The sequence below is a fragment of the Labrys sp. Lb11 genome (genome assembly GCF_057554225.1).
Genome location: NZ_BAAJOT010000010.1, coordinates 226,804 through 272,500, shown reverse-complemented (window position 1 = coordinate 272,500; position 45,697 = coordinate 226,804). Strand labels below are relative to the sequence as shown.

General features: G+C 68.1%; 40 protein-coding genes, 1 tRNA gene, 2 rRNA genes, 2 pseudogenes and 2 other annotated features (2 of these 47 running past the window's edge). Of the genes and pseudogenes, 36 read left to right on the top strand and 9 right to left on the bottom strand.

What is annotated here, in order from left to right; translation table 11 throughout:
- From AC27L4_RS31625 to AC27L4_RS31615, 3 genes are all read left to right on the top strand, one after another.
- Positions 1–1,337: ribosomal RNA gene (locus AC27L4_RS31625) — 23S ribosomal RNA — on the top strand; it begins 1,491 nt to the left of the window's first position.
- A 134-nt stretch (positions 1,338–1,471) separates the two neighbouring features.
- Positions 1,472–1,586 (top strand): 5S ribosomal RNA (rrf, locus tag AC27L4_RS31620).
- 70 nt (positions 1,587–1,656) lie between these two features.
- Positions 1,657–1,733 (top strand) — tRNA-Met (locus AC27L4_RS31615).
- Here AC27L4_RS31615 and AC27L4_RS31610 read toward each other — a convergent pair.
- Positions 1,712–3,088 (bottom strand): annotated as a pseudogene (locus AC27L4_RS31610) (IS3 family transposase). The gene AC27L4_RS31615 and the pseudogene AC27L4_RS31610 overlap by 22 nt on opposite strands.
- Positions 2,691–2,807, bottom strand: a sequence feature (AL1L pseudoknot). (Overlaps the previous pseudogene by 117 nt.)
- Positions 3,089–3,138: 50 nt before the next feature.
- Complete coding sequence (locus tag AC27L4_RS31605) at positions 3,139–3,321, bottom strand: CsbD family protein (protein WP_487146656.1); 183 nt, start codon at positions 3,319–3,321, stop codon at positions 3,139–3,141.
- A gap of 227 nt (positions 3,322–3,548) precedes the next feature.
- On the opposite strand from AC27L4_RS31605, the gene AC27L4_RS31600 reads away from it, so the two are divergent.
- The 5 genes from AC27L4_RS31600 to AC27L4_RS31580 all read left to right on the top strand — a co-directional run bounded on the left by AC27L4_RS31600 (position 3,549) and on the right by AC27L4_RS31580 (position 10,202).
- A complete protein-coding gene (locus AC27L4_RS31600) occupies positions 3,549–4,601 on the top strand; it encodes a glycosyltransferase family 4 protein (protein ID WP_487146655.1) in 1,053 nt (350 codons plus the stop codon).
- A gap of 176 nt (positions 4,602–4,777) precedes the next feature.
- Positions 4,778–5,683, top strand: coding sequence for a hypothetical protein (locus tag AC27L4_RS31595; protein ID WP_487146654.1), 906 nt, complete (start codon positions 4,778–4,780; stop codon positions 5,681–5,683).
- Positions 5,684–5,788: 105 nt separating this feature from the next.
- Positions 5,789–6,286: a YciE/YciF ferroxidase family protein gene (locus AC27L4_RS31590; protein WP_487146666.1), complete on the top strand. Its 498-nt coding sequence runs from the start codon at positions 5,789–5,791 to the stop codon at positions 6,284–6,286.
- Positions 6,287–6,358: 72 nt separating this feature from the next.
- Positions 6,359–8,473 (top strand): catalase, encoded by a 2,115-nt coding sequence (gene katE, locus AC27L4_RS31585; protein WP_487146653.1) that lies wholly within the window; start codon positions 6,359–6,361, stop codon positions 8,471–8,473.
- Positions 8,474–8,591: 118 nt separating this feature from the next.
- Positions 8,592–10,202, top strand: coding sequence for an FAD-NAD(P)-binding protein (locus AC27L4_RS31580; RefSeq protein WP_487146652.1), 1,611 nt, complete (start codon positions 8,592–8,594; stop codon positions 10,200–10,202).
- A 56-nt stretch (positions 10,203–10,258) separates the two neighbouring features.
- On the opposite strand, the gene AC27L4_RS31575 is transcribed toward AC27L4_RS31580, so the two are convergent.
- From AC27L4_RS31575 to AC27L4_RS31565, 3 genes are all read right to left on the bottom strand, one after another.
- On the bottom strand, positions 10,259–10,510 hold the full coding sequence (locus AC27L4_RS31575; protein ID WP_487146651.1) for a GlsB/YeaQ/YmgE family stress response membrane protein: 252 nt from the start codon (positions 10,508–10,510) through the stop codon (positions 10,259–10,261).
- Positions 10,511–10,585: 75 nt separating this feature from the next.
- Positions 10,586–10,915: an ElaB/YgaM/YqjD family protein gene (locus tag AC27L4_RS31570; protein ID WP_487146650.1), complete on the bottom strand. Its 330-nt coding sequence runs from the start codon at positions 10,913–10,915 to the stop codon at positions 10,586–10,588.
- Between the two features lie 23 nt (positions 10,916–10,938).
- Positions 10,939–11,769, bottom strand: a complete 831-nt coding sequence (locus tag AC27L4_RS31565) for a transglutaminase-like domain-containing protein (protein WP_487146648.1) — start codon at positions 11,767–11,769, stop codon at positions 10,939–10,941.
- A gap of 106 nt (positions 11,770–11,875) precedes the next feature.
- Between AC27L4_RS31565 and AC27L4_RS31560 the strand changes: the two genes are divergently transcribed.
- Entirely contained in the window at positions 11,876–12,067 is a 192-nt protein-coding gene (locus AC27L4_RS31560; protein WP_487146669.1) for a hypothetical protein, read from the top strand.
- Between the two features lie 4 nt (positions 12,068–12,071).
- Here the strand turns inward: AC27L4_RS31560 and AC27L4_RS31555 are convergent.
- Positions 12,072–12,775: pseudogene (locus tag AC27L4_RS31555) on the bottom strand (IS3 family transposase); the annotation flags it as partial.
- Positions 12,441–12,557 (bottom strand) — a sequence feature (AL1L pseudoknot). (Overlaps the previous pseudogene by 117 nt.)
- A gap of 228 nt (positions 12,776–13,003) precedes the next feature.
- Between AC27L4_RS31555 and AC27L4_RS31550 the strand changes: the two are divergent.
- The 3 genes from AC27L4_RS31550 (at position 13,004) to AC27L4_RS31540 (ending at position 16,040) form a co-directional block, all read left to right on the top strand.
- Positions 13,004–13,600 (top strand): TetR/AcrR family transcriptional regulator, encoded by a 597-nt coding sequence (locus AC27L4_RS31550; RefSeq protein ID WP_487146647.1) that lies wholly within the window; start codon positions 13,004–13,006, stop codon positions 13,598–13,600.
- Between the two features lie 30 nt (positions 13,601–13,630).
- Positions 13,631–14,950: a nucleotide disphospho-sugar-binding domain-containing protein gene (locus AC27L4_RS31545; RefSeq protein WP_487146646.1), complete on the top strand. Its 1,320-nt coding sequence runs from the start codon at positions 13,631–13,633 to the stop codon at positions 14,948–14,950.
- 244 nt (positions 14,951–15,194) lie between these two features.
- Positions 15,195–16,040: an arylamine N-acetyltransferase family protein gene (locus AC27L4_RS31540; protein WP_487146665.1), complete on the top strand. Its 846-nt coding sequence runs from the start codon at positions 15,195–15,197 to the stop codon at positions 16,038–16,040.
- A 70-nt stretch (positions 16,041–16,110) separates the two neighbouring features.
- On the opposite strand, the gene AC27L4_RS31535 is transcribed toward AC27L4_RS31540, so the two are convergent.
- On the bottom strand, positions 16,111–16,290 hold the full coding sequence (locus AC27L4_RS31535) for a hypothetical protein (RefSeq protein WP_487146645.1): 180 nt from the start codon (positions 16,288–16,290) through the stop codon (positions 16,111–16,113).
- Positions 16,275–16,976: a GntR family transcriptional regulator gene (locus AC27L4_RS31530; RefSeq protein WP_487146644.1), complete on the bottom strand. Its 702-nt coding sequence runs from the start codon at positions 16,974–16,976 to the stop codon at positions 16,275–16,277. The genes AC27L4_RS31535 and AC27L4_RS31530 overlap by 16 nt, the downstream gene beginning before the upstream one ends.
- Positions 16,977–17,082: 106 nt before the next feature.
- Between AC27L4_RS31530 and pxpA the strand changes: the two genes are divergently transcribed.
- The 12 genes from pxpA to AC27L4_RS31470 all read left to right on the top strand — a co-directional run bounded on the left by pxpA (position 17,083) and on the right by AC27L4_RS31470 (position 29,784).
- Positions 17,083–17,808, top strand: a complete 726-nt coding sequence (gene pxpA / locus AC27L4_RS31525; RefSeq protein WP_487146643.1) for a 5-oxoprolinase subunit PxpA — start codon at positions 17,083–17,085, stop codon at positions 17,806–17,808.
- Positions 17,809–17,938: 130 nt separating this feature from the next.
- The gene (gene torT / locus AC27L4_RS31520) at positions 17,939–19,012 is read left to right on the top strand and encodes a TMAO reductase system periplasmic protein TorT (protein ID WP_487146642.1); all 1,074 of its coding nucleotides are present in this window, start codon (positions 17,939–17,941) and stop codon (positions 19,010–19,012) included.
- Positions 19,009–20,544, top strand: coding sequence for a sugar ABC transporter ATP-binding protein (locus tag AC27L4_RS31515; protein WP_487146641.1), 1,536 nt, complete (start codon positions 19,009–19,011; stop codon positions 20,542–20,544). The genes torT and AC27L4_RS31515 overlap by 4 nt, the downstream gene beginning before the upstream one ends.
- The gene (locus AC27L4_RS31510; protein WP_487146640.1) at positions 20,541–21,557 is read left to right on the top strand and encodes an ABC transporter permease; all 1,017 of its coding nucleotides are present in this window, start codon (positions 20,541–20,543) and stop codon (positions 21,555–21,557) included. Before AC27L4_RS31515 ends, AC27L4_RS31510 begins: the two co-directional genes overlap by 4 nt.
- Before the next feature lie 40 nt (positions 21,558–21,597).
- Positions 21,598–23,067 carry an NAD-dependent succinate-semialdehyde dehydrogenase gene (locus AC27L4_RS31505; protein ID WP_487146639.1) on the top strand — a complete coding sequence of 490 codons (1,470 nt, stop codon included), beginning with the start codon at positions 21,598–21,600 and terminating at the stop codon, positions 23,065–23,067.
- 17 nt (positions 23,068–23,084) lie between these two features.
- Entirely contained in the window at positions 23,085–24,470 is a 1,386-nt protein-coding gene (locus tag AC27L4_RS31500) for an aspartate aminotransferase family protein (protein ID WP_487146638.1), read from the top strand.
- Positions 24,471–24,480: 10 nt separating this feature from the next.
- Positions 24,481–25,347: a 5-oxoprolinase subunit B family protein gene (locus tag AC27L4_RS31495; protein ID WP_487146637.1), complete on the top strand. Its 867-nt coding sequence runs from the start codon at positions 24,481–24,483 to the stop codon at positions 25,345–25,347.
- 2 nt (positions 25,348–25,349) lie between these two features.
- Entirely contained in the window at positions 25,350–26,324 is a 975-nt protein-coding gene (locus tag AC27L4_RS31490) for a 5-oxoprolinase subunit C family protein (protein ID WP_487146636.1), read from the top strand.
- A 19-nt stretch (positions 26,325–26,343) separates the two neighbouring features.
- Positions 26,344–26,580 (top strand): acetyl-CoA carboxylase, encoded by a 237-nt coding sequence (locus AC27L4_RS31485; RefSeq protein ID WP_487146635.1) that lies wholly within the window; start codon positions 26,344–26,346, stop codon positions 26,578–26,580.
- A 4-nt stretch (positions 26,581–26,584) separates the two neighbouring features.
- Complete coding sequence (locus tag AC27L4_RS31480; protein ID WP_487146634.1) at positions 26,585–27,931, top strand: acetyl-CoA carboxylase biotin carboxylase subunit; 1,347 nt, start codon at positions 26,585–26,587, stop codon at positions 27,929–27,931.
- Between the two features lie 55 nt (positions 27,932–27,986).
- On the top strand, positions 27,987–28,565 hold the full coding sequence (locus AC27L4_RS31475; RefSeq protein ID WP_487146633.1) for a biotin transporter BioY: 579 nt from the start codon (positions 27,987–27,989) through the stop codon (positions 28,563–28,565).
- Between the two features lie 241 nt (positions 28,566–28,806).
- Entirely contained in the window at positions 28,807–29,784 is a 978-nt protein-coding gene (locus AC27L4_RS31470) for a threonine ammonia-lyase (RefSeq protein ID WP_487146631.1), read from the top strand.
- 123 nt (positions 29,785–29,907) lie between these two features.
- Here the strand turns inward: AC27L4_RS31470 and AC27L4_RS31465 are convergent, their stop codons facing one another.
- Positions 29,908–30,828 (bottom strand): LysR family transcriptional regulator, encoded by a 921-nt coding sequence (locus tag AC27L4_RS31465; protein WP_487146630.1) that lies wholly within the window; start codon positions 30,826–30,828, stop codon positions 29,908–29,910.
- A 107-nt stretch (positions 30,829–30,935) separates the two neighbouring features.
- Between AC27L4_RS31465 and AC27L4_RS31460 the strand changes: the two genes are divergently transcribed.
- The 12 genes from AC27L4_RS31460 to AC27L4_RS31405 form a co-directional block, all read left to right on the top strand.
- A complete protein-coding gene (locus AC27L4_RS31460; protein WP_487146629.1) occupies positions 30,936–32,387 on the top strand; it encodes an aldehyde dehydrogenase family protein in 1,452 nt (483 codons plus the stop codon).
- A 2-nt stretch (positions 32,388–32,389) separates the two neighbouring features.
- Complete coding sequence (locus tag AC27L4_RS31455) at positions 32,390–33,445, top strand: membrane dipeptidase (protein ID WP_487146628.1); 1,056 nt, start codon at positions 32,390–32,392, stop codon at positions 33,443–33,445.
- Entirely contained in the window at positions 33,442–35,877 is a 2,436-nt protein-coding gene (locus tag AC27L4_RS31450; RefSeq protein ID WP_487146627.1) for a DUF3726 domain-containing protein, read from the top strand. The genes AC27L4_RS31455 and AC27L4_RS31450 overlap by 4 nt, the downstream gene beginning before the upstream one ends.
- A gap of 10 nt (positions 35,878–35,887) precedes the next feature.
- A complete protein-coding gene (locus AC27L4_RS31445) occupies positions 35,888–36,895 on the top strand; it encodes an Ldh family oxidoreductase (protein ID WP_487146626.1) in 1,008 nt (335 codons plus the stop codon).
- 48 nt (positions 36,896–36,943) lie between these two features.
- Positions 36,944–38,134 (top strand): ABC transporter substrate-binding protein, encoded by a 1,191-nt coding sequence (locus tag AC27L4_RS31440; protein WP_487146624.1) that lies wholly within the window; start codon positions 36,944–36,946, stop codon positions 38,132–38,134.
- Positions 38,135–38,193: 59 nt separating this feature from the next.
- Positions 38,194–39,081: a branched-chain amino acid ABC transporter permease gene (locus tag AC27L4_RS31435; RefSeq protein WP_487146623.1), complete on the top strand. Its 888-nt coding sequence runs from the start codon at positions 38,194–38,196 to the stop codon at positions 39,079–39,081.
- Positions 39,078–39,791 (top strand): ABC transporter ATP-binding protein, encoded by a 714-nt coding sequence (locus AC27L4_RS31430; RefSeq protein WP_487146622.1) that lies wholly within the window; start codon positions 39,078–39,080, stop codon positions 39,789–39,791. The genes AC27L4_RS31435 and AC27L4_RS31430 overlap by 4 nt, the downstream gene beginning before the upstream one ends.
- Positions 39,788–40,534 carry an ABC transporter ATP-binding protein gene (locus AC27L4_RS31425; RefSeq protein ID WP_487146621.1) on the top strand — a complete coding sequence of 249 codons (747 nt, stop codon included), beginning with the start codon at positions 39,788–39,790 and terminating at the stop codon, positions 40,532–40,534. The genes AC27L4_RS31430 and AC27L4_RS31425 overlap by 4 nt, the downstream gene beginning before the upstream one ends.
- Positions 40,531–41,529 (top strand): branched-chain amino acid ABC transporter permease, encoded by a 999-nt coding sequence (locus AC27L4_RS31420; RefSeq protein ID WP_487146620.1) that lies wholly within the window; start codon positions 40,531–40,533, stop codon positions 41,527–41,529. The genes AC27L4_RS31425 and AC27L4_RS31420 overlap by 4 nt, the downstream gene beginning before the upstream one ends.
- 167 nt (positions 41,530–41,696) lie before the next feature.
- Positions 41,697–42,758: an HlyD family secretion protein gene (locus AC27L4_RS31415; RefSeq protein WP_487146619.1), complete on the top strand. Its 1,062-nt coding sequence runs from the start codon at positions 41,697–41,699 to the stop codon at positions 42,756–42,758.
- Complete coding sequence (locus tag AC27L4_RS31410) at positions 42,758–45,094, top strand: ABC transporter permease (RefSeq protein ID WP_487146618.1); 2,337 nt, start codon at positions 42,758–42,760, stop codon at positions 45,092–45,094. Before AC27L4_RS31415 ends, AC27L4_RS31410 begins: the two co-directional genes overlap by 1 nt.
- Positions 45,087–45,697: the 5' portion of an HlyD family secretion protein gene (locus AC27L4_RS31405; RefSeq protein WP_487146617.1), read on the top strand. Its footprint extends 367 nt past the window's final position; only the first 611 of its 978 coding nucleotides appear in the window; its start codon is at positions 45,087–45,089; its stop codon lies beyond the right edge, outside the window. The genes AC27L4_RS31410 and AC27L4_RS31405 overlap by 8 nt, the downstream gene beginning before the upstream one ends.

The following is a 45,697-nucleotide window of genomic DNA, read 5'->3' as shown; positions in this document are numbered from 1 at the left end:
ATCCCAACCGTCGTCCGGTCTTATCGGATTGATCAGGCGGCCTCGGGGTTCCAGGAAACAGCCTCCACGTGAGACCGTACCCGAAACCGACACAGGTGGACTGGTAGAGTATACCAAGGCGCTTGAGAGAATGATGCTGAAGGAACTCGGCAATTTACCTCCGTAACTTCGGGATAAGGAGGCCTCGTTGGTGGGCAACCATTGGCGAGGGGCACAAACTAGGGGGTGGCGACTGTTTAACAAAAACACAGGGCTCTGCTAAGCCGCAAGGCGACGTATAGGGTCTGACGCCTGCCCGGTGCCGGAAGGTTAAGAGGAGAGGTGCAAGCTTTGAATCGAAGCCCCGGTAAACGGCGGCCGTAACTATAACGGTCCTAAGGTAGCGAAATTCCTTGTCGGGTAAGTTCCGACCTGCACGAATGGCGTAACGATCTCCCCGCTGTCTCCAGCATCAACTCAGTGAAATTGAATTCCCCGTGAAGATGCGGGGTACCTGCACTTAGACGGAAAGACCCCGTGCACCTTTACTATAACTTTACACTGGCATTCGTGTTTGCATGTGTAGGATAGGTGGTAGGCTTTGAAGCGAGGGCGCCAGCTCTCGTGGAGCCACCCTTGAAATACCACCCTTATGAACATGGATGTCTAACCGCGGACCGTCATCCGGTTCCGGGACAGTGTATGGTGGGTAGTTTGACTGGGGCGGTCGCCTCCCAAAGAGTAACGGAGGCGTGCGAAGGTGGGCTCAGACCGGTCGGAAATCGGTCGTCGAGTGCAATGGCATAAGCCCGCCTGACTGCGAGACTGACACGTCGAGCAGAGACGAAAGTCGGCCATAGTGATCCGGTGGTCCGTTGTGGAACGGCCATCGCTCAACGAATAAAAGGTACGCCGGGGATAACAGGCTGATGATTCCCAAGAGTCCATATCGACGGAATCGTTTGGCACCTCGATGTCGACTCATCACATCCTGGGGCTGGAGAAGGTCCCAAGGGTTCGGCTGTTCGCCGATTAAAGTGGTACGTGAGTTGGGTTCAAAACGTCGTGAGACAGTTTGGTCCCTATCTGGTGTGGGCGTAGGAGAATTGAGAGGATCTGTCCTTAGTACGAGAGGACCGGGATGGACGTACCTCTGGTGGACCTGTTGTGGCGCCAGCCGCAGTGCAGGGTAGCTATGTACGGTCGGGATAACCGCTGAAGGCATCTAAGCGGGAAACCCACCTCAAGATGAGTTCTCCCTTGAAAGCCGTGGTAGACCACCACGTTGATAGGCCGGGTGTGGAAGCGCCGCGAGGCGCGCAGCTAACCGGTACTAATCGCTTGATCGGCTTGATCGCTCTCATTGCCAATGCTCACGTCGCAAATCGCAAGATTTGTCGACTGCGCGAACGAAGTTCGTCGCAACAGCCGCGAACCGAACGGTTCGCCGGCCGCACACGCAGGACCGCTTGCTTCAATTGTCTTTCGCCGGCCTGGTGGCCTGAGCGAGGAGCCTGAACCCGATCCCATCCCGAACTCGGCCGTTAAACTCCTCCGCGCCGATGGTACTATGTCTCAAGACCTGGGAGAGTAGGTCGTCGCCAGGCCTGCCAAGGACAATTCCTCTTCATCATGCTCCCGTCTCCGGTTGTCGGGCACCGACACCGACGACCCTGCCGCGGGGTGGAGCAGCCCGGTAGCTCGTCAGGCTCATAACCTGAAGGCCGCAGGTTCAAATCCTGCCCCCGCAACCAACGCAAAAAAGCCCGCCGTCCCCCAGGGACCGCGGGCTTTTTGCCGTTCCGATCCCCGAACCGCCAAGCAAGGCCCGCGCCGCACAAGCTGAACCGCGCCGGGATTGCCGGAGGCGATTTGGTTTGAGCCACGCGGCCATGGCGGGCTGTTCCAGCATGGCGTGGTAACGCGCCTCGGCTTCGGCCGGCGGGATGTTGCCGATGGGCTCCGGGAGCCGGCGCTTGTTGGACCAGCCGACCCATTCCAGCGTCGCGAACTCGACCGCCTCGAAGGAGCGCCAGGGTCCACGCCGATGATGGCCTCGGTCTTGTGGAGGCCGTCGATCGTTTCGGCGAGCGCCTTGTCGTAAGAATCTCCCACGCTGCCGACCGACGGCTCGACGCCGGCCTCGGCCAGGCGCTCAGTGTGGTTGATCGCGAGGTACCGGCTGGCGCGATCGCTGTGATGGATGAGGCCGCCGCCGCGCACGGGACGACGGTCATGGAGCGCCTGCTCGAGAGCATCGAGGACGAAGCCCGCATGCGCCGTCCTGCCCGCCCGCCAGCCGCCGATCCGGCGGGCGTCGGCGTCGACGACGAAGGCGACATGGACGAAGCCGGCCCAGGTGGCGGCATCGGTGAAGTCGGAGACCCTCAGCCTGTTTGGCGCTAGGCTTGCAACAGGCGGTTGATGCGATCGAGCGGGCCAGGCGCCGCCTTGTCGCTCTTCGTCGTCTTCGCCGGCTTGCCGCGGATCGCCCCCTCCAAGCCCATTTCCCGCATCAGCCGGGAGACGGTGCAGCGAGCGACGTTGAAGCCTTCCCGCCTGAGCTGCCGCCACACCTTGCGCCCCCCGCAGACCCGGAAGTTCGCCGCGAACACCCGCCGCAGCTCTCCCTTCAAGGCCGCGTCCCGCTTCGCCCGCGGCGACAGCCGGGAGGGATCGGCACGCTTGGCGACATGGTCATGATAGGTGGACGGGGCGATCGGCAGCACCCGGCAGATCGGCTCGACCCCGTATTTCCCACGGTGATCGTCGATGAAGGCGATCATCGCTTGAACGGGCGGTCGAGCTCCGCCATCGCAAAATAGGCCGACGCCCTGCGCGGGATCTCATTGGCCTGCCGCAGTGCGCGGGTCTCGCGCTCCGGCGCCTTGAGCCGCTCGGCGGCCTCGGTGGCAAGGTCGCCGCGCCCGCCGCTGTCCACCTCGGCCTTCCTCACCCGTTCGTTGAATGTCCGCGCCGTGCAGCCGATCTTGGCCGCGATCGCCGAAACCGCCGCCCAGCGCGACGGATGCTCCCTCGCGTGATCCAAAACCATCCGAACCGCGCGGGCTCTGACCGCGGGTGGAAATCGATTTGTCGTATTGCTCATGATGGCTCCCACTTCTCAAGAGTTGGAGCCTCCGGCAATCCCGGCGCGGTTCACTTCTTCAATGTATCGCGGGCCGCATCCTTCGCGCCGCCGATGGCGTTCTGCACTTTGCCGGCGGCTTTTTCAGCCTTTCCTTCAGCCTCGGTCTTGGCGTCGCCGGTGACCTTGCCGACAGCCTCCTTGAGTGTGCCCTTGACCTGCTTGGCGGCACCGTCAATGCGATCTTTATCCATGACGCTTCTCCGTGAATGTAGTTCATCGACAAGAGCGACCATCGCCCTGTCTTCACGGCTGATAGGTAGATCACGCGACAGGGCCACAAAAGATGCAGATGCGTCATACGATCTGATGCATCTGCATCTGGATAATATCGTCCGCTGCTGACAAATAGCGTCGGTATCAACCGCTCCGAAAACAGACTCACGGACGCCATCACGATACTAAAACCGAGATATCGCCAATGAAGATCGCTCAGATCGCTCCTCTCTATGAAGCAGTCCCTCCGTGTCTGTATGGCGGGACCGAACGCATCGTCGCCTATCTCACCGATGAACTTGTTCGGCGCGGCCACGATGTGACGCTGTTTGCATCCGCCGACGCGCAGACCCGCGCCAAGCTTGTGCCGGTACGGGAGCAAGCCATCAGGCTCGATCCCTCGCCCCTGAAGGCGGATCACGCGGCGCATCTGTCGATGCTCGACGAGGTTCGTCAGCGCGCACATGAATTCGACGTGCTGCATTTTCATGTCGATCTGGTGCATTTCCCCTTATTCGAGGCGATCGCAGATCGCACCGTGACGACGTTACACGGGCGTCTCGACATGACTGACCTCGACGGCGCCTATGCGCGGTGGCCGGACTATCCGCTGGTTTCGATTTCTGACGCACAGCGACGGCATCTGCCCGATGCAAATTGGGTTCGCACCATCCATCATGGCGTTCCGTCCGATCTCTTCCAGCCATCATCCCGACCGGGCGACTATCTCGCCTTTCTGGGCCGGATCTCGCCGGAGAAGCGACCCGACCGTGCGATTGCGATCGCAGCGCGCGCGGGACTGTCGTTGAAGATCGCCGCCAAGGTGGATCGCGTCGACCAGACTTATTGGGACGACGTGATTGCGCCGCTGGTAAAGGCGAACGCGAATGTCGAGTTCGTCGGCGAGATCGGCGATGCCGATAAATCCGAGTTTCTGAGGAACGCGGCGGCGTTGCTTTTTCCGATCGATTGGCCCGAACCGTTCGGCCTCGTCATGATCGAAGCCATGGCCTGCGGAACGCCGGTGATCGCGTGGCGAAACGGCTCGGTGCCCGAAGTGATCGAGAACGGCGTCACCGGCTTCCTGGTGAGCAGTGAAGACGAAGGCGTCGCAGCCGTTCGGCACATCGATCGGCTGGATCGGCAATCGATCCGCCGTCGGTTCGAGCGTCGGTTCACGACGGACATTATGGCGGCGTCCTATGAAGGCCTGTTCGCATCGCTGCATCGCAGCAAGATCATGATTGAGGCCGCATAGACCGCCCTTGAATTCAGCGTGGCCGGGACAAAGGAACCATCAGGTTTCCTGCCGCGTTTGTGTCTCACCTTGAACATGGGAGCGTCAAAATGGGTCGCGGCATTTTGCTCTGGCTACTGGGAATACCGATCCCGATCATCATCCTGATTTTATTATTCTTGCGATAGGAGGCCACAATGGAACGGTCTCTTGCCGCCGATCCGGTCGTGTCGACCGAGTCGTCACAATCCGCCGTGAGTTGGGGCGCGATTATCGCGGGCGCTCTCGCGGCCTCCACCATCACCGTTATCCTGACCTTGGTCGGCTCGGGGCTTGGCCTCACAATGGTGTCGCCTTGGCCCGGTCAGGGCGCCGGCCTGACCATCTTTGCGGCCTCGACCGCCATTGGCTTGATTGTAGTTCAATGGCTGTCGTCCGCCGCAGGTGGCTATCTGGCCGGCCGGCTCCGTACCAAATGGGTCGGCGTTCGGTCGGACGAGGTCTTTTTCCGTGACACCGCCCATGGCTTCATGGCTTGGGCGCTGGCGACCTTGCTCGTTGTCGGCGTCCTCGGATCAGGTCTGACGGCAGCCGTCGGCGGGGGCATGCACGCAGCATCCACGATCGTATCCGGCGCAACCTCAGGAGCCGCGAATCTCGCCGATCGGGCGACGAGCAGCACCGGCGGCATGGAGTATTTCGTCGATAGCCTGCTGCGACCGAACGATCCGTCCAATCTTGCGAGTGGCCCCGATGGCCGGACCCGGGCAGTGGGAGAGGTCACGCGCATCCTTATGCAGAGCGCGGCGGCGGGATCTTTGAGCGTTGACGACAAGGCTTACCTCGCCCGGCTGGTTGCCGCCAATACCGGCCTCTCGGAGGCTGATGCCAATGCGCGGATCGATGCCGTCCTTGCGCGCATTGAGGAAGCCAAGACCAAAGCGAGGGAAGCTGCCGATACGGCGAGGAAGGCCGGCGTGACCTTCGCTCTCGTGAGCGCGCTGTCTCTGTTGATCGGCGCGTTCATCGCCGGCGTCGCTGCCGCGCTGGCTGGCCGCCAACGTGACGACGAAGCCGACATCTACGAAGTGGCGCATCGCTAGACAGGACGCCGCACGAAGATGATCGATGCGGCGTTTTCACGAAATGGCCTGCGCGCGGCGCATGGGACCATGCTGCAAGTAGAATTTAAAGAGAGGAGTATGGCTATGCCTAAGGAAAAGAGCTTGGACGACCTGTTCCACGATACCCTGAAGGATATCTACTACGCGGAGCGGAAAATTTTGAAGGCTCTGCCGAAAATGGCGCGGGCAGCGCAGTCGGAAGACCTGAAGGCCGCTTTCGAAAAGCATCGTGAAGAAACCGAGGGTCAAGTCGAGCGCCTCGTTCAGGTGTTCGAGCTCATGGGCAAGCCGGCCAGAGGCAAAACCTGCGATGCGATCGAAGGGATCCTCGCCGAGGGCGAGGAGATCATTGAAGAGTTCAAGGACACACCAGCGCTTGACGCCGGCCTTATCTCATCCGCACAGGCGGTGGAGCACTATGAAATCACCCGCTACGGCACACTCAAGCGATGGGCCGCAGAACTCGGGCTGAAAGAAGCCGTGAAGCTGCTCGACGAGACGCTCAAAGAAGAGTCAAAGACCGACAGCGACCTGACGAAGCTGGCCGATGCGTCGGCAAATCAACGCGCAAAGTCTGCGTGATCCGGAACAAGAGCGTCACATGGCGCTCTTTTTTCATTTGAATAGAGATCACGCAAACGACCGGAGCCAGCCATGTCAGCCAGCAGGAAAGCCGCGACGGCGCGGAAGTCACTCAGGATTCATGACCGGAACCTCGATGCGGGTCGGGGAGGAGACCTCCATCAGGTTGCCGATGACAAGACACCGCTCATGACCACCGCGCAGGGCGGACCGGTTTCGGACGACCTCAACACGTTGAAAATCGGTGATCGTGGTCCAACGCTGATCGAGGATTTCCACTTCCGGGAGAAGATTTTCCACTTCGACCATGAGCGCATCCCCGAGCGCGTTGTGCATGCGCGCGGATATGGGGCGCACGGTTATTTCGAGACCACGAAGTCGCTGGGCAAATACACGCGCGCCGACATCTTCCAGCGCGTGGGCGAGAAGACGCCCGTCTTCGTCCGCTTCTCGACGGTCGCCGGCGCCAAGGGATCGTTCGATCTTGCCCGCGACGTACGCGGCTTTGCCGTGAAGTTCTATACGCAGGAAGGCAACTGGGACCTCGTCGGCAACAACATTCCGGTCTTCTTCATCCAGGACGCCATCCGCTTCCCGGACCTCGTGCATGCGGTGAAGGAGGAGCCTGACCGCGCGTTCCCGCAAGCGCAGTCGGCGCATGACAATTTCTGGGACTTCATCAGCCTGACGCCGGAATCCATGCACATGATCATGTGGATCATGTCGGATCGCGCTATCCCGCGCTCCTTCCGTTTCATGGAAGGCTTTGGCGTCCACACTTTTCGCTTCGTGAACGAAAAGGACGAGTCGACCTTCGTCAGGTTCATCTGGAAGCCGAAGCTCGGCCTGCAATCGGTTGTCTGGAACGAGGCGGTCAAGATCAACGGCGCCGATCCGGATTTCCATCGGCGCGACCTGTGGGGCGCAATTCGGGCCGGCGACTTCCCTGAATGGGAACTGTGCGTCCAGCTCTTCGGTCAGGACTTTGCCGACAGCTTCGATTTCGACGTCCTTGATCCGACCAAGCTGATCCCGGAAGAGCTGATCGAGCCGATCCCTGTCGGACGGCTGGTGCTCGACCGGATGCCGGACAATTTCTTCGCCGAGACCGAGCAGGTCGCGTTCATGACCCAGAACGTGCCGCCAGGCATCGACTTTTCTAACGACCCGCTGCTTCAGGGTCGCAACTTTTCCTATCTCGACACGCAGCTGAAGCGGCTTGGCAGCCCAAACTTCACGCATATTCCGATCAATGCGCCGAAATGCCCTTTCCATCATTTACAGCAGGACGGACACATGGCGATGCGCAACCCCGCCGGCCGCGCCAACTACCAGCCAAACTCGTGGGGCGAAGGGCCGAGGCCCGATCCGAAGCGCGGTTTCCGGTCGTTTTCGGCCCGGGAGGACGGGCAAAAGGTTCGCCAGCGGCCCGAGAGCTTTGCCGATCACTACAGCCAGGCGCGCCAGTTCTATCTGAGCCAGACGGCGACGGAGCAGCAGCACATCGCCATGGCGCTCACTTTCGAGCTTTCAAAGGTCGAAACGCCCGTCATCCGGGAGCGTGTCGTGTCGCACCTGATCAACATCGACGCGACGCTTGCCGAGACGGTCGCCAGCAAGCTCGGCATGCGCAAGATGCCGAAGGCAGCGGATGCCGCCGTACCGATACGCGACGACCTTCCGCCATCTCCGGCGCTGAGCATCATCGAGAACGGACCGGCGAGCTTCCAGGGCCGCAAGATCGGCGTGCTGGTCGCAAACGGTTCCGATGCCGGCACGATCGAGGCGATCCGGAAGGCTGCGGGGCAGGAAGGCGCGATGGTGGAACTGATCGCGCCACAGGTCGGAGGCTTCGAGGCATCGACCGGCGAGTGGATGGAGGCCGACCGCATGATCGATGGCGGCCCCTCGGTCTTGTTCGATGCCGTCGCGCTCGTTCTGTCCGAGGAAGCGGCGAACCGGTTGACCGGCGAGTCCACGGCGCGGGATTTCATCGCTGATGCATTCGCCCACTGCAAGTTCATCGGCTTTACCGCCGGCGCGATGCCCTTGCTCGCCAAGGCGGGCATCGAGCCCGACATGGACGAAGGCCTGATCCCGCTCGATGAAGCGAAGTCGGCCCCGGACTTCGTCGCCTCCTGCCGCAAGCTTCGGGTCTGGGCACGAGAGGATGCCGTCAAGCTATGAAGCGGAGACATTGTGCTGATGCGGCCAGCCGTGTCGAACAGAAGGACAAGCGGCCCGGCTCAGGCCGCGCCGCTTCCCGTTTCGTAGAGAAATACCTGAAATGGACTGGCGATTGCCCATGAAGAAAATTGCCATCGTCGGCGCCGGTCCGACCGGAATCTATACCTTCTTCTCCTTGCTCAAATCCGGCGACCCCATGTCCATCTCGATCTACGAGAAGGGGGAAGACGCCGGCGTCGGCATGCCCTACAACGACGACGAGAACAGCTGGATGATGCTGGCCAACATCGCCAGCGTCGAGATTCCGCCGATCGCATCGACCTATCTCGATTGGCTGCGAGCTCAGGATGAAAAGCGTCTCGCGCGGTACCGAGTTGACAAGACGAGCCTTCACGATCGGCAATTCCTGCCTCGCATCCTGCTGGGCGAGTATTTTCGGGACCAGTTCCTGGCGCTCGTCGAGGAGGCCCGACAGAAAGGCTTCGATGTCGAGGTGCATGAAGCCTGCGAGGTTACCGATCTCGAAGCCGCCCCGGACGGCGTGCGGCTTTGGGCAGCGGGCGAGCCTGTGACAAAGCTCTTCGATCTCGTCGTCATCGCCACCGGACACGTCTGGCCCGAGGACGACGAGGCCACTCGCAGCTATTTTCCGAGCCCGTGGTCAGGATTGATCGAGGCCAGGATCCCGCCATGCGGGGTGGGCATTATGGGCACGTCGCTCAGCGCCATCGACGCAGCCATGGCTGTCGTCGCCCAACACGGAAGCTTCATCGAAGAAGATGACGAAAACCTGCGCTTCGACCTGGATGCAGACAGCGACGGGTTGTCGATCACGCTGATGTCGCGCTCGGGCATTTTGCCGGAAGCCGATTTCTACTGCCCTATCCCTTATGAGCCGCTTCGGATCGCCACCGAAGAGGCAATCGAACGGGAAATCGCAGCCGGCCCTGACGGATTGCTCGACAGGGTCTACGCACTCGTGACCCGAGAAATCGAGGCTGCCGATCCGGCCTGGAGCAAGCGCATGTATCTTTCCAAGCTCGGTGCCGACAGCTTTGCGGATGCTTATTTCGCGGACCGGCAGCGGCATGATCCCTTCCGCTGGGCTGAATACAATCTGAGGGAAGTCGAGCGCAACAAGCGCGATAAGCACACGGTGCCATGGCGCTACGCGATCCTACGGCTGCACGAGGCGGTGCAGGAGATCGTCCCCCATCTCGACGAGGACGACCGCGAGCGGTTCGATGCCGGCCTCTGCAAGGTCTTCGTCGACAACTACGCCGCCATTCCCTCGGAATCGATCCGCAGGCTGCTGGCGCTGCGCAAGGCCGGCCTGATCGAGGTCCTCGAGCTCGGGCAGGACTATGAGATGGACATCCGGGATGATCAAACCCTTGTCGCCGTTGGAGACGACGAACGGACCTTCGACGTGTTCATCGACGCCCGCGGCCAGAAGCCGCTCAAGTGTAAGAATCTGCCGTTCCCGTCACTGCGGCGGCAACTCCTCTCGGTCGGGGAGGATATTCCGGACGTCAGGGAGGACTACACCTTGCTTGCTCCGGACATTGCACGCGGCCGCATCGCATTCGGTGCGCTGCCCTATCTGATGCACGATCAGCCCTTCGTCCAGGGGATAACCGCCAGCGCCGAGATTGGCTTGTCCATAGCCAGGTCCATATCGAAGCCGACCTCGCGCGCGCGCCGAAAGCTTACCTTCCTGGCCGCTTGAACCGGATCAGGCTTTGTGACCTCCCGGCGTGACAGTGTGGCTACCCTGGAGGCCGGCTAGCTCCGGATGGCACGTGCCCCACCAATAAGAATGCAGGCGCCGATAAAGCCGGCGACGAGATAGCCGATCCAGCCGCCGAAGGAGACGCCCAGCAGTCCGAACAGGAAGCTGGCAACTGCCGCTCCGATAATGCCCAGCGCGATGTTGGCCAGCAGGCCGGTGCTGCTGTTCATGAAACTAGACGCGATCCACCCGGCGAGCCCGCCAATGATGATCGCTGAGATCCAGCCGATTCCTGCATCTTCCATGGTTGTTTTCTCCTTTTCAATCTTGGGTGACCGAACGTGCGAACGATGCGGTTTCTGCAGCGTCAGCGCATGATCTTACCAGCGGCTCCGACGGTCGCTGCTCGCCATCATGCCGCCAACGACAAAGCCAAGAAGGAAGCCGAGGACCCCCGCGGAGGACAAAACCGTCGCGGCCGTACCGGGGTTTTCGCGAATTGCCTCGCCTACAGCCTGCGCCTGCGCGCGTACCTGCTTTGCGGCGCCGCCAGCACGCGCCCTCGCCTCCTCCACGAGGTCGTCTGCGTCATCGATAGCCTCAGACGCTCTCCCAGCCAGGGACTTCGAAAGCCGCGACACTTCCTTCCTCAAATCTCCGATCTGCTTTTCCAGGTCTGAACGAATGTCTGCTTCGGTCGGTTCTGCCATGTCTGTCTCCTGCTCCCAGATCGTTAGATTGATGGTGATGACGTCCCGGCATCCAACTCATCGGTCCAGACCTTGAAGGTCGTGAGCTGATGCGATCCGAATGTATGAAGCAGGGGCACGTCGGTTGCGTCGCGCCCGTGAGCGATGACGACACGACCGATCCGCGGCGTGTTGTGCCGGGCGTCGAGCGTGTACCATTTGCCGTCGAGATACACTTCGGCCCACGCCGAAAAATCCATCGGCGCGGGATCGGCCGGGACGCCGATGTCCCCGAGATAGCCATTCACGTAACGCGCGGGAATGTTCATGCAGCGGCAGAACGCGATCGCAAGATGCGCGAAATCCCGGCAGACGCCGACCTGTTCCGCATGCGCCTGCGCAGCGGTTCTTGTCGCACGCGCATGGCCGTATCCGAACGTCAGTCGATTGTGCACATAGTCGAAGATTGCCTTCGCGCGCGGCCAACCGGGTGCGACCGATCCGAACAGCTGCCAGGCGAACTCCATCAATTCGTCAGTCTCGCAATATCGGCTTCCGAGCAGATACAGGAGCACGTCGTCTGGAAGGTCGTGGATCGGCGTCTCGCCGGCGGTCTCGTTGATCTCGTCCGGCTCGCCGTCGTCGTTGACGATGGCGCTGTAGCGCAGCGTCACGCCTCCCGCCGGAGCGGTCAGCCGACGGCAGACATTGCCGAACACATCCAGATAGACATGGCTATCTACATCGGGAACGAGTTGTACGGCATCCTGTCTGACTATGTCGCGTTGCCTGTCCTGATGGATTTGCAGCAGGGCGATGACCTCGGTCGGCTGAGGGCATGAGATCGAGATTTCGTAGCCGAGATTGATTTTCAAGCAGCCGCCCCCGATTCAACCCCTGAAGAAGTGCTGAAGAAACGAGGTTTTCGAGATTTGGTTCCCGACTACACCTTGGATGATGCGAAGCGGTCAGGATCAATGGATGCTGTCGCAGAGCAGCGATTCCGGCAGCCGCACCTCGATCGCGAGCGCATCGCCGCGATGGCTTCGCTTAAGCGATCCTCGAAATTGCTTCTCGACCACCGTTTCCAGAAGCCGTGATCCGAATCCTTGCGCGGATGGCATTGGCGGCATCTTGAACCGCGCCGGGATTGCCGGAGGCGATTTGGCTTGAGTCGCGCGGCCATGGCGGGCTGTTCCAGCATGGCGTGGTAACGCGCCTCGGCTTCGGCCGGCGGGATGTTGCCGATGGGCTCCGGGAGCCGGCGCTTGTTGGACCAGCCGACCCATTCCAGCACCGCGAACTCGACCGCCTCGAAGGAGCGCCAGGGTCCACGCCGATGGATGGCCTCAGCCGGGAGACGGTGCAGCGAGCGACGTTGAAGCCTTCCCGCCTGAGCTGCCGCCACACCTTGCGCCCCCCGCAGACCCGGAAGTTCGCCGCGAACACCCGCCGCAGCTCTCCCTTCAAGGCCGCGTCCCGCTTCGCCCGCGGCGACAGCCGGGAGGGATCGGCACGCTTGGCGACATGGTCATGATAGGTGGACGGGGGCGATCGGCAGCACCCGGCAGATCGGCTCGCCCCCGTATTTCCCGCGGTGATCGTCGATGAAGGCGATCATCGCTTGAACGGGCGGTCGAGCTCCGCCATCGCAAAATAGGCCGACGCCCTGCGCGGGATCTCATTGGCCTGCCGCAGTGCGCGGGTCTCGCGCTCCGGCGCCTTGAGCCGCTCGGCGGCCTCGGTGGCAAGGCCGCCGCTGTCCACCTCGGCCTTCCTCACCCGTTCGTTGAGTGTCCGCGCCGTGCAGCCGATCTTGGCCGCGATCGCCGAAACCGCCGCCCAGCGCGACGGATGCTCCCTCGCGTGATCCAAAACCATCCGAACCGCGCGGGCTCGGACCTCGGGTGGAAATCGATTTGTCGTATGCTCATGATGGCTCCCACTTCTCAAGAGTTGGAGCCTCCGGCAATCCCGGCGCGGTTCACTTGCCATTCCCTGATCACGACGGACACAGCCATACATGGCAACTCCGTGCATCGCCAACCCGCGTTGACATCTCTCCGATTTCGAGTTACATCATGTAACACAAAATTGGAGAGCGACGCCATGTCTCCGCGAGCCTATCGCCAGTCGGCGCGCGCCAACGCGGTTCAGGATACCGAGCGGCAGATCGTCGACGCCCTGATCGCGCTCCTCGCGGAGCGCTGGTTCGACGAGATCACTCTCGACGACATCGCCGCAGCCGCCGGCACCACCCGCCAAACCGTGATACGGCGTTTCGGCAGCAAGACCGGCGTGCTCAGCGCCATGGCGGCCCAGATGGATGTCTCGATCCGGGCCCAGCGCTGGAGCACCCCCGCGGAAAGCGTGGCCGACATCGTCGCGCTCCTGATGGACGACTATGAACGCACCGGCGACATCCTCGTGCGGACGCTCGGGCAGGAAGCGCGCATTCCCGAGTTCGCCGCCGTCCTCGATCGCGGGCGCAAAGGTCATCGCGAGTGGATCGAGGACATGTTCAGGGCCTGGCTCGGCAAGCTCGACGGCCGGGCCCGCGGGGACCGGCTCGCGCAGTTGCTGGCCCAGACCGATGTTTGGATCTGGCATCTGCTGCGTCGGGCGCAGGGACATTCGGCGGCGGAGACGCACCGGCTCATGACGCAGGCGATCGAGCGCCTGCTGCGCGAGGACGAGACGAACTGATCCGGCCTCCATCGAGAAAGGACCAAGGCAATGATCAAGACGACGGATGCGGGGCCGCATCTGCGCATCCTGGCGGTCGGCTGGGAAGGCGGCGGCAACGTGCCGCCGACGCTCGCGGCCGTGCGCGCCCTCGCCGGCCGAGGCCACGACGTGCGCCTTGTCGCCGACGACACGATGAGAGCGGAGGCGATCGAGGCGGGGGCCCGGTTCCTGCCATGGAAGCGCGCCCCGAACCGTCCGGATCGCTCATCCGAAAGCTGCTTCCTGCGGGATTGGGAAACCGCCGATCCCCTCGCCGGCTTCCAAAGAGGGTGCGAACGGATCTTCGTCGGGCCAGCGCAATCCTATGCCGAGGATATTCTCGAAGCCCTGGCAACGGAGCCGTCCGATCTCCTTCTCGGCTCGGATCTGCTGTTCGGCAGCATGCTCGCCGGCGAAATTGCGAAGGTTCCGACGGCCCTGCTCGCAGCCAACATCTCGCTCTGGCCCCTTCCCGGACATCCGCCGTTCGGCCCGGGCTTTCAGCCTGCCCGGTCGGCGGCGGACAGAGCGCGCGACACCGAGGTTGCGGCAATGGTCGAGCAAGTATGGGACGGCTTCCTGCCTTGCCTCAACGCCGCCCGTGCTCATTTCGGCGTCGCGCCGCTGGCCCATGTCCACGAACAGCGCCTGAGCGCCGGCCGCCATCTCCTTGCCACCAGCGCCAGCTTCGATTTTCCGACCGAGCGCCTGCCGGACCATGTACGCTATGTGGGGCCGCTTCTGGAGATGCCGAGTTGGGCCGACGAACGCTGGACGAGCCGGCCGGCGCGCGAGATGCGGCCACTCGTGCTCGTATCGTTCAGCACCACCAATCAGGGGCAGGCCGATGTGCTCCAGCGGGTGATATCCGGTTTGGCCGGGGAGCCGGTCGAGGTGGTTGTCACCCTCGGCAAGGCACTCGAGGGACTTCGTCTTCAATCGCCGGCGAATGTCACGATTCTTCCCAATGCTGCGCATGACGACATCCTGACCAAAGCCCGCGCCGTCGTCACCCATGGCGGGCACGGCACGATCATGCGATCGCTGCAGCACGGCGTCCCCCTCGTCGTTCTCCCGATGGGGCGTGATCAGAACGACAATGCCGCGCGGGTGGACTATCACGGTGCGGGCCTGCGCCTCGATCCTTCAGTCCCTCCGCAAATACTCGGCGAGGCCGTGCGGCGCGTCCTTTCCGAACCGAGCTTTGCCGAACGGGCGTCGGCACTTGGGCGTGCGATCGCCGAGGAAGGCCCGGGGCCTGCGCGGCTCGTGACAGAAATCGAGGATTTCGCATTGAGGTCTTCCCGAAGAGCCCTGTCCGCCGCGTGATCGGCCCCCGCTGATCGCGGTGGGAACACCGACCGGCACCACGTCACCTCCCCCACTCCCTGCCAAACGCCGTTGCCTGCGCATCGGCGAACGGAGGAGCCTTATGCCGATCCGCCCCGCGCAGGCCCCGCCGCCAGGCAGAGATTTGAGCGCGTCGGCGCTCGGGCCGCCCGATCCGGCAGCGGGCCGCCTGGAACACGGCGCCGGAAACCTCGAAAACGGTCCATCGAAAGGAAACCGAAGGATGACACACGTCTCTTCAAGCGAAAATGGAATGACCCTGACGCCCGGCCAACTGGACGCCTATCTCGCAAGGATCGGGGTGGGCCGGCCGGTTTCTCTCGATGTCGACGGCCTGTCGAGACTTCACCGCGCCCATCTCATGGCCTTCACCTGGGAGGCGCTGGACGCTTTCATGGGATGGCCGTCCGCGATCGCCCCGGCCGCCGCCTTCGCCAAGATGGTGGAGGGCAAGCGCGGCGGCTGGTGCTACGAGATGAACGGTCTGTTCGGCGCGGCGCTCGCCGCGCTTGGTTTCCGCGTGACCCGCCTGTGCGGCGGCGTCAATCGTGAAATGATGGGCGATATCGCCATCGGCAACCATCTCACTCTGCGTGTCGATCTCGACCGACCGTACCTTGCCGAGGTCGGCCTTGCGGACGCCATCGTCGAGCCGGTGCCGCTCGCCGTCGGGCCGATCAGCCAGCGCGGCTTCGATTTTTCGATCTTGCCGACGGCCGACGGCTGGCTGCGCTTCAACAACCATGCGAATGGCCTCGCACACAGCTTCGATTTCCGGCCCGATCACAGCGACGAGGCCGCCATAGCCGCGACCCTCGGCTGGCTGACGCAGGATCCCGGCTCGCCGTTCACAAACGCTCTGGCGATCCTGCGGCATACCGCGGATGGCTATGTCGCCCTGAAGAACGATTGCCTGCGCAGCGTGACGGCGGACAGCGTCGGCGAACGGTACATCACGAGCGCGGACCAGCTCGCGGACACGTTCGATACGGTTTTCAACCTCGAGGTTCCCAAGCCCGCCCGCGTCTGGGAAAGGGTCCGGGAGGTCGCCCGCGCCGAAGCCAGCTGAACAGACGTCCCTTGCCGACGCACCGGAGCCGACCGGCCGTCGACCGGCACGGTCCCTTCCCGCGAGGCGCTCAGGCCGCCATCTCGTCGAGCAGCGCCTGCACCAGCTTTCCCGCCGGCAGTTCCCGCGCCAGGGGCTCCTGGATGACCGGGGTGGGCAGGCCGAACAGGCGGGCGGGAACGGCCCCGGCCGCCCACCCGGCGCTGCACCCCGGTTCGCCTGCGGCGGCGAGCCTCAGGTCCGATAGCACTCGATGATGTCGTCCTGGACCGCCCGCCTGGCGGCGTCGGCATCGCCCGCCGCGATGGCGTCGCGCGCGCGCAGATGGGAATCGACCGCTCTCTGGATGTGCATCTGGCCGGGCTTGGCCTGCCGGACGAACGGGCCGATGCGCATCCACAAGGGCTCGAGCAGGTCCGTGATGAACGAGATGCCGCTGGCATCGGCGATCGTCATGTGGAAGTGGTAGTTCGCTTCGAGGAACAGGTCGATGTTGCAGGTGTCCGCCGAAAGCTGGATATCGTCGCAATATCGGTCCAGCGCTGCGAGATGTTCCGGCGTCCGCCGGCGCGCGGCGGCCTCCGCGGCCGCTCCCTCCAGCAGCGCCCGCAGCATCCGGATGTCGGTCAGCTCGTCGGCCGAGTAGTTCGGGACCATCATCGTGCGGTTGGCGGTCGAGACGACGCAGCCCACGCTCTCCAGCCTCTGGAGCGCATCCCGCACCGGCATGAGGCTGGTTCCCAGCGACGCCGCCAGCTTGCGGAGCGGCAGCTTCTGGCCGGGGCCGAAGCGGCCCATCATCAGGTTGCGCCTGAGCATGGCGTAGATCTGCTCATGCAGCATTTCCCGCAGCACCGGCTTCAGGTCCGGCCCGTCGGTTTGCCGGCCCTCGACTTCGTGGCTGACGTGCTCGTTCACCGGCATCCATCCTTGCATTCGCGAAATCCTTCATAACACCAGACAAGCACGTTGACATTCGGAAAGCGCCATCGCATGCTCCGTTTTGTCGAGTGTTATAACAAAAGACGGGACCTCCAGAGCCATGAGAGTCACGCTCAACTGCGACATGGGGGAAAGCTACGGGTTGTGGCGTTTCGGCAATGACGCCGGGATCATGCCGCATGTCGACTGCGCCAACATCGCATGCGGCTTTCACGCCTCGGACCCGCAGACCATGGGCCGCACGGTGGAGCTGGCCGTCGCCCGGGGAAAGGCGATCGGCGCCCACCCGTCCCTGCCCGACAGGGAAGGCTTCGGCCGGCGCGAGATGCGCCTCACCCCCGAAGAGCTGAAGGCGGCCTTCATCTACCAGATCGGCGCTCTCGCCGGCTTCCTGAAGGCTCATTCCGTCGAGCTCGCCCATGTGAAGCCGCACGGCATCATCTACGGCATGGCGGCGCGGGACATCGCCACGGCCGCCGCGATCGCCGAGGCCGTCAAGGTGTTCGGCGTCCCTCTCTTCGGCATGTGCGGGACGGAGCATGAGCGCGCGGCCGCCGAGGCGGGCGTCGCCTTCGTCGGCGAGTTCTTCGCCGATCTGGGCTACGGCCCCAAGGGCGAGCTGATCATCCCGAGGACGCAGTCGGCCGTCGATGTCCCGAGGGCGGCTGCACGGCTGCGGCGAGCCCTGGACACCGGCAAGGTCGAGGCCGTCGACGGCACGGTCCTCGACATCGCATTCGGAACGATCTGCATCCATTCCGACCCGCCGAACGCGGTCGAGGTCGCGGCCGCCATGCGCCAGGTGCTCGACGCCCCGGCCGCTTAGGGCGCCGCATCGGCCGCGAGGCGCGCCTCCTTCGAACCGGAAGCCCGAGACAACGGACTCCGCCCGCCAATTCCGCGCGGCCTGCCGGGCCGCGAGCTGGAACCTATGCCAACCAATAAGGGGACTGACAATGAAACGGATTCACCTGCTGGCGGCGGTCGCCGCCCTCTCCTGCGCGGCCGCGCTGCCGGCCAGGGCCGAAGGCCCGATCGAGCATTTCCCGGTCGAGCTCGTCGTCGACGGCGGCAAGAAGGACTTTGACTGGAAGCTGCTCCGGGCCGACGAGGTCAAGAAGCCCTGGAACATCTGCGTCCTCTTTCCGCACCTGAAGGACAGCTACTGGGTCGCCGCCAATTACGGCGTCGTCGACGAGCTCAAGCGTCTCGGCCTGGGCATGACGCTCTACGAGGCGGGCGGATACACCAACCTGTCCACCCAGCTCAGCCAGATGGACAACTGCATCGCGCAGAAGTTCGACGGCATCATCCTCGGCGCCATCAGCGCCGACGGCGTCGGGCCCCTCGTCAAGAAGGCGAAGGATGCCGGCATTCCGGTCATCGACTTCGTCAACGGCGTGAACGGCCCGGACGTCGCCGGCCACGCCCTGGTCAGCTTCTACGATCTGGCCTACACCACCGGAAAATATCTGGTGGAACAGGCCAAGGGCGGGCCCCTCAAGGTCGGGTTCTTCCCCGGCCCGCAGGGCGCGGGCTGGTCGGACGACGCCGTCCGCGGCTTCAACGACGCGATCAAGGACTCCAAGATCGAGATCGCGATCACCCGGCGTGGCGACACCGGCCTCAATGTCCAGCTCGACCTGATCAGCAACGCGCTGCAGACCTACCAGGATCTCAACTGGCTCGTCGGCGTCGACATCGCCGCGCAGGCCGCCGCCGTCGCCGTCCGCAACGCCGGCATGACCGACACCGTCAACGTCGCCGCGTTCGACATCATTCCCCCGGTCTATGACGATATCGCCGCCGGCGCGGCCAAGGCCTCCCCGACCGATTTCACCACCCTCCAGGGCCGCCTCGCCGCGGACATGGTGGTGCGCCTCCTGGAAGGCCAGACTCTCCCGGCCAAGCGCGCCGGCCCGAAGCCCCAGATGGTGACGGCCGAGACGGTCAAGAGCTTCAACATGACGGACATGTTCGCGCCCAAGGGCTACGCCGTCGAGTTCAACCTCGAAGCCGTCAAGAAATGACGTCGCCGACGGCCCAGCGCAGCGAGAGCGAGGTCTTTGCCTCGCTTTCGCACGCCTCCAAATTCTACGGCTCCTTCGCCGCGCTCAAGGATGTGAGCATCGCCCTCGTACGGGGCGAGATTCACATGCTGCTCGGCGAGAACGGCGCGGGAAAATCGACGCTGGTCAGTCTCCTGACCGGCGCCAACCAGCTCGACGAGGGCGAGCTCACCCTGCTCGGCACGCCGATGCGCAGCCTCTCCCCGGCCGAGGCCAGGGACGCCGGCGTCAATGTCGTGCTGCAGGATTTCGCCCTGGCGCCGACCCTGACCGTGGCCGAGAACTATGCGCTCGGCCGCGAGAAGACCAGGAACGGCCTGCTCGACAAGGCGGGCATGCGCGCCGAGGTGACGAGGGCCATGGCTTCCCTCGGCATCTCGCTCGACCCGGACACGCGCGTCGACCGCCTCAGCCGCGCCGAGCAGCAGCTGCTCGAGATCGTGCGGGCGCTGGGCGGCAAGCCCGGGGCGCTGATCCTCGACGAGCCGACGGCGACCCTGAGCCACGAGGAATCGGAACACCTGTTCTCGGCCGTCCTCAAGCTGAAGGCGGAGGGCTGGGCCATCCTCTACATCAGCCATCGCATGGAGGAGATCCGGCGCCTCGGCGACGTGGTGACGATCCTGCGCGACGGCAGGCAGACAGGCTTCCACCGCCTGAGCGAGGTCACCAACAGCCGGATGATCGCGGAGATGGTGGGCCGCGACATGGACCATTTCTATCCCGACATTCCCGCAAAGCCGGGGGCCGAGGCCTTCGTCACCAGGGCCCTTGCCGCCGGCACCAAGCTCCGGGACGCGTCCATCACCGTCCGCTACGGCGAGATCGTCGGCGTCGGCGGCCTGGTCGGCTGCGGCAAGGCGGAGATCGCCCGCGCCGCCTTCGGCCTGATGCCGTTCCATGCGGGGGAGATCAGGCTGGACGGCGAGCCGGTCACCGGCCCGACCCCGGCCGCCATGCTCGACCGGGGCTTCATCTACCTGCCCCAGGACCGGCGCGGCGAAGCGCTGGCCCTCAACCGCCCGATCGCCGACAACATCACCATCGAGGTCCTCGGCAAGGACGGACATCGGGCGGGCTTCCTGGCCCGCGCCAGGCTGGCGAAGCTGGTGGGCAACCTCGTCAGCCGGCTCAACATCCAGCCCCCCGATCCCGCCAAGGCGCCGCAGGACCTGTCCGGCGGCAACCAGCAGAAGGTCGTGCTCGGCCGCGCGCTCTCGCTGCCGCGCAAGGTCTACGTGTTCGAGGAGCCGACGGCCGGCATCGACGTCGGCGCACGCCGCGATTTCTACGATCAGCTGCGCGGCCTCGTCGCCGATGGCGCCGCCGTGCTGCTCATCACCTCCGATCTGCAGGAGCTGATCCACCTCTCCCACCGTGTCTACGTCATGCACGAGGGCATCTGCGTCGCGGAGCTCCAGGGTTCCGCCATCACCGAGGACGCGGTCGTGGCTCACGCATTCGGCTCCCAACCGCAAGGACCCCACGCATGACGACGTCCCGCTCCGAAGCCGGCAACGCGCCGTCGATCACCGGCAACCTGGCCGGCAGCCTGCTGCGATTCGGCGCCCTTCCGGTCGCCCTCGTCCTGTGCGTCATCGTCTTCCAGCTCGGCAATCCCCGCTTCCTCAGCAGCGCCAACGCCATCAACATGGTGCAGCAGGGCGTGTTCCTGATGCTGATCGCCTTCGGCCAGATGGTCGTCCTCCTGTCGGGCGGCTTCGACCTGTCCGTCGGCGCGGTGGTGGCGCTGACCTCGGTGATCTCGGCCCAGGTGATGGTGGCCGTCTCGATCGCCTATCCCGACAGCCAGATCCTGCCGATCGCGGCGGGCTTCGCCGCCATGCTGGGCGTCGGCGTGTTCGCGGGCCTCGTCAACGGCCTCGGGGTCGGCCTCCTGAAGGTGAACGCCTTCGTCGTGACGCTGGCCAGCGCCTCGATCTTCAAGGGCCTGACCCTGGTCATCTCCCAGGGCCTGCAGGTCAGCGGCCTGCCGCGCGATTTCGTCTACGGCATCGGCTCGGGCCGGTGGCTGGGCGTTCCGGCCTCGGCCTGGCTGGCGCTGCCGGCGCTCGTCGCCGTCTACGTCCTCATCCACCACATGCGCTTCGGCCGCTACGTCTACGCCATCGGCTCGAACGTCAAGTCGGCCATCGTCGCCGGCGTCCGGATCAACTGGTACCTGATCGCCTCCTACGTGCTGTGCTCGACGATCACGGCCTTTTCCGGCTGGCTGCTGACGGCCCGCGTCTCGTCCGGCGAGCCGCTCCTCGGCGGCGAGTTCCCGCTGAACTCGATCGCCGCGGCGGTGATCGGCGGCTGCTCCCTGCGCGGCGGCGAGGGCACCGTGTTCGGCGTCTTCATGGGCGTGATCTTCATCACCGTGCTGGCCAACGGCATGGACCTGCTGCGGGTCGGGTCGAACTACCAGATGATCGTGCTCGGCATCGTCCTCGTCGGCGCCGTGGTCTTCGACCGCCTCCGCACCCGGTCCGCGCGCCGCTGAGCGCCCCGGCCCCTCCCTCGCAAGTTTTGGAGCAATGACCATGGCAGCTCTTCCTGCCGCCGCAGCAGCCCTTCTCTTCCAGGACGCCTTCGTCGACGGTTCATGGACGCAGGCCCGCTCGGGCCGCCGCCTCGACGTCGTCAACCCGGTGGACGGCAGCATCGTCGGGCACATCCCCGACATGGACGGCGACGACACCAGGGCCGCGATCGCGGCAGCCGAGCGCGCCCTGCCGGCGTGGCGGGCCCTGTCGGCCCGCGACCGGTCCCTGCATCTCAAGCGCTGGCACGCTCTCGTCATGGAGAACCTGGAGGGCCTGGCCCAGCTCCTGACCGCCGAGCAGGGCAAGCCGCTCGGCGAGGCGCGGGGCGAGATCGGCTACGGTGCCAGCTTCATCGAATGGTTCGGCGAGGAAGCCAAGCGCGTCTACGGCGACACCATCCCGGCGCCGAAGGCCGGCAGCCGCATCATCGTGCAGAAGCAGCCCGTGGGCGTCGTCGCGGCGATCATTCCCTGGAACTTCCCGTCGGCGCTGTTCACCCGCAAGGTCGCGCCGGCGCTGGCCGCCGGCTGCACGGTCGTCGTCAAGCCGTCGGAGCTGACTCCCTTCAGCGGGCTGGCGCTGGCCGCCCTTGCCGAGAAGGCCGGCATCCCCAGGGGCGTCGTCAACGTCGTGACCGGCGATCCCGCGCCGATCGGGCAGGCGCTGACGTCGAGCGAGATCGTCCGCAAGCTTTCCTTCACCGGCTCGACCCGCGTCGGCAAGCTGTTGCTCCAGCAGGCGGCGGCCACGGTCAAGCGCACCTCCATGGAGCTCGGCGGCAACGCTCCGCTCATCGTCTTCGACGACGCCGACATCCCGACCGCCGTCACGGCCTGCATGAACTCCAAGTTCCGCAATGCCGGCCAGACCTGCGTCTGCGCCAACCGCATCTATGTGCAGAGCGGCATCTACGACCGGTTCAGCCAGGCGCTGGTCGAGGCGGTCGGCGGCCTCAAGGTCGGGCCGGGCACCGCCGAGGGCGTGACCATCGGGCCGCTGATCAACAAGGCCGCCGTCGACAAGGTCGAGCGCCACATCGCCGATGCGGTGGGCAAGGGCGCCACGATCATCACCGGCGGCAGGCGGCATGCGCTGGGGTCGACCTTCTTCGAGCCCACCATCCTCGCCGGCGCGACCGGCGAGATGGAGCTGGCGCAGGACGAGACCTTCGGCCCCGTCGCCCCGCTCTTCCGCTTCGAGACCGAGGCGGAGGCGATCGCGCTGGCGAACGCCACCAGCTACGGCCTGGCCTCCTACATCTTCACCCGCGACATCGACCGGGTCTGGCGTGTCACGGACGCGATCGAAACCGGCATGGTCGGCGTCAACGAGGGCATCATTTCCAACGAGGTCGCCCCGTTCGGCGGCATCAAGGAAAGCGGCCTGGGCCGCGAGGGATCCCGTTACGGGATCGAGGAATACCTGGAGCAGAAATACGTTCTGATCTCCCCGATGATTGCCGCCTGACCTGGAGACTTCGCGTGATGGATATCGCCGGTTCCAATTCGCTTGCGAATGCGGACATCGTTTCGGTTCTGCATCCCTATACCGACGCCCGCGCGCATGAGGCCAGCGGCCCGCTGATCATCGACCGCGGCAAGGGCATCTATGTCTACGACTCGCAGGGCAGGGAATACATCGAAGGCCTTGCCGGGCTCTGGTCGGTCGCGGTCGGCTTCGAGGAGCCGCGCCTGGTCGAGGCGGCGGCCCGACAGATGAGCCGCCTGCCCTACTACCACATCTTCAGCCACAAGGCGCACGAGCCCTCGGTGCGCCTGGCCGAGACGCTGGTCGAGATGACGCCGGCGAACCTCACGCGCGTCTTCTTCACCTCCTCCGGATCGGAGGCCAACGACACCGTCGTCAAGATGGTGTGGTACATGAACAACGCGCTGGGCCGGCCGAGGAAGAAGACGTTCCTGGCCCGGAACAAGGCCTATCACGGCATCACCGTCGCGTCCGGCTCCCTCACCGGCCTGCCGAACAATCATCGCGACTTCGACCTGCCGGCGATCCCGGTCCGCCACCTGACATGCCCGCATTTCTACCGCTTCGGCGCGGAGGGCGAGAGCGAGGCGGAGTTCACGGCCCGGCTGATCGCCGAGGCCGAAAGCGTCATCCTGGAGGAAGGGCCCGAGACGATCGCCGCCTTCATCGGCGAGCCGCTCATGGCGGCGGGCGGGGTCATGCCGCCGCCCGCCGGATACTGGCAAGGCATCGAGGCGCTCTGCCGCAAATACGATATCCTCCTGGTGGCGGACGAGGTCATCAACGGCTTCGGCCGGCTCGGCTCGAGCTTCGGCGCGGTCCACTACGGCTTCACCCCCGACATCATGGTGACGTCCAAGCAGATCACCTCCTCCTACATGCCGCTGGCGGCCGTGATCTTCTCGGAGGCGATCTACGACGCCATCGCCGACAACACCGCCCGGATCGGCACCTTCGGGCACGGCTTCACCGCCTCGGGCCATCCGGTCGCGACCGCCGTGGCGCTCGAAAACCTCGCCATCATCAAGGAGCGCGACCTGTTCGGCAACGCCGCCCGCGTCGGCAAGGTCTTCCAGGACAGGCTCGCGGCGTTCGCCGACCACCCGCTGGTCGGCGAGGTCCGCGGCGCCGGCCTCATCGCCGGGCTGGAGCTCGTCGCGGACAAGGCGTCGAAACGGTCTTTCGCGCCGTTCGGCAAGCTCGGCCTGGCCGCCTTCGCGGCCGGCCACGACAACGGCCTGATCGTGCGTGCGATCGGCGACACCGTGGCGCTGTGCCCGCCGCTGATCATCACCGAGGAACAGGTCGACGACCTGGCGGTGCGGCTCGGCCGGACACTGGACCAGGTGGCGACCGAGCTGCCGTCGCTTCAACTGAGCTGAGGAACCCGCGATGGCGATCTACGAGCAGCCCCGCTTCCTGCCGGCCGGAGACCGCTACGTGCTGGTCGAGTTCGGCAACGAGATGAATCTCGACCTCAACTTCCTGGCCCAGGGGCTGGCCTCGGCCGTGGCGCAGGCCCGGATCGACGGCATCGTCGAAACGGCGCCGTGCTTCGCCTCGCTTCTGGTTCACTACGAGCCGGAGACGATGACCTTCGACGACGTCTGCGCCGTGCTGATCGAGCTGATGGGGTCGCTGGGCAAGTCGGAGGATATCGAGCTGTCGAGTCGGCTCTTCTATCTTCCGGTCCTCTACCTCGATCCGTGGACGGCGGCCTGCGTCGAGGACTATTGCGCCAGGATCGCCAAGAAGGTCCCCGACCCGGAACTGCTGGTCCGGGAGAACGGGCTCGAGGACGTCGACCACCTCGTCCGCCTGCACTCCTCGTCCGAATACTGGGTCGCCTCGCTGGGCTTCTGGCCGGGCCTGCCCTTCCTGATGCCGCTCGATCCGCGCGCCCGGCTGACGGCGCCGAAATACAATCCCCCGCGCACCAACACGCCGCAGGGGGCGATCGGGCTCGGCGGCGCCGCCAACTCGATCTATCCCGTCGCGACGCCGGGCGGCTACCAGATCTTCGGCCGCACGCCGGTGCCCATCTGGGACGATACCGGCAAGCGCCGGGGCTTCGACGGCGATCTCTGCCTGTTCCGCCCCGGCGACCGTATCCGCTTCGTGCCGGTGACCCGCGAGGAATACGACGCGGTCGAGGCCAGGGTGAACGAGAACAAATACGACGTGACGGTGGTCGAATACCAGAAATTCGTCGTTCGGGACTACAAGTCCTGGACGGACCGTGTCTCGAAGGGAGCCTGACGATGATCGAAGTGATCAAGCCGGGCCTCGAAACGTCCATTCAGGACTATCCGGGCCGCATCGGTTACTGGAACCAGGGCTTCCCGCCCTCGGGTCCGATGGACAGCTGGTCGTTCCGCATGGCCAACATCCTGGTCGGCAACGCCGCCGGCGCCGCGGCCCTGGAATGCCAGTTCCTCGGCCCGACGCTGAAATTCCAGGGCGACACCGTCATCGCCGTCGCCGGAGCCGACATGAAGCCGGCGCTCGACGGCGAGCCGGTGCCGCTGTGGCAGTCCGTCGCCGTCCGGGCCGGCCAGGTGCTGGTCCTCGGGGCGGCCCGGCTCGGCGCCCGGGCCTATGTCGCCGTCGCCGGCGGCTTCGCCAACGAGGAGAAGCTCGGCTCGCGCGCCACCTTCAACAAGGCCGGCGTCGGCGGCATCGACGGGCACAGCATCAAGGCCGGGCAGATCCTGCCGGTTTTCGACGCCGGCGGCACGGCCGGCATGATGGTGCCCGAGGCGCTGCGGCCCGTGATCCGCACGGACCGGCGCTGGGACGTCGAGGTCTGCGCCGGCCCCAACGACGACTGGATCGACGCCGCCGGGCAAGAGCGCTTCCTGTCCTCGGACTGGACGCTTTCGGCCAAGTCCGACCGCACGGGCTTCCGCCTGGAGGGGCCGGAATGGACCTTCGCCGAGAAGGCCACGAACAAGCCGAAGGAGCACGGCTCCCTGCCCTCCAACATCATCGACCACGGCTATCCGCTCGGCGCCATCAACCTGGCCGGCCAGACGCCGATCATCCTGGTCAATGACGGCCCGTCGATGGGTGGTTTCATCAACCCCTACACGGTGCCCTCGGCCGCCTTCCACAAGCTGGCGCAGGCCAAGCCCGGGGAGGCGCTGCGGTTCCGCCAGGTGAGCGTGACCGAGGCCCAGGCCCTCGCGGCCGCCATCAAGAACCGGTGCGTGCCGGGCAACCTGATCAAGCTTTGAATCGAGCGAGGTACGACCGATGCCCAGCCAAATTCTCGCCCCCCTGCCCGGCGTGTTCTACCGGCAGCCCGCCCCCGACCAGCCCCCGTTCAAGGAGGCCGGCGATGCGGTCGGCCCCGGCGAGACGCTCGGGCTCGTCGAGGCAATGAAGTCGTTCTTCCCCGTCGAGGCGGAGACGGCCGGAACGCTTCTCCGCTTCCTGGTGGAAAGCGGCGATGTCGTCGACGCCGACCAGCCGATCGCCGAGATCGAATAGCGCCATGGCCATCCGGAAGCTGTTCATCGCCAATCGCGGCGAGATCGCCGTCCGCATCAACCGCGCCGCCCGGAGCCTGGGCATTGCCACGGTCCAGGCGGCGAGCGAGGCCGACACCGACATGCTCGCCTGCCGGATGGCGGACGAGGTCGCGGTGCTCGGCCCGCCCAGGGCGACCGAGTCCTACCTCGCCGTGCCGAAGGTCATCGAGGCGATCAAGGCGCACGGCGCGGATGCGGTGCATCCGGGCTATGGTTTCCTCTCCGAGAATGCCGCCTTCGTGGCGGCGGTGGAGGCGGCCGGCATCACCTTCGTCGGCCCCCGTTCGGAGACGATCGCGCGCATGGGCGACAAGGCAACCGCGCGGGCCGAGGCCCTGGCGGCCGGCGTGCCGGTCGTGCCCGGCAGCGACGGCCGCATCGACGGCCTGGACGAGGCGTTCCGGACCGCCGACCGCATCGGCTATCCCGTCATGATCAAGGCCAGCGCCGGCGGCGGCGGACGCGGCATCCGCGTCGCGCACGATGCCGGGGAGCTGGAGAAGCTGATCCCGCAGGCCATGGCGGAAGCCGCCGCGGCGTTCGGCGACGACGGCCTCTACATGGAGCGCTACATCGCCCGGGCCCGGCACATCGAAGTGCAGATCTTCGGCGACGGCGAGAGTGTCATCCATCTGTTCGAGCGCGAGTGCTCCTTGCAGCGCAAGCGCCAGAAGGTCTGGGAGGAAGGCCCGTCGGCCGCGCTGTCGCCCGCCACCCGGGCGGCGCTGCTCGCTTCGGCCACCGCCCTGGCGAACCGGGTGGGATACCGCAGCGCGGGCACGCTCGAATATCTCTACGACGACGCGACCGGCGAGTTCTTCTTCATCGAGATGAACACCCGCATCCAGGTCGAGCACCCTGTCACAGAGGCGATCACCGGCTTCGATCTGGTAGAGGCGCAGTTGCGCATCGCCGGCGGAGAAAAGCTCTGGCTGTCGCAGAACGATCTGGCCTGCCGGGGCCACGCGATCGAGGTGCGCATCAACGCCGAGAACCCGGCGAAGCGGTTCATGCCCTCGCCTGGAACGGTGACGGCCTTTGTGCCGCCGCCCGACGCGCGCTTCGACACGCTGCTCTACGAAGGCTGCCGGATCGTGCCCTTCTACGATTCGCTCGTCGGCAAGCTGATCGTGCACGGCGAGACCCGTGCCGAGGCGCTCGGGCGGCTGGAGGCCTCGCTGAAGGGGCTGACGATCGAGGGCATCCACACGACGGTGCCGCTGCACATGGAATTGGTGCGCGCGCCCGACGTCGTCTCGGGCGCCGTCAGCACGGCCTGGCTCGAGGCCTGGATGGACCGGAAACACTGAGCGGAGGGCCGAAGCGCCGCCGCCGATCAAGCAGGATCCCGCTGGAGAGACGTCCATGAGCATGACCAGACCGGCCTCGGCCCCCGCCTTCGCCGCCTTCGACATCCGCAGCCTGTCCCCCGCCGGCCGCGTCGGCGCCGTGTTCGCCGGGACGCTGGTGCTGGCGGTCTCCTCCCACATCGCCGTGCCGATGGTGCCGGTGCCGATGACGCTGCAGACGCTCGCCGTCACCCTGCTGGGCGCGCTCTACGGCTGGCGGCTCGGGGCGGCGACCGTCGTGGCCTGGCTGCTGCAAGGCGCCGCGGGCCTGCCGGTCTTCGCCGGCGGCGGCGGCCTGCCCTACTTCGCCGGCCCCACCGCGGGATACCTGCTCGCCTTCCCCCTCGTGGCCGCGCTGGTGGGCTGGCTCGTCGAGCGCGGCTGGAACGGCCGCCGCACCGGCCTGGCCTTCCTCGCCATGCTGCTCGGCAATGCGGCTTGCCTCGTCCTCGGCGCGGCCTGGCTTGCGGTGACGGCCGGCATCGGGCCGGCGGTCGCCCTGGGCGTGACGCCGTTCCTGCTGGGAGGCCTGGTGAAATCCGCCCTCGGCGCCGCGCTGCTGCGCGTCCTGACCCGGCAGGGCCGGAGCGCCTGAGCCGGCCCTGCGCCCGGGATCGCCCCGGACGCACCGGCGGCGGAAGCCATGCCGCCGACGCCGCCTCGCGAACCGTCTCCGTGCTTCCCGCGACGTGCGGCAGGCGCGCCCCGGCCCGCTTCGCCGGGCTGGCGCGACGGCCGCGGCGCCGCATTCCGCAATTGCTGAATCGCCCTGCAGGCACCACGCTGGGCGCCGCGGCGGCGGACGCCGGAGTCGCGGCGCGGACAGGGAGACGGACATGCCGACCTTTTCGACCATCACGGCCGCGCGCCAGCGCATCGCCGGCTGGATCAGGACCACGCCGCTGGTCGAAAGCGACGAGCTGAACGCGCGTCTCGGCGGCCGCCTGCTCGTCAAGCTGGAGCCGCTGCAGCGGGGCGGGTCGTTCAAGATCCGCGGCGCGCTGAGCGCCCTGACGGCGCTGCCGGAGGAGGCGCGCGCCCGGGGCGTCATCGCCTTCTCGTCCGGCAACCATGCCATAGCGGTCGCCACGGCCGCCCGGCTGCTCGGCACGCGCGCCGTCGTGGTGATGCCGGCCGATGCGCCGGCGGCGAAGCTGGAGCGCACGAGGGTCAACGGCGCGGAGGTCGTGACCTATGACCGCATGACCGAGGACCGCGAGGCGATCTGCGCCGGGATCGCGGTGGAGCGCGGCCTCGCCACGATCAAGCCCTTCGACGACCCGATGGTCATCGCCGGACAGGGGACGATCGCGGTGGAGATCACCGAGCAGGCGGACGGGCTCGGCGCCCGGCTCGACACGCTCGTCGTGCCCTGCAGCGGCGGCGGCCTTGCCGCCGGCTGCGCGCTGGCGCTCTCCGCCCTGTCGCCCCGGACGCGGCTGCTGACGGCCGAGCCGGAGGATTTCGACGACATGGCGCGCTCGCTTGAAACCGGCGTGCCGGCGGAAAACCGGCTGGTGGCGGGCTCGATCTGCGACGCGCTGATGGCCCAGCGCCCGGGCATGCTGACCCTGCCGCTGCTGCGCGCGGCGTCGGCAAGGGGCGTCGTGGCGGGAGATGCCGACGTGCTGGCGGCGATGCGGGTCGCCCTGGAGGCCTTCAAGACGGTGGTGGAGCCGGGCGGCGCGGCCGGGCTGGCGGCGGTGCTCACCGGCGCCGTGCCCCTGGCCGGACGAACGGTCGCGGTGATCTGCTCCGGCGGCAATGTCGATGCCGCCATGCTGCGGCGCGCCCTCGATCAGGGCGCATCCTGACCCTTGCCGCGGAACGGACCCTTCGGGCGGATCGCGGCCCGTTCATGAAAGGCAGCGCCGCAAGGTCCGGGCCATCCTCCGCGCCGAACGGCCGGCGCGGACGGGACGGTCCCGCCCCGCGCGCTACCCGGCCGTATCCGCCTGGGCGACCACGAGGCTGAGCTCGTCGGCGCGGGCCCCGACAGCCCGCCGCAGCGCACGGGCGAAGGCCTCGGTCGCCGGCGAGCTTCGCTCGGTCGCGCGGGTGATCAGGCCGACCGAACGGCGCGCCGCCGGATCCTCGAGCGACACGAAACGGATGTCGGTTTCGGACGCCGGGATCGACAGGCGCGGCAGCACGGTGATGCCGGCGCCGGCACGCACCAGGGCGAGCAGGGACAGCACGTTGTAGACGGTGATCGGCGCCTTGCTGATCAACTGGGCGAACGCGGGTGTGGCGATCAGCCCAGCAATGCCGTTGCCGAGGAAGATGCGGTCGCGCACCGCCTCCCAGCCGACCGGGGCGGAGGCCGCGGCCAGCGGGTCGTCGGCGCGGCAGACGATGCCGAGCGCGTCCTCGAACAGCGGCTCGAACCTGAGGTCGGGACGCGCCCGCCGGATGCTGGCGACGCCGAGCCCGACCTTGCCGGTCTCCACCGCCTCGACGACGGCCTGGGAATCGACGTCGTGCACGTCGATCTCGACGCCCGGATGGTTCCGGCGGAAATCGAGCAGCACCCCGGGCAGGATAGAGACCGCGACCGAGGGCACGCAGGCCAGGTCGACCCGCCCGGTCTGGTTGCGGACGAAGGCCTGCATGGAGGCGACCGCCCGCTCGTAATGCGACAGGACGTCGCTCGCCTGGTCGCGGATGAACTGGCCGGCCAGGGAGAGGCGGTTCTTGCGCTCGGTCTCGAAAAGAGGCACGCCGAGTTCCTCCTCGAAGGTCTTCAGCGCCATGGACACGGTCGAGGGCGTGCGGCCGAGCTTGTCCGCCGCCTCGGTGATGCTGCCGAGATCCGCCACCGTCGTGAACACCCGCAGATTGGCGAGAGAATAGCGCATGAGTCTCCTGCTTCGATTTTTTTGAAATTGTATCAGCATATTTCAAATTGACCGAACATGCCAAGGCGTCTTTGCTGGCAGCGGCTTCGCATGCAGGAGAATGTCGGTTGGCAGCCCAATCCAATTATGTCGGCGGCAGCTGGCTCGAGTCGCAGGACTCGATCGCCAGCATCAATCCCTCCGACCTCTCCGACGAGATCGGGCGCTATGCGCAGGCCGGCCGGGCTGACCTCGACCGGGCCGTCGAGGCGGCGCGGCAGGGACTGGCCGCCTGGTCGCGCACGCCGATCGAGCAGCGCCACAAGGCGCTGACGGCGATCGGCCGCGAGTTGATCGCCCGCTCGGCCGAAATCGGCGAGCTGCTGTCGCGCGAGGAAGGCAAGCCGCGCGCCGAGGGCGTCGGCGAGGTCTGCCGCGCCGGCCAGTTCTTCGAGTTCTATGCCGCCGAATGCCATCGCCAGTACGGCGAGAACGCCGAGAGCGTGCGGCCTGGGATCGATGTCGACGTCCGGCGCGAGCCGGTGGGTGTGGTCGCGGTGATCTCGCCCTGGAACTTCCCGGTCGCCACCGCCAGCTGGAAGATCGCCCCCGCCCTCGCCTATGGCAACGCCGTTATCTGGAAGCCGTCCAACCTGACGCCGGCGGTGGCCTGCGTCCTGGCCGAGATCATCAGCCGGCAGGGACTGCCCGCCGGCGCCTTCAACCTGCTGATGGGATCGGGCGCCACGATCGGCAGCGCCCTGGTCGCGAGCCCGGACATCGACGCCGTCACCCTGACCGGCTCCTACGAGACCGGGCGCGCCGTCGCGGTCGCCTGCGCCCCCAACCTGACCAAGCTGCAGCTGGAGATGGGCTCCAAGAACGCGCTGGTGGTGACGGACGACGCCGAGCTCGACCTGGCGGTGGCCCACGCGGTCAACGGCGCCTTCTTCGGCTCGGGCCAGAAATGCACCGCCTCGTCCCGGCTGATCGTCGACCGCCGCGTGCACGACGCCTTCGTCGAGCGGCTGGTCGCGGCCACGACGGCCCTGCGGGTCGGCCATGCCCTCGACGAGGGCACCCAGATCGGCCCGGTGGTCGATGCCGGCCAGCTCGCGGCGGCGGAGCGCTATGTCGCCATCGGCAAGGCCGAGGGCGCCGAGCTCGCCTGCGGCGGGCAGGCGCTGGAGCGGCGCACCCGCGGCCATTATTTCAGCCCGGCCGTGTTCGTCGGCACAAGCAACGCCATGCGCGTCAACCGCGAGGAGATGTTCGTGCCGATCGCCTGCGTCATCGAGGCCGAGGGCTTCGACCACGCGGTGGAGCTGGTGAACGACACCGAGTACGGCCTGACCGCCGGCATCATCACCCGCTCGCTGGCCCGGGCCAACGCCTTCCGCCAGCGTGCCAGGACCGGCTGCGTCATGGTCAACCTGCCGACCGCCGGCACCGACTACCACGTGCCGTTCGGCGGCCGAAAGCATTCCTCGCACGGTCCGCGCGAGCAGGGGCGTGCGGCGGCGGAGTTCTACACGGCGGTCAAGACCAGCTACATCCACGCGGGCCAGCCGGAGCAATAGCCATGGGTGGGACCAGCCGCGGCGCCATCGTCGACTGCCTGCAGTACTGCAACTACTCGGAGGAGATCTTCCGCGACCTGAGGATCGGCGGCGTCAGCGCCATCCACGTCACCATCTCCTACCACGAGGACTTCCAGGAGACGGTGGAGAACATCATCCGCTGGAACGCCTGGTTCGAGGCGCACCCCGACCTGGTCTTTCCCGGCCGCAGCGCCGCCGACATCCGCCGCGCCCAGGCCGAGGACCGCACCGCCGTGTTCTTCGGCCTGCAGAACTGCTCGCCGATCGAGGACGACATCGGGCTGGTGGCGATCTGCCACACGCTCGGCGTGCGCTTCATGCAGCTCTCCTACAACAACCAGAGCCTGCTGGCCTCCGGCTGCTACGAGGCGAACGACACCGGCATCACCCGCATGGGCCGCGAGGTCATCGCCGAGATGAACCGCGTCGGCATGGTCGTCGACATGTCGCATTCGGGCGGGCTGTCGACCCTGCAGGCGATCGAGCTGTCCCACCGCCCCGTCGCCGTCACCCACGCCAACCCGCATGACTGGCACCCCGTGCCGCGCAACAAGACCGCGGACGTGCTGAAGGCGCTGGCCGAGAGCGGCGGCATGCTCGGCTTCAGCCTCTACCCGCACCATCTGCGCAACGGCAGCGCCTGCAGCCTGGACGAGTTCTGCGCCATGGTCGCCCGCACGGCCGAGACCATGGGCGTCGCCAGCCTCGGCATCGGCTCCGACCTCTGCCAGGGCCAGCCCGACCGGGTGGTGGAGTGGATGCGCCGGGGCACCTGGACCAAGGTGCCGCTCGATCCGGCCGAACGGATCGCCTTCCCCCGGCAGCCCGGCTGGTTCGCCTCCAACCGCGATTTCCCGAAGGTCGCGGCCGGCCTTGCCCGGGCCGGCTTCTCGCCGGGCGAGGTCGAGGCCATCATGGGCGAGAACTGGGTGCGCTTCTTCGAGCGCTCCTTCACGGCGGATGCCGGGGCCGGCCCGGCTTCCGGCCTCCTGCAGGCCGACGCGGCCCGCGCCGCCGCCCGGAACCTGGCCGGATGACCCCGGCGCCCGCCGCCCCTCCGCAGGCGCCGGCCGCCGCCGGCCCGCTGCCGCTGCGCGCGCCCGACACGGTGATGCGGCTGGCGAGGCTCGGCAGCTTCCACCAGACCCGGCTGAGCTTCATGCGCGCCCTGCTGCGCCGCCTCGCGGCCGGGGGCTGGCAGGTCGCACGCACGCAATGGCAGGTCGACGCCAGGGGCGAGGGCCATGCCGTCTACGAGGCGCGGGGCAACGGCCGGGTCTATGCCCTTGTCGCCTTCGCCCACGACCTCGACCCCGCCAAGCGCACCGACCGGGTCATCGCCGAGGCCTGGGACGCGACCTTCGCGTTGCATGACGGCCCCGTCACCCCGGCCGACATCGAGCGCCTGTCGCGCAACGTGCCCAGGCAGGAGGCCGGCCGCTGCAGCGGCGCCGAGATCGTCCTGGCCCGCGCCAACCGCAGCGTGCGCCTGTTCGACCACGTGGTCGGGCGGCTCGCCGCCGGCCGCCAGCCCGACACCGCCGAGATCGACGCGGTCGGCTACCTCATGCGCACCACCGCCGTCTACGGCAGCGGCAAGTTCGGCCTCGCCGACCACCAGGCCGTCTGCGGCCGGCCCGAGCTCTCCGGCCCCTTCGCCGCCGAGATGCTCACCATCTGGCTGATCCGCGCCTTCACCGTCGACCTCGCCGAGCACCTGGGCCGCCTGCGGGCGCCCGGCACCGCCGTCGCCATGGAGCCCGGGCTGCGCCGCCGGCTCGGCGTCGGCAACTCCACCGGCCTCGGCATGGCTCCGTTCCTGGTCAACCACCCCGCCCTGATCGACCGCTGGATCGGCGCCCGGGAGACGGCGCTGGCGCGGGTGCGCGCCCTCCCCCGCGCCGGGGACCGGGAGATCGCGCAGTTCCGCCGCATGCTGGCGCGCGGCCGGCGCCAGATGGCGGCATGGACCGTCGCGGATGCGGTGCAGGCCGCCCGCGTCGACGGGCTGCGGACCGACCTCGACATCCTCGCCCGCCATGTCGAGACCGCCGACCTCGCCGCCCCTCGCGCCTGGGACCGGCTCTACCGCTTCGCCGAGGACCGGCTCGGGCTGGAAGCCCAGGAGTTCCTGGTGACGCTGCTGCTGGAGCCGCATGGCGCGCTGGTCGACGATCTCGCCGACGCCATGGCCTGCGACGAGGCGCAGGCCTTCGCCATCGACGGGGCCGCCACGCTCGCCGACCTCGCCGCGTCGATCGACGCCGCCTACCGCTATGCGCTGGCCATCGACTTCGACGCGCCCGCCGCCCAGGCGCGCTTCTGGTACGTGTCGGAGGAGAAGCTGGAGCCGCGCCTCGGCGAACGGGCCGAGGAGGACGGCGCCGGCCTCGAGCAGCCTCTGGCGATCGCCCGCGACGTCAAGGCGCTGCGCGAGGCCCTGCGGCACGCGCCCGCCGCCATGCCCCTGGCGGCGTTCCTGGCGCAGCGGCCGGAGTTCCGGCACGTGGCGCGCCGGGTGCAACTCGCGGCGGAGCGCCCCTATGCCGAGATCCGGGACAACCTGATCGACGCCTCGCTGCGGCCGATCGACCTGCTGCGCTGCAAGCTGTCCTTCTTCGGCGCCACCGGCTTCGATCCGCGCTCCGACCGCTGGGTGCGCATCGCCCTGTTCCGCCACGCCCCCTTCCCGGACGAGTTGCACGCGCTCGAGGCGGACGATTGGGCGATCCCGCCGGACGCTCCGGCGCCGCGCCATGCCGGACCGGCCGGCGCCGCTCCGTCCGCGCCCCGGCCCGGGCCGCCGGCACGCGCGGATTTCTCCCTGAACGAGGTCGAGGCGCTGGTGCGCAAGGCGGCGCGCGGCGCCGGCCTGTCCTGGGGCCTGGCCGAGGAGGCCGGCCGATGCGCCGCGACGCTGGCCGGCCACGCCCCGCAGATCCTGCCGGCCCTTGCCGGCGTGCTGGAGGCGCACCGCGCCGGCGAGCTGGCGCCCGGCATCGCGATCGAGGGGCGGCGCTGGCGCGGCGCCGACGACCGGCCGGCGAGCCCGCTGCTGCTCGGCCCGGCACTCGCCGACCATGCCTTCCTGCTGGCGGACGGCGGCCTGCACTGCGCGGGGCCGATCGCGGCTCCCGTGCTGCTGCTGCCCTTCCTCGCCGCGGCCGCCCGCCGGCTCGGCCGCCCGCTGCTCGCCGACACCGGAGCCGCGCCGGTTCTCTGCGCCCCGGACGGCGCGCCGCCGGTCGCGGCGGCGCTCGGCTGGGACGCGACCGCCGCCCGTCTCGACCTGTCGCCGGCGGTCGGCGCCGGTCCTCCCGCTGCGCCGCCGGACGAGGCCCCGCTGCGGGCGACGATGCCGGCCGGCCTTCTCGCCCGCTTCGAGGCGCTGGCGGCGCTGACCTATGTCCCCTCCTCGGAACGGTCGCGGGCGACGGGCGCCGGCGCCGGCCTGAGCGACAACGACTGAGGACACCCCCTTGGACCATACGACCCTGAGCCTTGCCGAGATCGAGGACCTGAGCATCCGGGCGCTGGCCCGCGCCGGCGCCCGCGACGAGGCCGCCCGCTCGCTGGCCCGGGCCGTGGCCGCCGCCGAGGCGGACGGCATCGCCTCGCACGGCCTCGCCTATGTGCCGACCTATTGCGAGCACCTGCTCTGCGGCAAGGTCGACGGCGCGGCGCGGCCGGTCCTGTCCCGGCCCAGACCGGCGGCGGTCGTCGCCGACGCGGCCACCGGCTTCGCCCATCCCGCCATCGACGCCGGCTTCGAGCACCTGGTGGCGCTGGCCCGCGAGACCGGCATTGCCGCCCTCGCCGTGCGCAATTCCTACAATTGCGGCGTCCTCGGCTACCACACCGAACGCCTTGCCGCCCAGGGCCTGCTCGGGCTCGGATTCACCCATGCCCCCGCCTCGATCGCACCGGTGGGCGGGCGCGTGCCCGTGGTCGGCACCAACCCCTTCGCCGTGGCGGCGCCGGGGCCGGACGGCTGCCTGCTCTCGATCGACCAGAGCGCCAGCGTGGTCGCCAAGAGCGAGATCGCCAGGCGCAAGCGCGAAGGCCGCAGCATCCCGCCGGACTGGGCCTTCGGCCCGGACGGCGAGCCCACCACCGATCCGGATCTGGCGCTGAAGGGCACCATGGCGCCCTCGGGCGGCTACAAGGGCGTCGGCGTGGCCCTCATGGTGGAAATCCTCGCCTCGGCCGCGGCCGGCGCCCTTGCCTCGGTCGACGCCAGCCCGTTTTCCGGCCCGGCCGGCGGCCCGCCGCGCACCGGCCAGTTCTTCATCGCCATCGACGCCGCCTCCACCTCCGGCGGCGTCTTCGGCGACCGCATCGCCGCCCTGTTCGCGGCCATCGCCGGCCAGGACGGCACGCGCCCGCCGGGCCTGCGCCGCGCCGAGGCGCGCCGGCGCGCCCAGCGCGACGGCGTCGCCGTCCCCACCACTCTCGTCGAGCGCATCGGCGCGCTCGCCGCTTCGTGAACCGCGGCCCCAGACCGCAGACGCCAACCGGAACCAGAGGACAAAGCCATGACGACCGCCTTCCCCCACCTCTCCCGCCGAACGCTGATGGCCGCCCTCGCCGGCACCGCCGCCGCGGTGCTGCTGCCGACCGCCGGCTCGGCCGCGGACGACATCACCCTCGGCCTCGTCGCGCCGCTGTCCGAGCCGGGCGACGCCCGTTCCGGCGAGGCGATCCGCAAGACCGCCGATCTCTGGGTCAAGCTGACCAACGAGGCCGGCGGCATCGGCGGCCGCCAGGTCAAGCTCGCCGTGTACGACGACCAGGGCAAGGTCGAGGTCGGCGCCGCAGCGATGGAGCGGGCCGTCACCGAGGCCAATGCCTCGGCCATCCTCGGCGTCTGGTCGTCCTCGGTGACGCTGGCGCAGATGGAGGTGGCCAAGGGCTACAATGTGCCGCTGCTCGCCTTCTACTCCTGGTCCGACGACATCACCGCCAAGAACTATCCGCAGGTGTTCCGCATCGGCCCCTACAACAGCCAGATCGCGGCGCAGATGGTGCCCTTCGTCAAGGAGCGCGGATACAGGAAGATCGTCGTCCTGGCCGAGGACACCGCCTACGGGCTCGGCTTCGCCAAGGCCTTCGAGGCCGCCGTCAAGGCGCTGCCCGACGTCTCGCTGGAGGTCGTGCAGTTCCAGGCCCAGACCCAGGACCTGACCGCCCACATGTCCAAGATCGCGGCGGCCAAGCCGGACGTCGTCATCGTCCAGACGGTGTTCGCCGCCACCAACCTGTCGATCAAGCAGGGCCGCGAGGTCGGGCTCAAGGCCGACATCATCACCGGATGGGACTGGCCGCTGCTGCCCGACTTCTGGCCGACCGTCGGGGAGGCCGGCGTCGGCGTGATCTATCCCACCTTCTCCGATGCCTCGATGACCGTAACGCCGGCGGGCCGGCGCTTCATCGACGCCTACAAGGGGGCCTACGGCACCGAGCCGGCGATCTTCCAGTATTATCTGTGGGACAATTTCAACGCCGTGAAGGCGGCCATCGAGGCGAGCGGCTCCTCGGAGCCGGCCAAGCTGGTCGAGGCCCTGCCGAACGTGACGTTCGAGGGCACGATCGGCCCGGTGTTCTTCCGCAACGAGGCCGGGACCGTCAACTTCCACCAGTGGGACAAGTTCGCCATGTTCTTCAAGAAGCTGAACAAGGTGGGCGACGGCGAGGCCGCGGCCGAGCTGGTCTATGTGGTGAAGTAGGCGCGGGCGCCCCGCCGCGGCCGGCTTGCCGGCTGCCGCCCCCATTCCGGAACGAGGACATGGATCAGCTTTTCGTCCAGTCGCTGATGCTGGGCCTGCTGCAGGGCGGGCTCTACGCCCTACTCGCCGTCGGCCTCTCCCTGGTCTTCGGCATCCTGCGGGTGGTGAACTTCGCCCATGGCGAGTTCGCCATGCTCGGCAGCTTCGCGGCCGTCTACGCCGTCTCGACGCTCGGCCTGCCCGTCTGGGTCGGCCTCGTCGCGGCCGCCGCCGCGGGCGCCCTGGTCGCGGTGGCCACCAATGTCCTGGTGCTGCGCCCGATCTATCTCTCGCGCATGCGCCAGAAGGGCGAATACACCATCATCGCCACCTTCATGCTGAGCCAGTTCCTGATCGCCGCGGCGACGCTGCTGTTCGGCACCACCTATCGCAAGCTGCCGGGCCTGTGGGACCGCAACCTCAACTTCTTCGACTATCTCTACCTGTCGGGGAACCGCCTCGTCGCCTTCGGCGCCGCGGTGCTGCTGATCGGCCTGCTGTTCTGGATCGTCTACCGCACCGATCTCGGCCGGGCCTGGCGCGCCCTCACCCAGAGCCCGCTCGGCGCCCTGGTGGTCGGCATCGACGTGCACCGCTATGCCCATTACGCCTTCCTCGTCTCCGGCGCCTTCGCCGGGCTGGCCGCGGCGCTGCTCGCCCCGCTGATGTTCGTCTTCCCCTCCTCCGGCGTCGTCGCCCTGGTCAAGGCGTTCATCGTCGTCATCATCGGCGGCATGGGCTCGATCGGCGGCGCGCTGGTCGCGGGGCTGCTGCTCGGCGTCGTCGAGGTCATGGGCACGATCTACGTCGCCACCGGCTACACCGACGCCTACGGCTTCGCCCTGATGATCGCGGTGCTGCTGCTGCGCCCGGCCGGCCTGTTCGGCAAGATGGGGCGCGCGCTATGAGCCGGCTCGTCCTCGAGGCCACCGGGCTGCGCAAGGCCTTCGGCGGCAACCGCGTCATCGACGGCGTCGACTTCCGCCTGTCGCCAGGCGAGCTGGTCGCCCTGGTCGGCCCGAACGGGGCCGGCAAGACCTCCTTCCTCAACCTGATCTCCGGCCAGTTCCGGCCCAATGCCGGCACGATCCGCATCGACGGTGCCGACGTCACCGGCCTGGAGCCCAAGGCTCCGGCGCGGCGCCGGCTGTTCCGCAGCTTCCAGAACGGCGGCACCTTCGGCAAGCTGACGGCGGCGCAGAACGTCGCCATGGCCGGCCTGGTCCGCGGCATGGGCCGGCGCCAGGCCGAGCAGGCGGCCGTGGAGGCGCTGCAGCGCGTCGGCCTCGGGCCGGTGGCGGACTGGCCGGCCGAGCGGCTCTCCGGCGGCCAGCGCAAGCTCATCGACTTCGCCCGCCTGCTGCTGGCCCGCCCCGCCGTCGGCCTGCTCGACGAGCCGACGGCCGGCGTCAACCCGGCGATCATGGCGGTGATGCGCACCATCATCGCCGACATGCGCGACGCCGGCACCGGCTTCGTCGTCATCAGCCACGACCTGCCCTGGGTGTTCGGCCTGTGCCAGCGCGTCGTCGTGCTGGCGGCCGGGCAGGTGCTCAGCGCCGGCAGCCCGGAGGAGGTGGCGGCGGATCAGAGGGTTCGGGAGGCCTACCTGGCATGAGCGCGGCCATCGAAATCCGCGGCCTGCGCGTCGCCTACGAACGCGACGTCGAGATCCTGCGCGGCGTCGACCTCACCGGCCGCGCCGACGCCATGACCGCCATCATCGGCCCCAACGGCGCCGGCAAGTCGACGCTGCTGAAGGGCGTCGCCGGCGTGGCGCCCGTCACCGGCGGCGAGATCCGCCTCGGCGACCGGCGCATCGAGGGCCTGTCGACGGTGGCGCTGGTGGCGGCGGGGGTCTCCTTCGTGCCGCAGGAACCCTCGGTGTTCGCGCAGATGACCGTGGCGGAGAACCTGCGCCTCGGCGGCTGGCATCGCCGCCGCGACACGGCTTGGCTCGACCGGCGCATCGCCGCCTGCGGCCAGCTGTTCGAGTCGATCCGGCCCCATCTCGATCGCCGCGCCGGGGATCTGTCCGGTGGCCAGCAGAAGCTGGTCGAGATCGCCCGCGGCCTGGTCGCCGAGCCCAGCCTGCTGCTGCTCGACGAGCCGACGGCCGGCCTGAGCCCGGTGATGGTGCGCGAGGTCTATCGCGAGCTGGCGCGGCTGAAGGAACGCCGCTGCGTGACCGTGCTGCTGGTCGAGCAGAACGTGCGCGAGGCGCTCGAGGTTGCCGACCACGTCCATGTGCTGGCCATGGGGCGCAACGACACCGACGGCCCGGCCGCCGACATCGCCGGCCGCCTCGACATGATCGTCCGCAACTGGATGACCCGCGAAGGGTCGGGAGTGGTGTCGTGACAAGGCCCGTGCATCACGCCGTCTGGCTGCTGTTCCTCCTCGCCGGCTTCGCGCTCGCGGCCCTCGGGCTGAGGCCGGCGGTCGCCGACCTCCTGATCCTGTCGGCCTACTACCTGCTGCTCGCCGGCTCCTGGAACCTGCTGGCGGGCTTCGCCGGGCAATATTCCTTCGCCCATGTCGGCCTGGCCGCCGTGGGCGCCTACGGCACGGCCGTTCTGATCCACGGCGCCGGCCTGCCGGGCTGGACGGCGTTCATGCTGATGCCGGCGGCCACGGCGCTCGTCGGCGCCGGCCTCGGCCTGGTGGCGCTGCGCGTGCGCGGCGTGCAGTTGCCCCTGATCACCTTCGCCTTCGCCGGCGCCTTCGCCGTGTTCCTGGCCGCCGCCGCCGACCTCACCGGCGGCTCGATGGGCATGCAGATCCCCAAGCTCGTCCCCGGCTTCGACCGCTCCCCCTACCTCGTGCTCGCCGGCGCGCTGACGGCGCTGTTCTTCATCGTCCAGAACCTGATGCTCGACGGCCGGCTCGGGCTGTTCATGCAGTCGGTGCGCGACGACGAGGAGGTGGCGCGCGGCATCGGCGTCGACATCTTCGGCATGAAGGTCGCCGTCTTCGTCGTCACCGCCGCGATCGCCGGGCTGGCCGGCGCCTTCTACGCCAACTATGTCGGCGTGCTGGCGCCCGGCATGCTGTCCATGGGCGAGATGGGCACGGTGGTGGCGATGGCGGTGATCGGCGGGCTCGGCCATCGCTACGGCGCCCTGGTCGGCGTCGCCGTCATCCGCGTCCTCGAGCATGTCGTCCGCGGCTTCGGCGCGGAATACACGCTGGTGATCATCACCGGCCTGGCGCTGCTGGTGGTGCTGTTCTTCCGCGAGGGCATCGTCGCCTTCGCCGGCAACCGGATCGCCGCCCTGGCGCCGCGGAAGGGCCGCTGGGCCGATACGCGGCCGGCGGACGGCGCGCCGCTCGACAAGGATTCCGTCGGGGCCTGACCCGCCGCGCGTCCCCGGACCGTCAACGGCGGGTTGCGGGAAGCGGCGGGCCGGCCGGCCGAGGAGATCGCGCAGGCGGAGAACGCTCTTTTGCTCGAGCTGCCGCGTCTGCGCGCTGGACAGGACGGCGGATCGACCCCAGGATCGGGTCGATCCGGAGGCGTCGCATGACCGACCTGGCCGAGCCGACCCAATCCAGTCAGGATACGGCTCCCGGACTGCCGCCCGGCGCGCCTCCGGCCCCCAGGGCCTCGAAGGCGGCGGCGATCATCGTCGCCCTCAGCATCGCCGCGATCGTCGGCCTGTCGCTGTGGTACCTCGTCCGCCCCCAGCCCCTGCTGGTCCAGGGCGAGGCGGATGCGACGCGCGTCGACATCGCCGCCCGGGTCGAGGGCCGGATCGGCGAGCGGCCGGTGTCGCGGGGCGACGACGTCGCCGCCGGCCAGGTGCTCGTCACCATCGACAATCCGGAGCTCCTCGCCAGGCTGCGCGAGGCCGAGGCCGCCCGCCGGGTGGCGCAGGCCGATCTCGCCCGGATCGAGGCCGGCACCCGGGCCGAGGTCGTCGCCGAGCGCAAGGCGGCCGAGGCCGCCGCCCAGGCCAACCTGACCCTGTCGCAGCAGACCTACGACCGGACCAAGCAGCTCGCCGAGCGCGACTTCGCCTCGGCCCAGAAGCTCGACGAGGCGACCGCGGCGCTCGACGTCGCCAAGCGCAGCGCCGAACAGGCCAAGCTCGCCTATGAGGAGGCCGTCGCCGGCTACACCGCCGAGGAGCGCGGCGTGGCCAAGGCCGCCGTCGTCAAGGCCGAGGCGGCGATCGCCACGCTCCAGGCCCAGGTCGCGGAGATGACCGTCAAGGCACCGGTGGCGGCGCAGGTCTACCAGATCGGCACCGAGCCCGGCGAATATGTCTCGCCGGGCGTGCCGCTCCTGTCCCTGGTCGACCTCGGCGACGTCTGGCTGCGCTTCGACCTGCGCGAGGATCTGGTCAAGGGCCTCAAGCCCGGCGACCGCTTCACCGTCCGTATCCCGGCGCTCGGCGACGCGGCGGTGCCGGTCGAGGTCCGGACCATCGCCACCCGCGGCGAATATGCCGGCTGGCGCGCCACCCGCGCCACCGGCGACTTCGACTTGCGGACATTCCAGGTGCGGGCCTATCCGGTCGACAGGCTCGCCGGCCTCAGGCCGGGCATGAGCGCCTATGTCGACTGGACCGGGGCACGCTGATGACCGGCGGCCGTCGGGGCGGCATTCTCGACGTCGCGCTGCGCGAGGTGGCCTGGATCTGGCGCGACAGGGTGGCGCTGCTGCTGGTGGTCGGCATCCCGCTGATCGCCTTCTCCATCCTGGCGGCGACCTTCGGGAACGCGGTCATCCGCAATCTCAGCGTGGACGTGGTCGACCAGGACCGATCCAGGACCTCGACGACCTTCGTGCAGGCGATCGCCTCGGCCCCCGGCGTCGGCCTGACGCGGCGGTCCGCCGACCTCAGCGGGGCCATGCACGCCGTACGCTCGGGCGAGGCCATCGCCGCAGTCTTCCTGCCCGAGCACCTCGAGCGCGACATCCTGGCCGGGCAGCGGCCCCAGGTCGTCGTCTTCTTCAACAAGCAGTTCTTCACGCCGGGCAACGTTGCCTCCGCCGGGCTGCAGGCCGCCGTCGCGGCGGCGATCGCCGACCTGCCGGCCGCTCCGGCCGGCGCCGGCTTCACGCCGGGCCCCCTGGTGGTCGAGCAATATGTCCTGACCAACCCGGCCCTCAACTACGCCCAGTTCCTGCTGCGGGCCATCCTGCCGACGGTGCTCCACGTCATCATCGCCATCGCCGGGGGCTATGCCGTCGGCTCCGAGTTCGGGTCGCGAAGCCTGCGCGAATGGCTGGCGAGCGCCGGAGACCGCCCCCTCGTCGCACTCCTCGGCAAGCTCGCGCCCTATTTCGGCATCTTCCTGGTGATGATGGCCCTCGGCCTCGGCATCATCCACGGCGCCTTCGCCATCCCGTTCCGCGGCGATCCGGTGATGATGGGCGCCTCCGCCTGCCTCCTGATCGCGGCCTATCTGTCGATGGGGGCGCTGTTCCAGCTCCTGGTGCGCAACCTCGCCTTCGGCCTCAGCCTGACCGGCATCGTCTGCTCACCGGCCTTCGGCTTCGCCGGCGTCGGCTTCCCCGTCCTGGCCATGGGGACCTTCGCCCGCGCCTGGGGCACGATGCTGCCGCTGCGCTGGTACATCCAGCTCCTGTTCGACCAGGCGGCGCGCGGCGTGCCGGTGCAGGATTCGGCCGAGCCGTTCATGATGCTGGGCGGACTGGTCGTCTTCTATTTCGGCATCGCCTGGCTGCGGCTGAGAGCCCTCGCCCGCCGGCCGCATCCCATCCCGGCCGGACCGCCGGTCGCCGAGCCGCCGCAAAGGCCCGGCATCGCCGGGGCCTTCGCGGCCGAGTATGGCCGGGTCCTGCGCGACCGCGGCGCCTTCGGCCTGATCGTCATGGCGCCGCTGATCTACGGCGTGCTCTATCCCCAGCCCTATCTCGGCCAGCTGATCAAGAACATTCCGATCGCCGTCGTCGACGACGACGGGTCCGATCTCAGCCGCACCATCGTCCAGGCGCTCGACGCCGGCGAGGCCGTCCGGGTCGCCGCCCGGCCGACCACCCTGCAGGAGGCGCAGGCGCAGCTCGCGCGCCGCGAGGTGTTCGGCATCGTCGGCATCCCCGCCGGCACCGAGCGCGAGGTGCTCAAGGGCGCGGAGGCCCGGCTGCCCGCCTTCGTCGATTCCGCCTATTTCCTGCTCTACAACCGGACGCTGCAGGGCATCCAGGAGGGCGTGGGCGCGGTCCGGGCCGACCTGGCGGCGCGCAGCGCCCGGCCGGACGGCAGCCTCTACCGGGCGGCGCTGGCGCGCGGCTCGCCCGTCGAGGTGCTGAACCAGCCCCTGTTCAACCCGACGGGCGGCTATGGCAGCTACATCGTGCCGGCCGCGTTCATCCTGATCGTGCAGCAGACGCTGCTGATGGGCTCGGCGACCCTCGGCGGCGTCGCCTTCGAGCAGGGCGGCCTGGGCGCCCGCCGCCGGCGCGGCGCGGCCGCGGCCGTGATCGGCCAGGGCCTCGCCCATCTCATGCTGGCCCTGCCGGGCGCGACGCTCTTCCTCGTCGTTCTGCCGCGGGCCTACGGCTTCTCCGCCAGCGACCGGGTGCTCGACATCCTGGTGATGGCCGTCCCCTTCATCCTCTCGGTCAGCTTCCTAGGCCAGTTCGTCGGCGCCTGGTTCCGGCGGCGCGAGACCGCGGTGCTGCTGTTCATCGCCGTCAGCCTGCCGCTGTTCTTCCTGGTCGGCGTGGCCTGGCCGCCGGAGGCGATCCCGCCGGCGCTGCGGACAGCCAGCTACGTCCTGCCCAGCACGTCGGGGATCGACGGGCTTGTGCGCATCAACCAGATGGGGGCGACGCTGGCCGACGTCTCGAAGGACTGGGCGCGGCTGTGGATCCTGACGGGCGCCTATGCGCTCCTGGCCATCGCCGCCGCCCGCATCGCCACGACAGGGAGGGCTGCGGATGGCTAGAGCGCGGCGTCGCCTCCTGGCCGGACTGGTCGCCGCCGCCGCGATCGCGGCGGGCGTCGTCATCGCCCGGCGGGCACCGGAGCCCGATCCGCCGGCAGCCGGCATGGTCCGGCAGACCGAGATCCGCATCGCGCCGGAGATCACGGGCCGGCTGGCCTCGATCGCGGTCGCGCCCGGCCAACACGTGCGCAAGGGCGACCTGCTCGCCGTGCTCGACAATCCCGACCTCGCGGCGCAGGTCGGCGAGGCGCGGGCGGCCGCAGCCAGCGCCAGGGCCGAGCGGGACCGGGTCTTTTCCGGCGTGCGGCCCGAGGAGGTGGCGATCGCCGCCGAGGCGGTCGCGACCGCCGAGGCCAACCTGCTGCTGGCCCGCCAGCAGAACGACCGCGCCGTCGCCCTGGCGGCCAAGACCTTCGCCAGCCGCCAGCACCTCGACGAGACCATGGCCTCCCTGGCCAAGGCCCAGGCCGACCTCGACCTCAAGCGGGCGCGGGCGGAGGCGTCGCAGCGCGGCCCGACCGCCGAGGAGCGTGCCCTGGCCGATGCCCGCGTCGTGCTGGCCGAGGCGACCCTCGCCGAGCTGGAAGCGCGCCTCGGCAAGGC

What these genes read in the sequence shown, in the direction of transcription:
- torT (WP_487146642.1), top strand. Translation starts at nt 17,939, where the DNA reads ATGAAACGGATTCACCTGCTGGCGGCGGTCGCCGCCCTCTCCTGCGCG.
- AC27L4_RS31560 (WP_487146669.1), top strand. Translation starts at nt 11,876, where the DNA reads ATGCTGTCGCAGAGCAGCGATTCCGGCAGCCGCACCTCGATCGCGAGC.
- AC27L4_RS31430 (WP_487146622.1), top strand. Translation starts at nt 39,078, where the DNA reads ATGAGCCGGCTCGTCCTCGAGGCCACCGGGCTGCGCAAGGCCTTCGGC.
- AC27L4_RS31495 (WP_487146637.1), top strand. Translation starts at nt 24,481, where the DNA reads ATGGCGATCTACGAGCAGCCCCGCTTCCTGCCGGCCGGAGACCGCTAC.
- AC27L4_RS31435 (WP_487146623.1), top strand. Translation starts at nt 38,194, where the DNA reads ATGGATCAGCTTTTCGTCCAGTCGCTGATGCTGGGCCTGCTGCAGGGC.
- katE (WP_487146653.1), top strand. Translation starts at nt 6,359, where the DNA reads ATGTCAGCCAGCAGGAAAGCCGCGACGGCGCGGAAGTCACTCAGGATT.
- AC27L4_RS31605 (WP_487146656.1), bottom strand. Translation starts at nt 3,321, where the DNA reads ATGGATAAAGATCGCATTGACGGTGCCGCCAAGCAGGTCAAGGGCACA.
- AC27L4_RS31590 (WP_487146666.1), top strand. Translation starts at nt 5,789, where the DNA reads ATGCCTAAGGAAAAGAGCTTGGACGACCTGTTCCACGATACCCTGAAG.
- AC27L4_RS31580 (WP_487146652.1), top strand. Translation starts at nt 8,592, where the DNA reads ATGAAGAAAATTGCCATCGTCGGCGCCGGTCCGACCGGAATCTATACC.
- AC27L4_RS31485 (WP_487146635.1), top strand. Translation starts at nt 26,344, where the DNA reads ATGCCCAGCCAAATTCTCGCCCCCCTGCCCGGCGTGTTCTACCGGCAG.
- AC27L4_RS31425 (WP_487146621.1), top strand. Translation starts at nt 39,788, where the DNA reads ATGAGCGCGGCCATCGAAATCCGCGGCCTGCGCGTCGCCTACGAACGC.
- AC27L4_RS31455 (WP_487146628.1), top strand. Translation starts at nt 32,390, where the DNA reads ATGGGTGGGACCAGCCGCGGCGCCATCGTCGACTGCCTGCAGTACTGC.
- AC27L4_RS31600 (WP_487146655.1), top strand. Translation starts at nt 3,549, where the DNA reads ATGAAGATCGCTCAGATCGCTCCTCTCTATGAAGCAGTCCCTCCGTGT.
- AC27L4_RS31415 (WP_487146619.1), top strand. Translation starts at nt 41,697, where the DNA reads ATGACCGACCTGGCCGAGCCGACCCAATCCAGTCAGGATACGGCTCCC.
- AC27L4_RS31500 (WP_487146638.1), top strand. Translation starts at nt 23,085, where the DNA reads ATGGATATCGCCGGTTCCAATTCGCTTGCGAATGCGGACATCGTTTCG.
- AC27L4_RS31595 (WP_487146654.1), top strand. Translation starts at nt 4,778, where the DNA reads ATGGAACGGTCTCTTGCCGCCGATCCGGTCGTGTCGACCGAGTCGTCA.
- AC27L4_RS31450 (WP_487146627.1), top strand. Translation starts at nt 33,442, where the DNA reads ATGACCCCGGCGCCCGCCGCCCCTCCGCAGGCGCCGGCCGCCGCCGGC.
- AC27L4_RS31550 (WP_487146647.1), top strand. Translation starts at nt 13,004, where the DNA reads ATGTCTCCGCGAGCCTATCGCCAGTCGGCGCGCGCCAACGCGGTTCAG.
- AC27L4_RS31470 (WP_487146631.1), top strand. Translation starts at nt 28,807, where the DNA reads ATGCCGACCTTTTCGACCATCACGGCCGCGCGCCAGCGCATCGCCGGC.
- AC27L4_RS31510 (WP_487146640.1), top strand. Translation starts at nt 20,541, where the DNA reads ATGACGACGTCCCGCTCCGAAGCCGGCAACGCGCCGTCGATCACCGGC.
- AC27L4_RS31440 (WP_487146624.1), top strand. Translation starts at nt 36,944, where the DNA reads ATGACGACCGCCTTCCCCCACCTCTCCCGCCGAACGCTGATGGCCGCC.
- pxpA (WP_487146643.1), top strand. Translation starts at nt 17,083, where the DNA reads ATGAGAGTCACGCTCAACTGCGACATGGGGGAAAGCTACGGGTTGTGG.
- AC27L4_RS31480 (WP_487146634.1), top strand. Translation starts at nt 26,585, where the DNA reads ATGGCCATCCGGAAGCTGTTCATCGCCAATCGCGGCGAGATCGCCGTC.
- AC27L4_RS31545 (WP_487146646.1), top strand. Translation starts at nt 13,631, where the DNA reads ATGATCAAGACGACGGATGCGGGGCCGCATCTGCGCATCCTGGCGGTC.
- AC27L4_RS31515 (WP_487146641.1), top strand. Translation starts at nt 19,009, where the DNA reads ATGACGTCGCCGACGGCCCAGCGCAGCGAGAGCGAGGTCTTTGCCTCG.
- AC27L4_RS31410 (WP_487146618.1), top strand. Translation starts at nt 42,758, where the DNA reads ATGACCGGCGGCCGTCGGGGCGGCATTCTCGACGTCGCGCTGCGCGAG.
- AC27L4_RS31540 (WP_487146665.1), top strand. Translation starts at nt 15,195, where the DNA reads ATGACACACGTCTCTTCAAGCGAAAATGGAATGACCCTGACGCCCGGC.
- AC27L4_RS31570 (WP_487146650.1), bottom strand. Translation starts at nt 10,915, where the DNA reads ATGGCAGAACCGACCGAAGCAGACATTCGTTCAGACCTGGAAAAGCAG.
- AC27L4_RS31530 (WP_487146644.1), bottom strand. Translation starts at nt 16,976, where the DNA reads ATGCAAGGATGGATGCCGGTGAACGAGCACGTCAGCCACGAAGTCGAG.
- AC27L4_RS31465 (WP_487146630.1), bottom strand. Translation starts at nt 30,828, where the DNA reads ATGCGCTATTCTCTCGCCAATCTGCGGGTGTTCACGACGGTGGCGGAT.
- AC27L4_RS31505 (WP_487146639.1), top strand. Translation starts at nt 21,598, where the DNA reads ATGGCAGCTCTTCCTGCCGCCGCAGCAGCCCTTCTCTTCCAGGACGCC.
- AC27L4_RS31475 (WP_487146633.1), top strand. Translation starts at nt 27,987, where the DNA reads ATGAGCATGACCAGACCGGCCTCGGCCCCCGCCTTCGCCGCCTTCGAC.
- AC27L4_RS31490 (WP_487146636.1), top strand. Translation starts at nt 25,350, where the DNA reads ATGATCGAAGTGATCAAGCCGGGCCTCGAAACGTCCATTCAGGACTAT.
- AC27L4_RS31575 (WP_487146651.1), bottom strand. Translation starts at nt 10,510, where the DNA reads ATGGAAGATGCAGGAATCGGCTGGATCTCAGCGATCATCATTGGCGGG.